The following is a 57,671-nucleotide window of genomic DNA, read 5'->3' as shown; positions in this document are numbered from 1 at the left end:
GCCCGCGTCACCAGCGTGTACAGCAGCCGCCGCCGCAGCATGATGCCGCCCGACTCGGCCACCATCGGGGCGACCACGAACGGGTACTCGCTGCCCTGTGCCCGGTGCACGCTGATCGCGTAGGCGTGGGTGAGGTCGTCGAGTTCGTCGAAGGTGTAGGTGACGAGGTCGCCGTCGTCGATCTGGACGTCGGCCTGGCGTTCCTCCGGGACCAGGCGAGTCAAGGTGCCCGTCTCGCCGTTGAAGACGCCTTTGTCGTAGTTGTTGCGGATGGGCATGACCCGGTCGCCCACGCGGAAGAGGGTGGCGCCGGACCAGTGTTCCGGCTTGTCGTCGGTGGCGGGGTTGCGGACTTCCTGGAGGCGGCGGCCCAGTTCGGCGGTGCCGGTCGTGCCTTTGCGCATAGGGGAGAGCACCTGCACCTGGGCGGGGGTGATCTGCTGTTTGCGGGGGATCGCCACCGTGGCCAGGTGGACCACCCGGTCGGCGATCGCCTCCGGGTCGTCGAGTTCCTCGAACCAGAAGCCGCCGCCACCCGGCAGCGCGGGCAGGTCTCCGGCCCGGATGCGGTGGGCGGCCTTGATGATGGCGCTGCCCTCGGCCTGGCGGAAGACGCGGGTCAGGCGTACCCGGGGAATGCCTTCCACGGCGAGCAGGTCGGCGAGTACGCTGCCGGGACCCACGCTGGGCAGTTGGTCGCTGTCACCCACGAGCAGCAGGTGCGTGCCGGACGGCAGCGCGGCGGCGAGTCTGGTGGCCAGGCCCAGGTCGAGCATGGAGACCTCGTCGACCACGACGAGGTCGGCCCGCACGGGCGTCTCGTCGAACAGCGCGTCGGGGTCGGGTTCGTGGGCGAGCACGCGGTGGATGGTCATCGCGGGCAGCCCGGCCAGCTCCGACAGGCGTTTGGCCGCCTTGCCGGTGGGGGCGCAGAGCGTGACGGCGCCGCCCATCGCGCGTACGGTCGCCGCCAGGGCCTTGATCGTGTGGCTCTTTCCGCAGCCCGGCCCGCCGGTGAGGATCGAGAGGGTGCTGGTCAGGGCCATGGTGACGGCGGCGCGCTGGTCGTCGTCGAGGCTTTCGTCCTCCTGGTAGGAGCGCAGGGTCAGCGTGGAGCGGGCGCGGGCCAGCCGGGCGAGTTCGGTGGTGAGCCTGAGTTCGCGGCTGTGGAGCTCCTTGGGGTAGACGGCGTCGGCCTCGCGCACGACGCGGCGCTCGGCGGTCAGCGCGTCGAGGCCCTGCCGGATGAGGTCCTCGTCCTGCTCGATGAGGTCGATGGTCTGGGTGACGAGCGCGGTGGGGGACAGGAAGCAGTGGCCGCCGCCGCTGGCGGCGGCGTCGAGCCGGTCGAGCAGCGCCGCCTGGATCCGCTGGGGACTGCTCTCGGGTACGCCGGACCGCAACGCGATCCGGTCGGCGGTGGCGAACGCGATGCCCCTGACCCGGTCGATCAACTGGTAGGGATCCTTGGCCAGCACCTCGCCTGACTCGGCGCCGAACACCTGGTAGATCTTGGCCGCGAGCAGCGGGCTGACCCCGAAGCCCTGGAGTACGACCATCAGCTCGGCGACCGCCTTCTGCTCCCGCCAGGCCTCGACGATCTGGGCCTGGCGGACGGGGCCGATGTTGATGACCTCGCGCAGGCGGCCGGGCTCGGCGTCGATGACGGTGAGGCTCCGCTCGCCGAAGTGCCCGACGATGGCCTGCGCCAGCCTCGGCCCGATGCCTCTGATCAGGCCGGATCCGAGGTAGAGCTGGATCGCGCGGATCGTCGACGGGGTGATCCGCTCGCAGCCGGTGACCGCGAAGCGCCGGCCGTGGCGTGGATGGTCCTCCCAGGCGCCCAGAAGCCTGACCGTTTCGCCGGGCTGCACCCCGCCCAGCGCCCGCCCGGCCGCCACGAACCCGGACCGGCCGTCGTTGCTCATGCGGGCGACGGTGTAGGCGTCGTCACGCACGAACACGAGCTGCTCGACGGACGCTTCCACCTCTCGAACATTAGGCCATGGCACCGACAGAGAAACGCACGCCTACCATGATGCGGTGGAGACGCTGGAGGAGCGGGAGTGGCGGCGGCGGGCCGAGGCGCACGAGCGCCGGGTCGACGCCTGGGTCGGGCCGCATCTGCGCAGGCGGCAGGAGCGCGAGACGCATCCGGTCGAGGACTTCCTGTTCAGCTACTACAGTTTCCGTCCGGCGAGGCTGCGCCGCTGGCATCCGGGCGCCGGGGTCGTGCTGCTGGGGGCCGAGGGGCTCGGGGCCGAGTACGTGGACGTCGAGGGCGGGCAGCGACTGGACACGAGGAGCCTGCTGGACAAGCGGCTGGCCATGGTCGAGTGGACGGCGCGGCTGCTGGGGGCGACGGCCGGCCGTACCGGACAGTTCGGGTGTTTCGGGATGCACGAGTGGGCGATGGTCTATCGCGCCGATGCGGTACGGCACGCGAAACAGCCCCTCAGGATGGCGCCCAAGGAGATCGCGGCGGTGGTGGAGGCGCGCGGGGTGCGCTGCAGCCACTTCGACGCGTTCCGGTTCTTCACCGAGGCGGCCCGGCCGCTCAACGTGCTGGAACCCACCCGCGAACGGCAGGCCGAGATGGAACAACCCGGCTGCCTGCACGCGAACATGGACCTCTACAAGTGGGCCTACAAGCTGTCGCCGCTGGTGCCGAGCGAGCTGATCGCCGACTGCTTCGCGCTGGCGCGGGAGATCCGCGAGGTGGACATGCGCGCCAGCCCGTACGACCTGGGCGCGCTGGGCTACCGGCCGATCCCGATCGAGACGGTGGCGGGGCGGACCGAGTACGCCGCGCTGCAGCGGGGGTTCGCGGAGCGGGCGGCGCCGCTGCGCGGGCGGCTGCTGCGGGTGTGCGAGGAGCTGATGGCGATTGACGCCCCGGCGTGAGGAGAACTAGGTTCTGGATACCGGCTGGTCGGTACAGGAGCGTGGTGTATGCACATCAGGGGCAAGGTCGCCGTGGTCACCGGGGCGGCGGGCGGGATCGGGCGGGCGATGGCATTGCGCTTCGCCGCCGAGGGCGCCGCCGGGGTGGAGTCGTTGTAGCGGATATGGTGCGCGGGTGGAGGAACTGAGCCGTCTGTTCCGCCTGGCTGCCGAGCATGGGGCCGGCTACCGCCGTTCACTGCCCGACCGGCCCGTCGGCGTGCCCGTCGACCAGGACGCGCTGGTCGAGGCGTTCTCCGGGGCGTTGCCCGACGGACCCACGCCGCCGGAGCGGGTGCTGGCCGAGTTGCTCGCCGCCGCCGCGCCCGGCCTGGTCGCGAGCGCGGGGCCGCGGTACTTCGGGTTCGTGGTCGGCGGCGCCCTGCCGGCGGCGAGCGCGGCCGACATCCTCGCCACCGGCTGGGACCAGATGGCGACCAACGCCGTCTCCTCGCCCGCGGCGCTCGCGGCCGAGGCCGTCGCCGGGGGCTGGCTGAAGGAACTGCTGGGGATTCCGGCGTCGGCTTCGGTGGGGTTCGTCACGGGATGTCAGGCGGCCAACACCGTCGGCCTGGCCGCCGCGCGGCACCAGGTGCTCGCGGAGGCGGGCTGGGACGTGGAACGGCGCGGCCTGCCCGGCGCGCCGCCGGTCCGGGTGCTCGCCGGAGCGGAGCGGCACGGGACGATCGACCGGTCGCTGCGGCTGCTCGGCTTCGGGACCGACGTGCTGGAACCGGTGCCGGCCGACCACAACGGCGCCATAGACCTCGGGTCACTGTGGGAAAAGTTGCGCGCGGGGCCCCTCATCGTCTGTCTTCAGGCGGGCAACGTGAACACCGGCGCCTGCGACCGGCTCAGGGAGGCGTGCGAGCTGGTCCACCGGTACGGCGGGTGGGCGCACGTGGACGGGGCGTTCGGGCTGTGGGCGGCGGCCGCCCCCGCCACCCGGCACCTGGTGGACGGCCTGGAGCTGGCCGATTCCTGGGCCTGCGACGGGCACAAGTGGCTGAACCTTCCCTATGACTCGGGGTTCGCGTTCTGCGCGCGGCCCGAGGTACACGGGGCGGCGATGTCCTACGCGGCCGCGTACCTGGTCGGGTCGGGGGGTGTGCCGGAGGGCGCGGACCTCACCGCGGAGTCCTCGCGGCGGGCCCGCGGGTTCGCGGTGTGGGCCGGGCTGCGGGAGCTGGGGCGCGACGGGGTCGCGGCGCTGGTCGAGCGCTGTTGCGCGCTGGCCCGCAGGTTCGCCGACGGGCTGGGGGCGGCCGGGTTCGAGGTGGTCAACGACGTGGTGCTCAACCAGGTCCTGGTCGGGTTCGGCGACGACGCGCGTACGGACCGGGTGGTGGCGGCGGTCCAGGCGGACGGCACCTGCTGGGTGGGCGGCACGACCTGGCGGGGACGGCGGTTGATGCGGATCTCGGTGGCGAGCGCGACCACCACCGAGGCCGACGTGGACCGCTCGATCGCCGCGATCATCCGCGCCTCGGTGTAACGCTTGACCGCGTTGCAACCGCTTGTAATCATCGGATGTCTGGAGGTGCCATGCGATCTCGCGCGCTCGCCGTCATCCTGGTCCTGTTATCCGGCCTGCTCTGGGCCCCACCTGCCCGTGCGGAGGTCGAGCATCCACGTCAGAAGTGGATGCGCGACTCCACCGCCGGGCTCTTCCTGCACTGGGGCATGTTCACCGCCCCCCGTCACCTCGACTGCGCGGCCTGGGAGCGCGACGTCACCGAAGGCGGCTGGACCGCCGGCTACTGGGTGGACGAGGCGCGCAAGCTCGGCGCCTCGTACATCGTGCTCGCGACCTTCCACAGCAGGCTCGGGTACGCCCGCCCGTGGCCGTCCAAGATCCCCGGAAGCTGCGCCACGGAGCGCGACCTGCTCGGCGAGCTGGTGGCGGCCGGCAAGGCCAAGGACGTGCGGATCATCCTCTACATGACCGACGACCCGCAGTGGCACAGCGAGCAGGGAGTACAGACCCTCGACTCGGCCGCCTATTCCGCCTACAAGGCCCGGCAGGTGGACCTGACCACGCGCGACGGCTTCGGCATGTACTCCTACGACCTGTTCTTCGAGGTCATGGAGAACTACGCGGACCTGGCCGGCTTCTGGATCGACAACGACAACGCCTACTGGGAGCGCAACCGGCTCTACGAGCAGATCAGGGAACGGCGCCCGTCCTGGTTGCTGAGCAACAACAACGAGGACACGCCGATCATGGACACGGTCAGCAACGAGCAGAAGACCGGCATGACCCCGTCCTACGACTACCCGCAGGCCGCGTGGACGCCGATGCCGCGCCTGGTCGAGGCCGACTACAAGCTGCCGACCACCGGCCAGTGGTGGTACGACGGCGGCAACCACCCCGTCGACACCCGGCTCAGCACCGGCCGGTACATCACCAACGCGGGCTCGTCCATGAAGTCGCTCATGGCCGAGACCCCCATGGTCAACGGGAGGTTCCCGCCGCAGCAGGAGGCGTTCAACAACTTCATGGCCGGTTGGGTCCCGCCCATCCGCGCCGCCCTCTACGGCACCGAGGGCGGCGGATACATGTACGGCGGAATGCAGCCCGGCTTCTGGAACGACGGCGCCCACGGGGTGATCACGGTGGAGCCGGGCGCGCGCACCCAGTACGTCCACGTGGTGACCCGCCCCCGCACCGGCCACGTACGGCTGCGCGACAACGGCTACTGGGTCACCCGCGTCAGCGACCTGCGCACCGGCAAGAGCCTGCGCTTCCACCAGTCGGCCGGACACCTGACGATCCTGGGCATCACGGACTGGGACCCGTACGACACCGTCTTCAAGGTCGAGACGGCGGGCCAGCGTTTCTACCACGACAAGATCCGCGCCACCGCCCCAGAACTCGTAGACGGAAATTTCTCGACTTACTGGGATAACAAGGGCCAGCTCCCCATCTCCACCACCCTCGACCTGGGCCGCCGCCGCGTCCTCACCTCGCTGGCGGTCAACCAGCGCGAATGGTCGCCCACCTACGCCCGCGAGAGCTTCGGCCGCCCCGAGGACTCCGCCCGCGTCAAGGACTACCGCGTCTTCCTGAGCTCCGACGGCAAGGACTGGGGCAGGCCGGTACGCACCGGCGCCCTGCCCAGCGCCCGCGGGGTGCGGTTCATCGACCTCGGCGAGCAGAGCGCCCGCTACGTCAAGCTGGAGGTGCTCAACACCTGGGGCGGCCCGCAGGCCCCGCGCTACCACCGCCAGCTCCAGATCGACGAGATCAAGGTCGCCTACGCGCACCCGTTCTCCGCCGGCCCAGCCGCGCCGCTGGAGGCCGAGCACGCCGACCGCGCTCGCGGCGCCCGGCCCGACCTGTGCCGCACCTGCTCCGGCCACCTCCGGGTCACCGGCCTGCGACACGGCACGCTGACCTTCGACGACGTGCCGGCGCCCGAGGACGGGACCTACCGGCTGCAGCTCGACCACACCTCCGGCACGGACACCTCGGTGAAGGTCGCGGTGAACGGCGCCGCGCCCGTCGAGGTCCCGGTCAAGGCCGACGCCAAAGACGTGCCGGTCTCCACGGCGCTGGCCGTACCGCTCAAGAAGGGCGCGAACACGATCGTGCTGTCGGCGAGCGCGGCCGGGATCGACCGGATCGCGGTCGCGCCCCTGCCGCCCGCCTCCCAGGTCCCGACCACGACGCTGACCGTCGAGCCGGGCGGGCTGCAGTGGGCGGGCCCGGGTCAGCAGGCGATCAAGGTCTCGGCCACGCTGCGCCTGGACGCCGACGACCAGCTCGACCAGGTCAGGCTGGCGCCGGCGGCCCCGCAGGGCTGGACGGTCCAGGGCGACCCGGCGACCGCGGCCACGCTGCGGCTCGGCCAGACGCTCGCCGCGACCTGGACGCTCACCTCGCCGCCCGGCCAGGACGTCACCCCGGCCGACATCCCGATCACCGCGGCCTTCCAGGTGCTCGGCCGCCCCGCCCAGGCGTCCAAGCAGGTCCGGGTACGGCCCCGCCCCGCCGACCGGGTGTGGATGCGCGAGGCCGAGGACTCGGCCAACCAGCTCGGCAGCGCCGGCATCACCGGCTGCGGCCCGTGTTCCGGTGGGCAGAAGGTGCGCAACCTGGGCGGAGGACCCGACGCGTACGTGCTGTTCGAGAACGTGAGCGTGCCCTCGGCCGGGACCTACACGCTGTTCGCCGACTACACGGTCAACGGCCCCCGGTCGTTCTTCGTCACCGTCAACGGCGGCACGCCGGTCGAGGTCCAGGTGGACGGCGTCGGCAACAATACGCCCTACACCACCCGGGTCCCGGTGACCCTCGGCGCCGGGCAGAACATCATCAAGATCCACAACGACACCGGTTCCGCACCCGACCTGGACCGGCTCTCACTCGGCTGAGGAGCGTCACCATGCACGACACCGTCACCCGCCGCGCCCTGCTGGGCGCGGCGGTGGCCGCCGCGGCGGTCCCCGCGCTCGCCGCCCCGGCCTTATCCGAGAATGACCGAGGGCCCAAGGACGACTCGGCCGCCCTCCTGGAGCAGTGGGCGCTGGCGCCCGGCGCCCACCCGCTCGTCCCCGACGTCTCCCGCGCCGGTTACCGCCTCGGATCCAGGCTGCCCAGACACGGGCGGGTGGTGACGAAGGTGACCGACCACGGCGCCAAGGCCGACGGCGTCACCGACTGCGCCCCGGCCTTCAACGCCGCGCTCAAGGCGGCGGGGGAGCGGGGCGGCGGCGTCGTGCTGGTGCCGCCGGGCACGTACCTGCTGAACTCCCCGGTCTTCATGCACTGGTCGAACGTGGTCCTGCGCGGCTCGGGCCGGGACCGGACGATCCTGCACTTCGCCAGGAGTCTCGACGACGGCTACCGGCCCGCCCGCCAGTCGAACGGCAACAGCCGCTGGTCGTGGACGGGCGGTCAGGTGTGGTTCATCTCGCCGGAACGCCGGGCGCTGTCGGAGTCGGAGGACTTCGCCGGCACCGAGAACTGGCTGATGGGCGAGACGCTCGCCGAGGTGTCGGCGGCCACCCGCGGCGCGCGCACGCTCATGGTCTCCGGGACCACCAAGCTCCGCGCGGGCGACATGGTGCTGCTGGAGACCGAGAACCGGCCCGACGCGGGACTGCTGAAGCACGTGGCCGGTGACATCCCGGGCACCCGGACCTATGACTGGCCGCGCCGCGCCCCGCAGCTCGTGACCGGATCCGGCGGGCAGTATGTGCAGTATTCGTCCTTCCAGTGGCCGGTCAGGGTGGCGGCCGTCCTGGGCCCGCGCCTGGTCAGGCTGGCCGAGCCGATCCGCTACGACCTGCGCCCGGAATGGCCGGCCCGGCTGCGCGCCCTGGGCCCGACCGTGCACGACAGCGGCGTCGAGCGCCTGACCGTACGCAACGCCGTCGTCCCGATGACCGCCCACAACCGGCACCCCGGCTCCAACGGCGTCTGCTTCCAGGCGGTGCACGACTGCTGGGCCTACGACGTCCGGGTGGAGAACTGCGACCTCGGCTTCGGCTTCACCACGGCCAAGTCGAACACGCTCAGCCGCGTGGCCGTGGGCGGCCGGGCCGCGCACCACAGCTTCGCCTGCCGGATGCAGTCGCACGACAACCTGGTCGAGGACTTCGAGATCGAGGCCTTCACCGTCCCCGTGCCCGCCGGCGCCGTGCACCACGGCCTCAACCTGGAGGGGCTGTCCTCCGGCAACGTCTGGCGGCGCGGCACCATGGCAGAGGGCACCTTCGACACCCACCGCGGCCTGCCGTTCGAGAACGTCAGGACCGACATCACCCTGGTCAACAACGGCCGGGTCGGCGGTTCCGGCGCCTCGGGCCCGTTGTTCGGCGCGCGCATCGCCCACTGGAACGTCCGCATCACCGGCGGCAGCCCGTACGCCCTGACCATCGCCGACGTGGCCCCGCGCAGCGTGTCGATCGGCATCCAGGGCGCGAACGGCGGCAGCGAGCTCACCCCCGACTTCACCGGTGACCTGGAGACCTTCCAGGGCGATCACGGGGTACGGCCACGCGTCCAGGACCTGTACCAGGCGCAGCGGGAGATTATTGACAGGGACTGATAGGGAGAAGAAGCTTTCTTTCGTGACGACAGGTCGTGGTGTCTTAGCCGTCCTAGCCCTCCTTCTCACGTCCCTCCTCAACCCGGCGCCGGCCACAGCGGCGGCAGCCGTGGCCTGCGCCGTGGATCCGGCCACGCCCAAGCGGCAGTTCCGCGCGATGTGGGTGGCCAGCGTCGCCAACATCGACTGGCCCAGCGCCACCGGGCTGAGCGTGGCGGCGCAGCAGGCCGAGTTCCGCTCATGGCTGGACCTGGCGGTGCAGAAGCGGATGAACGCCGTCGTGGTGCAGGTCAGGCCGACGGCCGACGCGTTCTGGCCGTCGCCGTTCGAGCCGTGGTCGAACTGGCTGACCGGGACGCAGGGGGGCAATCCCGGCTACGACCCCATGGCGTTCATGGTGGCCGAGGCGCATGCCAGGAACCTGGAGTTCCACGCCTGGTTCAACCCGTACCGGATCGCCAACCACGCCGACCCGAACCGCCTCATCTCCACCCATCCGGCCAGGAAGAACCCCGGCTGGCGCTTCGCGTACGGCGGCAAGCTCTACTACAACCCCGGCATCCCCGCCGTACGGTCCTTCATCCAGGACGCGATGATGGACGCGGTCACCAAGTACGACGTGGACGGCGTGCACCTGGACGACTACTTCTATCCGTATCCGGTCAGCGGGCAGGCGATTCCCGACTCGGGCACGTTCGCGCAGTACCCCAACGGGTTCACCAACATCAACGACTGGCGGCGCGACAACGTCAACCTGCTGATCAAGGAGCTGGGCCGGCGCATCCACGCGGCCAAGGCGCACGTGCGGTTCGGCGTCAGCCCGTTCGGCATCTGGCGGAACGCGGGGACGGACCCGCTCGGCTCCAACACCTCCGGCCTGCAGTCCTATGACGCGATATATGCGGACTCGCGGCGGTGGGTGAAGGAAGGCTGGCTCGACTACATCACGCCCCAGCTCTACTGGCACATCGGCTACAACGTCGCCGACTACAAGGTGCTGACCGCCTGGTGGGCCGGCGTCGTCAGGGGCACGGACGTGCAGCTCTACGTGGGCCAGGCCGCCTACCGGGCCGGCGTCGATCCCGCCTGGCAACGCACCGCCGAGCTGTCGGACCACCTCACCTACAACCGCCAGCATCCCGAGGTACGCGGCGACGTCTTCTTCAGCGCCAAGGACGTCAAGGCCAACCGGATCAACAGCGTCTCCACGATGACCGCCGCCCACTACACCAAGCCCGCCCTCCTGCCCGAGCACGGTTCGGCGGCGGCGCCGGGCGCACCGTCGATCACCTCGGCCACCCGCGGCAGCGGTGGCGTGGCGCTCGCCTGGCAGGGCGGCGGCACCGCCTACGCCGTCTACCGGGTGAACGGCTCGCCCGCCGCCGACCCCTGCTTCTTCGCCGACGCGCGCAACCTGCTGACCACCACCCGCGCCACCACGTTCACCGACCCGACCGCCGCCGCGGGCAGCACGTACACCTACTACGTGAGCGCGCTCAACCGGACCCACCAGGAGAGCGGCCAGAGCGCGGGCCGGGTGGTGACCGGTGGCGACGGCGGCACGTTCAGCGTCATCGTCGACAACGCGGGCGCCGGGTTCACCGCCGGGGCGAACTGGGGCACCTCCACCTTCTCCGCGCAGCGTCACGGCGCCGACTACCGCTACGCCCCGCCGGTGGCGGCCAGCGACCCGGCGTGGTTCAGCGCGGCGATCCCGGCGGCGGGCAGCTACCGGGTCGAGGTCTGGTATCCGGCCGATCCGGGGTACAACAGCGCCACGCCGTACCTTGTGGCGGGGCAGACCATCAGGGTCGACCAGCGGACGGGCGGCGGGACGTGGCGCGGACTCGGCACCTTCACGCTGCCCGCGGGCACCGCGAACGTCGTCGGCGTCAGCAGGTGGACCTCCACCACCGGCTACGTGATCGCGGACGCGGTGCGGATCACCAAGGTCTGACCCCTCAGTAGGCGCGCAGGTGGCCGCACATGCCCAGGCGCGGCTCCGGCACGGCGGCCGACACCCCGGCCGCGGCGAGCAGCGTGCTCTCGCCGCGGGCGAGGTGGTCGAGCCGCACGGCGGTCTGCTCGGTCTGCGCGAGGATGCGCGACTCCCACAGCTCACGCCAGCGCGCCACCTTCGGCGCCACCAGATGTACGGCGAGGGCGTGCAGGCCGGCCAGCGCCCGCGGGCCTTCGGCCAGCACCCGCTCGCGCCAGACCTCGAAGCCCCGGACCGCCAGATCCCGGCGGTCCGGGTCCGGCGGCAGCGCGGCGGCCCGCGCGTAGGCCTCCCGCGAGGCCAGGATCTCCTCGGGGAAGATCATGACGGCGTCACCGGCCTCGGGCAGCCCGGCGTTCTCCATGACGACGAGGATCTCCAGCTCACCGAGCACCCGGTGGACGGTGCCCGGCGTGAACCACACCACCGTGCCCGGCTCCAGAGGGTGCTCGCCGTACCCCTGGCCGCTGAGGGTGGCGAGCGTGCCCTCGCCCTTCAGCACCACGTAGCCCTCGGTGGACGCGGTGTGGAGATGAGGGGAGCCGCCACAGTCGTAAGGGCGCAGGTGGGAAAGGCCGACCGCGCCCGGGAAACCGTTTTCCATGGCGTCCATCCAAGCACGCGAGCCTTGCCGGGCGTGCCGCCGCGGCTTTCAATGATCTCCTAGGCTGATCTAGGAGGAGCCGTGCGTGGCTTACGTGCGTCAGCAAGTGTCCTCGCGTTAACCCTGTTAGCCGTCCTGTCCGTGACCCCTGCCGTGCCCGCCGCCGTGACGGCGGCGCCCCCGGCGGAACCGGAACCCGCCTCCCTGATGACCCTCTCGGTCCCCGACCGCGCGACCCTCGAACGGCTGGTCGCCCAGGGCACCGACCTCACCGAGCGGGTACGCCCGCAAGCGGACGGCAGCGTCCAGGTCGACGCCGTCCTCACCCCGAGCCAGCTGGCGGAACTCCGGCCGCTCGGCGTCGCCAAAACCGACCCGGCCGCCCCAGCGCCGGCCCCGCCCCAGGGCAAGGGCGCCGCCGTCGCCGACCAGATCGTGATCGAGCGCGCCGTCCAATGGAAGACGCGCGACGGCTACTTCCTGTCGGTCGAGGCGACCAGCAGCGCGGGCGGGCCCGCCGTGCTGACCGCCGCCTGGCGTGGTTCCAGAGGTAGCGGCGGCCAGGTGCCGATGGTGGCGTACGTGGACGCGGGCGCCTATCTCGGGCACCAGTTCGCGACGCCGTCCCCGGTCGCCAGCCGCCCGCAGTGGGTCACCGTCACCTCGGCCGGTGGCGGCACCGCGCAGGCCCGGGTCAGGGAATGGCCGGACGGCGAGCGGCCCGACCGCAACGTGCCCGGATACCAGAAGGACTTCGTCACCCAGTACATGACGCCCGACCAGCTCAACGAGCGCGTGCGGGCGCTGCACCGGCGTTATCCCCGCCTGACCGACATCATCGCCCTGCCCAACAAGACCAACGGCTACCGCCGCCACGCCCAGGCCCAGTTCGGGACCGTGGTGGTCAGCTCGCTCGCCTACGGCTCCGAGGGCGGCAACGACCTGGCCCTGGAGCTGGTGGACCCGGGCGCGCCCGACCGTCCGCTGCGGGTGACCGTCAACGGCAAGATCATCTCGGTGAGCCTCGCCACCGGGCCCACCGGCGCGCTCACCAGTACCGCGGCCCAGGTCATCGCCGCGATCAACGCGGGCGCCGGGACGCTGGTCAAGGCGGCGCCGTACCGCAACGACCCGGGGACGGGCGTGGTGGCGGCCGCGGCGCTCACCCAGCTGACCGACTTCCTGAAGGCGCCCGCGAGCGTCTCGCGCAAGCCCGCGACGGTGCTGGCGCTGCGCGTCGGCGAGCGGCGGGACGGCTCGCGCACCGGCGTGCTCGCCTACGCCCAGGAACACGCGCGTGAATGGGTGACCCCGCTGGTCACGATCGAGGCGGCCGAGCGGCTGCTGCGCAACTACCATCGCGACCCGGCCACCCGCAGGCTGCTGAACCGCACGGACATCTTCATCGTGCCGACGGTCAACCCGGACGGCGCCAACTACAGCTTCTACGACTTCAACATGCAGCGGAAGAACATGGTCAACCACTGCCCCGCGCAGCAGGCCGACCCGGCCCTGCGCAACACGTGGGGCGTGGACATCAACCGCAACTACGCCACCGGCTCGCTGTTCGACGGCTACTTCGGCGCCTCCACGAACTGCCAGAGCGGCAATTTCGCTGGCCCCGCCGAGCACTCCGAGGCCGAGAGCCGCAACGTGATCTGGCTGGCCAAGACCTTCCGCAACATCAAGTTCGCGCTCAACGTCCACAGCTACGGCGGCTACTTCATGTGGCCGCCCGGCGCCTACAAGCTCGACGGCCGGGTCCCGCTGCCCCGGCCGAGCGCCAGTGAGGAGGCCTACTTCCTCAAGTCGGCGCGGACGATCGAGGAGGCCATCGCCTCCTCGCGCGGCACCGTGACCTGGCCGCAGCAGACGGGTCCGGTCACCGACGTGCTGTACTCGGCGGCGGGCAACTCCGCCGACGAGCTCTGGTACGACTACGGCGTCTACGGCTGGGACTTCGAGGTCGGCAGCGACATCTGGGACCCGGTCACGAAGACGTGGCAGGGAGTCGGCTTCCAGCCGCCCTTCGAGGAGGGGCATCAGGAGGCGCTGGAGTTCGCCACCGGGCTCATCAGCCTGATCGGCGTCGCGGCCGACTACCGGCGCAAGGATTGAGGCACGGGTGCCCGCTCCGTTGAGGGGCGGGCACCGCGCACTGATCACGCCCGGGCGCTGACCTCGGGCTCACTACCCAGTGAGTCCACGAGCTCGTCGGCCTCCTGACCGCGCCACGGCAGCAGGAGGCCGATGAGCACGAACACCGCCAGCGAGCACAGCACCGGCCCGCCGACCTCCACCCACCGCGGAACCACCACGACATACTTGACCAGCGCGAACACGACCAAGCCCGTGGCCCACGAGGCGATCGCCGCGAACGGCCCGCAGCGCCGGAAGGCCGGCAGCATGCCCAGCAGCATCGGGATCGCGATCGGCCCGACCAGCGCGCCGAACCACAGGATGATCAGTCCGAGCACCCCGCCGAAGCTGTCGGCGGTCAGCGCGATGCCCATCGACAACGCGATGAACAGGAACGTCGCGACCCGCCCCGCCAGCAGTTCCGTGGCCGAGGACAGGTGACTGGCGCGCTTCCAGACCGCGGGGACGATGTCGCGGATCACCACGGAGGAGATCGCGTTGGCGTCGGAGGAGGTCATGGCCATCGTGTGCGCGAACATCCCGGCCAGCACCAGCCCGATCAGGCCGCCGGGCAGCAAGGACTGGGTGAGCAGCGCGTACGACTGGTCAGGCTGCGCCAGCCCCGGCAGCAGCACCGGCGCCGCCCACATCGGGAAGAACAGCACCAGCGGCCAGACCAAATACAGCCCGGCCGACAGCAGCGCCGCCCGGCGCGCCGAGGCCCCGTCGGGTGCGGCGATGAAGCGCTGGGCCAGGTTCCAGGTGCCGCCGTTGTAGGACAGCGTGTTGATCAGCAGGTAGACCATGACGAACGCCATCGTGTACGAGCCGTTGAACGGCTGACCGTGCCCCTCCGGCAGCCGGTCCCAAAGCGTCCAGATCGCCGGTACGCCGCCCAGCTTGGCCAGCACCGCCACGAACAACGTGATCCCGGCGACGAGCTGGATGACGAACTGCCCCAGATCGGTCAGCGCGTCCGCCCACAACCCGCCGACCGTCGAGTAGATCAGCGTCACGCCGCCGGTCAGCAGCACGCCCCACGCGAGCGGCACCCCGGCGAACACCTGCAGCAGCAGCGCCGTCGCCGCCCACTTGGCGCCCACGTCGAAGACCTTCAGCGCGGTGCCGCTCCACGCCAGCACCTGCTGGGTGGGCACGTTGTAGCGCGTGGACAGGTACTCCAGCGGCGAGATGATGCCCAGCCGCCGCCGCAACCTCGGCCACCGGGGCGCGAACAACGCCGACCCGATCAGCATCGCGATCGTGATGCCCAGCGCCCACCAGACGTACAGGGTGAAACCGGCCGTGTAGGCGATGGCCGCGTTGCCGACGAACACCGCGGCGCTGTAGCCGGACATGTGGTGCGAGATGCCGGACAACCACCACGGCATCCGGCCGCCGGCGGTGAAGAAGTCCCTGGCGTCGTGGACACGGGACTTGGCCCACCATCCGATCGCCAGCATGACGAGGAAATATCCGCAGATGACCAACCAGTCGAGCACGCCCATGGGGGCTCCTTGGGGGGTTGAGGATCACAACCAGCGCACGCGCCCACGGAAGCGGTGCAGGAACACGGCGTTCGCCGCGTCACCGCCGGGGGCGTTGCCGCTGCGCCAGATGTCGGGCTTCGCGCCCCGCTCCGCCAGCAGCGCGATCGCCGCGGCCATCAGGCAGTTGAGCGCGTACGCGTTGGCGAACGTGGAGATCGCGCCGACCCGCTCGGCGATCCCCTCGATTTCCAGTACGGCGTCGCCGACCGGCACCTTCGTGTCCACGTGCACGCCCACGAGGTCGTGCAGGTTCTTCCCGGACGGGTGGCGGGCCGGGTGGTCCGGGTCGGTGGAGTCGGCATGGACCCGCGACGACACCCCGACGACCGTGGCGCCCCGCTCCCCGGCCGTCAGGGCCGCGTCGATGAGCGCCGCGTTGATCCCGTAGGCGTTGACCAGGATGAGCAGGTCATCCGCGCCGATCCGGTTGTCCTCGACCACGAGCCTGCCGTAGCCGGGGGTGCGTTCCATGGCCATCGAGCGCAGGGCGCCGCCGGACAGCAGGGTGCCCTCGTCCAGGACGGCCGAGACGTTGACCAGGCCGCCCGCCCTGAAGAAGACCTCCTGCGCCGCGAGGTTCGAATGGCCGCCTGGCCCGTACACATAGATCAGCCGATCCCGCGCGGCATGGTCGGCGACCAGCGCGGCGGCGGCCTGGATGTTGCCGGCCTCCTCGGCCTCGATGCGGGCCAGCAGGTCGGTGATCGTCTCGAAGTAGGCGCGCATGAGCGCGGCGGGTCCGGTCACGGGCTCGACTCCTCCGGCCGGGGCATGAAAGCGATTGCACGGAATCTAGGCCGCCCCCTCGCCCGAGGTCAACCCCCACTCCCTCTCCACCCTCACCCACACCACCACCCCGACCAACCCACCACCCCCGGCTGGCCTACCCTCACCCCGTCCTGGCCACCACCCACCTCAGCCGCCCGCTCCGCGCTGCCCCGCGCCGCCCTACGCCGCCCCGCTCGCCCCACGCCGCGTGCCGCGCCGCGCCGCGCCGCGCCGCCCCGCGCTGCCCGCGCTGTGCCCGCGCTGTGCCGGCGCTGTGCCGGCGCTGTGCCGGCGCTGTGCAGTGCCCGCTGCGGCAGCGCCGTCCGCGCCGTCCCGCGCCGCGTGTGCTGCCCGCGGGGCGCTGCCCCGCGCCGCGCCGCTGCCCCACGCCGCGTGCTGTGCTGTCCCACGCTGCGCCCGCGCCGCGGGCTTCGTGCACTGGGTGCGTGTCGGGGTGCCTTGTGCCGGTTGTTGTCGGGGCTTCCGCAGTGCGGTCGTGGCCCGGTCCGGGTGAGGACTGGTGTCCTGCTCAGGCGGTGGGGACCGGTGTGCTGCTCAGGGGGTGGGGCCGGTGGAGTCGCGGGGGGTGAAGACGCCGGGCAGGCGGCGGGATTCCGGGGGCGCGTCGGGGGCCTCGATGTGTCTGGTCAGGACCTCCATGGCGGTCTGGCCCAGGTCGTCCATGGGGGCCGACACCGTGGTCAGGCGGGGGGTGACCGTCTGGGCGAGCAGGACGTCGTCGCAGCCCACCACGCTGCGGTCGCCGGGCACCGACACCCCCCGCCCCGCCAGCTCGGCGAGCACCCCGCACGCCATCAGGTCGTCGAAGGCGAACGCCGCCGTGGCCGAGGTGCCGATCAGGGCCGCACCGGCCTGCCGCCCGCCCTTGTACGTGGCGCGGAACGGCCCCAGCTCCACCAGGTCCACGCCCCGCCCGCGCGCCCACCGGCGTACCGCCTGCGAGCGCCGCCCCGCCGCCCACGACGCGCTCGGCCCCGCGAGCAGCGCGAACGAACGATGGCCCAGCCCGTACAGGTGCTCACCGGCGTCGAACAGCGCGGCCGTGTTGTCGCACACCACCGAGGACATCTCGCGCAACGTCCGGTTCACCAGCACGATCGGCAGGTCGCCCGCCGCCTCGCGCAGGGCGGCAGCGGGCGAGCGCGGCGAGGCGGCGATCACCCCGTCCACCTTGCCGCGGAGCTGGTTCACCAGGCGTACCTCGGTGGCCGCGCTCTCCTCGGCGTCGATGAGCATGAGCGCGCTGCCGATCCGGTCGGCGGTGCGCTGCACGGCCCGTACCAGCAGTGGGAAGAACGGGTTGGTGATGTCGGGCACGAGGAGCCCGACCATCCCGGCCCGCCCCGTGACCAGCCCGCGCGCGGCCGAGCTGGGCTGGTAGTCGAGCTCGCGGGCGGCCCGCAGCACCCGTTCACGCACGACGGGGCTGACCAGCTCCGGCCGGTTGAACGCGCGGGACACGGTCGCCGCCGACACCCCGCACATGGCGGCGATGGAGTAGATCGTCGCGCGGCCCACCTCACGCTCCCTTCTTGACGGGTAACTCTAGCGAAGACAGAATCCATGCAATCGCTTTCATTTCACGACCCTAGGGGCAGCATGGGGCCGGAACACGCGGCACGACGGCAACTCGAGGACGTCATCTTCCCGTTCTGGCTGGCCAACGGCATCGACGAGGTCAACGGCGGCTACTACACCTGCTTCGACAACCGCGGCAGGACGCGGCTGTCGACCGACAAGTACACGTGGTCACAGGGCCGCTTCGTGTGGTTGCTGGCGCGCGCGGCCCGCCTCGCCGAGCGCGGCCTGCTCGCCCTGGACCCCGCCGAACTTCTGTCCCACGCCGAACGCGGCGCCCGCTTCCTGGTCGATCACGCGGTACGGCCCGGCGGCACCTGCGCCTACCTCCTGGACGAGACGGGCACCGAGAAACCGTCCGAACGCAGCATCTACGCCGACTGCTTCGTGGCCATGGGCCTGTCCGAGCTGTCAAGACAGACCGGCTCGCCCGAGTGGCTGGACGTGGTGGACCCCATCCTCACCAGAGTCTCCGACGACATCACCAACGGCGACCCACCAACCCCGCCCTACCCACTGCCACCGGGCCACTCGGGCTTCGGCGCCCGCATGATCCTGCTCAACGCCCGCCTCGACCAGGTCCGCGCCCACGAGCGCACCGGGGGAGAGGCGGCGGGGTTGAAGGGGGAGTTGGCCGGTGCCTTGCGGGGGGTGATGGCGCATCGGGAGGAGACCGGGTTGTTCGCCGAGGTCCTGGTCGGTGATCCCGGGCAGCGTGACACCGTCCTGGCCAGGCATCGGAACCCCGGCCACGCCCTGGAAGGCGCCTGGATGGTGCTGGAGGCCGGGGAACTGCTCGGGGATCACCGGGCGGACGGGCAGGTGCTGGACAGCATCTCCAAGCTCTGCGCCACCGGCTGGGACGTGGAGCGGGGCGGGCTGCTGCGCTACACCGACGTGACGGGCCGGCGGGGCGGCGGGGCGTACGAGGAACTGATTCTCAGGACGTGGACGACGAAGTTGTGGTGGGTGCATACGGAGGCCGCCTACAGCACCCGCCTCGCCGCCGTGAAATATGGCGATAAATCGGCGGAAAGGTGGTTCGGGGAGGTCTGGGGTTACACGCTGGACACCTTTCCCGGGCGTGATGACGGGGAGGAGTGGGTGCAGATCCGTGACCGGGACGGGCGGCCGCTTGATGAGGTGGTGGCGCTGCCCGTCAAAGATCCGTATCACATCGCCAGGAATCTCATGCAGATCGTCGAACTGGGGGAGGGCTGATGCGGGTCAGCGTCCATGCCGACCGGGCGGCCACCGGCGCGGCGGCGGCTCGGGCGGCCGCCGAGGCCTTGCGCGAGGTCCTGGCGGCACAGGACGAGGCGCGGGTGGCCTTCGCGGCGGCGCCGTCACAGCGGGAGATGCTCGCCGGACTGCGTGCCGCCCCTGGCATCGACTGGTCGCGGGTGGTGGCGTTCCATCTGGATGAGTATGTGGATCTGCCGGCGGACGCGCCCCAGCGCTTCGCGGCCTTTTTGCGGGAGGAGATCTGGGGAGCCGTCGGGCCCGGGGCCGTGCACGAGATCGTGCCGGGCGCCGACCCGGCCGCCGCGGCGGAGCGCTACGCCGCGCTGCTCGCGCGGGCCCCGCTCGACCTGGCCTTCCTCGGCATCGGCGACAACGGTCACCTGGCCTTCAACGATCCGCCCGTCGCCGACTTCGCCGACCCGCTCACCGTGAAGGTGGTCGAACTGGACGAGCCGTGCCGCAGGCAGCAGGTGAGCGACGGCTGCTTCGCCACCCTGGGCGAGGTGCCGCGCCGCGCGGTCACGCTGACGGTCCCCGCCCTGCTGGCGGCGCGCCGCCTGGTGGTCACGGTCCCGGGCGCGCGCAAGAAGGCCGCGCTCCAGGCCGCCCTGCACGGCCCGCTCACCACCGCCTGCCCGGCCTCCGCCCTGCGCACCCACCCCCGCTGTACGCTCTTCGCCGACCAGGAGGCACACGGATGAAGATCGTCGACGCGCGGGTCATCGTCACCTGCCCGGGCCGCAACTTCGTCACCCTGAAGATCACCACGGACGACGGGGTGACCGGTCTCGGCGACGCCACGCTCAACGGCCGCGAGCTGGCGGTCGCCTCCTACCTGCGCGACCACGTGGCCCCGCTGCTCATCGGCCGCGACCCCGCCCGCATCGAGGACACCTGGAACTACCTCTACCGGGGCGCCTACTGGCGGCGCGGCCCGGTCACGATGACGGCGATCGCCGCCGTCGACACCGCCCTCTGGGACATCAAGGGCAAGGTGGCCGGGCTCCCGGTGTACCAGCTGCTCGGCGGCCGTTCCCGCGAGGGCGTCACGGTGTACGGCCACGCCAACGGCGAGACCGTCCCGGAAGTCCTGGACGAGGTGGCCCGCTACACCGAGCTCGGCTACAAGGCGGTGCGCGTGCAGTGCGGCGTCCCCGGCCTGCCCGTCACCTACGGCGTCAGCCAGGACAAGATGTTCTACGAGCCCGCCGCCGCCAGACGGCCGGTGGAGGCGACCTGGTCGAGCGAGCGGTACCTGCGCATGGTCCCGGAGCTGTTCGCCGCGGCGCGTGAGCGCTTCGGCCCCGACCTTCACCTGCTCCACGACGTTCATCACCGGCTGACCCCGATCGAGGCGGCCAGGCTGGGCGCGAGCCTGGAGGAGTACGCGCCGTTCTGGATCGAGGACCCGGTCCCGGCCGAGTTGCAGGAGGGCTTCCGGCTCATCAGGCAGCACACCACGACGCCGATCGCGGTGGGCGAGGTGTTCAACTCGATCTGGGACTGTCAGCAGCTCATCACCGAGCAGCTCATCGACTACATCCGGGCCACGGTCGTGCACGCGGGCGGCATCACCCATCTGCGCCGCATCTTCGACCTGGCCGCCCTCTACCACGTCAGGACCGGCTCGCACGGCGCCACCGACCTGTCGCCGGTGTGCATGTCGGCCGCGCTGCACGTGGACCTGGCGGTGCCGAACTTCGGCATCCAGGAGTACATGCGCCACACCGAGCTGACCGACGAGGTCTTCCCGCACGGCTACCGCTTCGCCGACGGTTACCTGCATCCGGGTGAGGAGCCGGGGCTCGGGGTGGAGATCGACGAGAAGCTCGCCGCGCGCTACCCGTACGACCCGGCCTACCTGCCGGTCAACCGGCTGCTTGACGGGAGCATGCACCATTGGTGAGGCTCAGCCGTACCTCGTACGAGGGGGCTTTCCGGCCGGGCGCGACGGGGATCGTGCATCTCGGGATCGGCGCCTTCGCCCGCGCGCACCAGGCCGTCTTCACCGAGGAGGCGATGGCGGCCACCGGTGACGACCGGTGGGGGATCTGCGGCGCCACCATGCGCGGTCCCGCCGTGGCCGAGCAGCTCGGCCCGCAGGACGGCCTCTACAGCGTGCGCGCGGGCGGCGACCTGCGCGTCGTCGGCGCGGTCACCGAGGTGCTACGGCCCGGCGACGACCTGCTCACCGACCGGCTGGCCGCGCCGGGCACCCAGGTGGTCACGGTGACGATCACCGAGAAGGGATACCGCGCGGGGCCCGCCGTCGACCGGCTGGTGCGTGGGCTGCGGGCCAGGGCCGCCGCGGACGCGGGGCCGATCACGGTGCTGAGCTGCGACAACCTGCCCTCAAACGGGGCCAGGCTGGCCAACCTGGTCAGGGCGGCGGCGGAGCCGTGGCTGCTCGGCTGGATCGGCGAGCAGGTCCGCTTCCCCTGCACGATGGTGGACCGGATCGTGCCCGCGAGCACGCCCGCCGATCTGGCCGAGGCGGCGGCCCGGCTGGGGCTGGAGGATCGGGGCGCGGTGGTCGCCGAGCCGTTCCTGCAGTGGGTGATCGAGGACGACTTCGCCGCCGGGCGGCCCGCTTGGGAGAAAGCGGGGGCGTTGCTGGTGGCGCGGGCGGGGCCGTACGAGGTGATGAAGTTGCGGCTGCTGAACGGCAGCCACTCCGCGCTCGCCTACCTCAGCGCGCGCGAGCACGTCGCGCAGGCGCTCGGCGAGCTTCGTCCGGCGCTCGTGCGCCTCATGGACGAGGTGACGCCGACCCTGGGGGAGCTTGACGGCGTGGACCTGGGCGCGTACAAGGCGTCGCTGCTGGAGCGGTTCGCCAACCCCGAGCTGCGGCACCGCACCGCGCAGATCGCCGCGGACGGCTCGCAGAAACTGCCGCAGCGGCTGCTCGATCCGGCCCGCGAGCTGCTCGCCGCCGGGCGCGAGCCGCGGTGGATCGCGCTGGTCGTGGCGGGGTGGATGGCACACGTGAGTACGGCTTCCGCCGTGGACGACCCGCTGGCGGGACGGCTCAGGGTCACCGGTGACGCGGCGCGGGTGGCGGGGCGGCTCCTGGCGGTCAGGGAGGTGTTCGGCGAGGATCTGCCGGAGCACGCGGGGTTCCGTGAGCTGGTGACCGAGGCGCTGGAGCGGATCATGGCCGAGGGGACGGTGGCGACCGTGCGCGCGTACCTCAGCGTGCCTTAAGGTCTCCGCTCCCGGGAGGAGACCGGCCCGCGGCGCTACACCGGCTGGGGTAGCGGCGCGGGGGCTGCGCGGCGGACGCGGCGGACGGCGTCCCGCAGGACGGTAGGGGCGTAGCCGATCGCGAAGGAGATCCCAGATGATCACGCACGCCGCCCTCGCCGCCGCCACCGCGTTCTCGCTCACCACGGGACCGGTCGTCGACTGGGTGAAGGAACACGCCGTCCCGCTGGCCACGATCGACCCGGCGGCGCCGCTGGACGACCTCGCGCCGCTGGCCAGGATGGTCGGGAACGCCAAGGTCGTGGGGCTGGGCGAGTCGACGCACGGGGCGCGCGAGGAGGCGCTGCTCAAGCACCGGCTCCTGCGGTACCTGGTGGAGAAGCGCGGGTTCCGCACGATCGCGTGGGAGGAGGACTGGACCACCGGGCAGCTCGTCGACCGCTACGTCGTCACCGGGAAGGGCGACCTGGACGCGGTGGTGAAGCAGATGACCACGACGTGGCAGGCCGAGGAGATCAGGGACGTGCTGCGCTGGCTGCGCGCCTACAACGCCAAGCACGCCGACAAGGTGCGCTTCGTCGGCGTGGAGTTCTACGCCACCCGCCCCGCCGCGTACGACGCGGTGATCCGGCACGTGGCGAAGGCCGCTCCCGCCAAGCTCGAGTCGGTCAGGGCGCATCTGGCGGAGATCCGCCCGCCCTCCGACGACGTCGGCAAGTACCTGCGCGAGCTGTTCGAGAGCGGCCGGGACATGAAGCCGTACATCGCCCACGCCCGCGCCGCCTACGACGTGGTCAAGGCGCTGCCGGACTCCCGCGCGCAGGCGCTGGCCCTGCACAACGCCCGCCAGATCGTCTCGTTCTTCGAGTACCTGGACCGCGGGGCCGACACCGGCTACCGCGACCAGCAGGCCTCGCGCAACCTGCGCTGGTGGCAGCGCTTCTCCGGCGACAAGGTCGCCTACTGGGCCGCGAGCGCCCACACCGCCAACGCCCCGGACCTGCGCCTGTCGCTGCCGCCCGCCCCCGAGCGTCGCTTCGCCAGCGCGGGTTCACACCTGCGCCGCTGGTACGGCCCGCGGTACCTGTCCATCGGCTTCACCTTCGACCACGGCACCCTGAAGATCGGCGGCAAGCCGGTCCGCATCCCCCGCCCGCCCCGCTCCTGGGCCGACCGCCCGTTCGGCGACGCCGGGATCTCCCAGTTCGCCGTCGACCTGCGGGTCAAGACGCCACCTCAGCTCAACCGGCCCAAGAAGATGCGGGGCATCGCCAACTACGACCCCAAACGCCCCTACGACTACTACATGGACGGCGGCGCGATCACCCAGTGGTTCGACGTGATCGTGCACCGGCAGGCTGTCACCCCGCTCCGCATGCTGGGCTGAAGCTTATTGACACGATGCGGGCAGTGCGTGAAGCTTTTCGCGCATGACGGGTATGGCGGATGGAACCGGCACGACGGGCGTGGCCACGGCACGGTCCCGCCGGGCACTCGTGGCCGGATCAGTCGGAAATTTCATCGAGTGGTATGAGTTCGGGGTCTACGGGTACTTCGCCACGATCATCGCGGCGAACTTCTTCGCCCCCGCCGGGGCGAGCGACCTCGAAGCCCTGGTCAAGACCTATGCCTCGTTCGCCCTGGCGTTCTTCTTCCGGCCACTCGGCGCCGCCGTCTTCGGCCGCCTGGGGGACCGGATCGGCCGCCGCCCGCTGCTCATCCTCGTCGTCCTGCTCATGTCGGCCGCGACCGCGCTGATCGGCGTTCTTCCCACCTACGACACGATCGGCGCCGCGGCTCCCTGGCTGCTGACGCTCGTCCGGATTCTGCAAGGGCTGTCCGCGGGCGGTGAGTTCGGCGGGGCCGTATCGCTGATGACCGAGTTCGCGCCCGACCGCAAGCGCGGCCTGTACGGGTCGTGGCAGTCGTTCACCGTGGCGCTCGGGCTGCTCGGCGGGGCGGGGGCGGCGGCCGTCATGGCCACCCTGCTGTCGGAGGCCGACCTCAAGGCGTGGGGCTGGCGCATCCCCTTCCTGCTCGCCGTCCCGCTCGGCGGGCTGGCCCTGTGGTTGCGGCTGCGGCTGGAGGAGACGCCGTCGTTCACGAACCGCGAGACGAGCGTGAAGCCCACCGCGGGCGAGACCGCGCGCGCCATCCTGCTCGGCATCGCCCGCCTCATGGGCTGGTCGGCGGCCGGGTACACCTTCCTCGTCGTCATGCCGTCCTACCTGCAGACCACCCTCAACGCCACCTTCCAGCAGGCGCTCATCGCCACCGTCGTGGCCAACCTGGGGTTCGCGCTGGCCATCATCCCGGCCGGAATCCTCAGCGACCGCTACGGCCGACGCGTCGTCATGACCACCGGCGCCGCCCTCATCGTCGTCCTGGCGCTGCCTCTCCTGAACGTCCTCCAGGACCCCGGCGGCTCCCTGACCCTGAAAGCCGCCGCCGTCTTCGTGGCCGGAGCCGTGGTCGGCCTGATGGCGGGGCCGGGGCCGGCGATGCTCGCCGAGATGTTCCCCACCAACGTCCGCTACACCGGCCTGGGCCTGGCCTACTCGCTGTCGAACGCGGTGTTCTCCGGCTCGGCGGGCCTCATCATCACCCAGCTCATCAAGAACACCGGCGACGCCGACATCCCCGCCTACTACGTGATGGCCACCTGCCTGATCAGCACCGCCGCCCTCCTGACCCTCCGCGGCACCGCCCACGAAGAACGTCTCCGCCCCTGACTCACAGGGTGCTCGCGTAGGCGGCGGCGAAGGCCGCCTCGCCCAGGGCGGCCTTGGCCCGCGCCGTCGCGCGGGCGATGTCGTCGATCTCGTCAGGGGAGGCCGGGGTGCTGTGGGCGGTACGGCTGGCGGCGGCCGTGCCCAGCAGGCGGGCGGCCTCCTCCGGCTCGGCCACCGTGGCCAGCGCCTCCATCGTGCCCGCGATCGTCCGCGGGTCGCCGATCTTCCTGGAGGCCACCAGCGACTCCCGGAACAGCTCGCGGGCCTCCGGCTCCCTGCCCTGCTCGCGCCGGACATGGCCGAGCTCGTTCAGGACGGTCGGGATGAACAACTGGGGATCGACGTCCGGGCCGCGCGGCACGCCACGCAGCAGGACGGCGATGTGCTCCTCGGCCAGCTCCAGCCGTCCCGAGTGCCGGGCCGCGATGCACAGGCCCAGCCTGGCGAAGATCGTCCCCTCCTTGTAGCCCTGGCCGTCGGCCAGGCGGAGCGCCTCCAGGCAGGTCTCGATCCCGCGGTCGTAGTCGCGCAGGTAGGTGGCGATCCAGCCCAGCCACGACAGGCGGCGTACCTTGTCCGGCCACAGGCCCAGCTCCTCGGCCACTTCGGCGTCGTCGGTGAAGATCCGGACGGCCGCGTCGTAGTCGCCGCGAATCTCCTCCAGACCGCCCAGCCACTCATTGGCCTGCAGGACACCCCACCGGTCACCGAGCTCGGTGAACAGCCGTCGGCTCTCGTGGCCGACCCGGTCGAGCTTGTCCAGTTCGCGCAGGGTGAAGGCGTCGCGGGACTGCCGGCTCAGCGCCACCGCGACGCCCCACCGGTCGCCGAGCTCGCGGCAGGCCGCCAGCGCCCGGTCCACCACGGCGGTCGCGGTCGGCATGTCGGTCACCCCGTACTGCACGAACAGCTCCGCCCGCGCCCGCACGGCCGGGTCGGCGATCTCCAGCGCCGCCTCCCAGTCCACGTTCTCACCCAGCAGCAACGCGAACCCGGCCCGCCAGGCCCGCGCCTTCTCCACCTCGGCCCCGTCCGGCAGGCCGGGGGCGTTCAGCGCGACGTCGAGGGAGCGGAGGGCCTCGTGCAGGCGGCCGCGCAGGTACCAGTGCCAGGAGAGCGCGTTCACCAGCCGCAACGCCTCAGGGGCCGGCGCGGAGTCGAGGGCGCTGCGCAGGTTCGCGGCCTCGGAGTCCAGATCGCGCATCCAGCGCACCTGCTCGGCGCCGCGCAGGTGCCCCTCCGCCCGCTCGGCGAGCGAGGTGTAGTAGGCCACGTACGCCCGCCGTACCCGATCGGTCTCCCCGGCGTCGTCCAGACGGCGGCGGCAGTAGGCCGCGACCGACTCCAGCAGCCGGTACCGCACCCCGGACGGCCCCTCCACCACGGTCACCAGCGACCGGTCGACCAGCCGCGCGAGCAGCTCCATCACGTCGAGCCCGCCGTCGCCGCACAGGACCTCGGCCGCCTCCAGCGTGCACCCGTCCGCGTGTACGGCCAGCCGCCGCAGCACCACCCGCTCGTCGTCGGTGAGCAGGGTCCAGCTCCAGTCGATCATTCCCATGAGCGTCTGCTGCCGGTCGGAGACCCCGCGCTGCCACCCGGACAGCACCCGGAACCGGTCGTCCAGCCGCGACACCAGTTCGTGGATGCCGAGCGAACGCACCCGGGTGGCCGCCAGCTCCAGCGCCAGCGGCAGCCCGTCGAGGCGCCGGCACAGCTGCGCGACGGCCGCCGCCGTGGACTCGTCGAGCACGAACCCGCGCGCCGACGCCGTGGCCCTGGCCATGAACAGGCGTACCGCGTCGGAGGCCGCCACCGCGTCGAGCCCTTCCTCCTCGGGCAGGCCCAGCGGCGGCACGCTCCACAGCGTCTCGCCGGCCACGCTCAGCGGCTCCCGGCTGGTCGCCAGGATCCGCAACCCCGGCGCGGCCCGCAGCAGCGACTCGGCCAGCTTCGCCGCCTGGTCGATGACGTGTTCGCAGTTGTCCAGGACGAGCAGCATGCGCCGCGCGCGCAACGTGTCGGCCAGCCGGTCGAGCGCGTCGCCCGGCCCGGCGCTGTCGCGGATGTCCAGCGCGGCCAGCACGGCGTCGGCCAGCGAGGCGGTGTCGCGGTCGTGGGCGGCCAGCTCCACCAGCCACGCGCCGTCCGGGTACGCGCCGGTCAGCTGGGCGGCCGTGGCGATGGACAGGCGGGTCTTGCCGACGCCGCCGGAGCCGGTGAGCGTGACCAGGCGGCTCGTGCCGAGCAGCTCGCGTACCTCGGCCACGGCCCGGTCGCGGCCGATGAGGTCGTCGACGGTGGCGGGCAGGTTGGTGACCGGGCGCCGCTCCTGGCCGCTGAGGCCCGGGTCCTGGCGCAGGATGCGCGCCTGCAGGTCGGCCAGCTCGGGGGACGGGTCGAGGCCCAGCTCGTCGGCCAGGCGTTCGCGCAGCTCGCCGTAGGTGGCCAGCGCGTCGCTCTGCCGTCCCGCCCGGTACAGGGCGGTCATGTGAACGGCACGCAGCCGCTCGCGCAGCGGGTGCTCGGCCACCAGTTCGGCCACGTCGACCGGCTCGCCGGCGGCCAGCCGTACCTCCGCGAGCTCTTCCACGGCGGTCAGCCGCTGTTCCTCCAGCTTCGTGATCGGCGCGCGCGTGAACTCCATGTCGGAGAAGTCGGCGTACGGCGAGCCGCGCCACAGCTCCAGCGCCTCGGCCAGCCGTCCTTCTCCGGCCAGCGCGGCGAAGCGCAGCGCGTCCACGGCCTCCGGCGAGACCCGCAACTGGTAGCCGGGCGCCCGCGAGACGATCAGGTTCTTGCCGCCGGGTTCGGCGTCCTCCAGCGCCTTGCGCAACTGGGAGACCCGCACCTGCAGCGCGGCGGCGGGGTTGGCCGGCGCGTCGTCGCCCCACAGGTCGTCCACGAGCCGGTCCGTGGACACCACCCGGCCGTCGTGGGCCAGCAGGTCCGCGAGCAGGGCACGCACCTTCAACCCCGGAATCGAGACGACCTCTCCGGCGTCCGTCCAGACGGTCAGCGGTCCCAGCACTCCAAAACGCATACGAAGCACCTTAAGGCGCTGGAAAGGAGACCAGAAGCGGGTCCGGCCACTGTGGAGCCATGAACACGACCTCAACCGCCGGCAAGCGCGACTGGATCGCACTCGGCGTCCTCAGCTCGATCGCCCTGCTGCTCTCCATCGACGTCAGCGTCCTGTACCTCGCGCTGCCGCACCTCAGCTCCGAGCTGGGCGCCAGCGCCCCGCAGCAGCTGTGGATCATGGACATCTACTCCTTCATGCTGGCCGGCTTCCTGGTGACCATGGGCACGCTCGGCGACCGCGTCGGCCGCCGCAAGCTGCTGCTCATCGGCTCGGCCGCCTTCGGCCTGGTGTCCGTCGCGGCGGCGTTCTCCTCCAGCGCCGAGATGCTGGTCGTGACCCGGGCCCTGCTGGGGATCGCGGGAGCCACGCTGATGCCCTCCTCGATGGCCCTGATCCGCAACATCTTCCGCGACCCCAAGCAGATGGGCGCCGCGATCGGGGTCTGGTTCAGCTGCTTCATGGTGGGCATGGCCGCGGGGCCGCTCGTGGGCGGGCTGCTGCTGCAGCACTTCTGGTGGGGCTCGGCCTTTCTGCTGGGCGTGCCGTTCATGGCCGTCGTGCTGATCGCCGGTCCGCTGCTGCTGCCCGAGTACCGCGACGCCACGGCCGGCCGCCTCGACCTGGCCAGCGTCGCCCTGTCGCTGGGCGCGATCCTGCCCGCCATCTACGGCCTGAAGGAGATCACCAGGAACGGCTGGCAGCCGCCGGCCCTCGTGGCCGTCGCCGCTGGCCTGGCCATGGGCGCGCTGTTCGTCCGCCGCCAGCGCCGCCTGGCCGACCCGCTGCTCGACCTGCGCCTGTTCGGCAACCGCGCCTTCGCCGCCTCCCTGACCATCCTGATGCTCGGCGGCGTCGTCATGGCCGGGGTCACGCTGACCGTCACCACGTTCCTGCAGTCGGTCGCCGGCCTGTCCCCGCTGGCCGCCGGGCTGTGGATGATCCCGCCGAGCCTGGTCATGATCGTCGCTCTGTCCGCGGGGCCCATGCTGGCCCGGCGCGTCCAGCCGGCGTACGTGATGGCCGGTGGCCTGGCGCTCGGCGCGGCCGGCATGGCGCTGATGACCGTCGCCGACGCGACGAGCGGCGTTCCGGTCCTGGTCGCCGGGCTGGTGCTGGCCCAGGCGGGCATCGCGCTGCCGATGGGCCTGGGCAACGGCATCATGATGGCCGCCGCCCCGCCGGAGAAGGCCGGGTCCGCCGCCTCGATCTCCGAGACCAGCGGCGAGTTCGGTGTCGCTGTGGGCGTCGCGGCGCTGGGCAGCCTGGCCGCCGCCGTCTTCCGCGCCGGCCTTCCCGCCGAGGTGAAGGCGGACACGCTGGCCGGGGCCGTGGCCGAGACGCTGGGCGACCCGGCGCTGCTGGCCGCCGCCCGCGCGGCGTACACCTCGGGGCTGCACGCGGTGGCCGGGGTGGGCGCGGCGCTCTTCCTGGGCCTGGCCGTCCTGACGGTGGCGGTCCTGCGCGCCCGCGCCGGGCGCGCCGAGCGGCCGGTGGCGCTGGCCGAGCAGGTGGCCGCCTGAACCCCCGATCGGAGCGCCCCGCCGGACCTCGACCGGCGGGGCGCTCTTACGTGGAGTTAGCAGGCGCTCCAGTGGTATCGGCGGCACCCATCCGTGACGAACAAGGAGAACTGCCTTGACCGACGACCCTTCGCGGCGCTCCGTCCTGGGCCTGCTGGGCGCTGCGCCGCTGATGGCGAGCACCGGCCGGGAACCGGTCGCCACCGGCCGCTCGCTGGAGGCCTTCGACGACCACATCCGGGACCTGGCTGACCAGGACCGGTTCTCGGGGACCGTGCTGGTGGCCCACCGCGGCCGCGTGGTGCTGTCCCGCGCGTACGGCATGGCGGACAAGGAAAGGAAGATCCCCAACGGCCCCGACACGATCTACGCCCTCGCGTCGGCGTCCAAGCCGTTCACCGGCCTGGCGATCGTCCAGCTGGCCCAGCAGGGCAGGCTGAGGTTCCACGAGAAGCTCAGCACCTACCTGGACGGCTTCCCCGCCGACGTCGGAGCCGTCACCGTGCACCAGATGCTCACCCACACCGGCGGCATGACCGACCCGACCAACAGCCCCGGCGGCGACAAGATCCTCAACAGCATCGCCGAGGCCGAGGCCGAGCTCGCCAAGCAGGCACGCGAGCAGAAGCTGCGCTTCGTCCCCGGCACCAAGAAGGAGTACGCGAGCACCGGCTACAACGTCCTCGGCGAGATCGTGGCCGCGGTCTCCGGCATGCCGTTCCACGAGTACATGCGCGAGCACGTCTTCCGGCCCGCGGGCATGCGGCGCTCGGCGTACTACACCACGCCCCAATGGCTGACCGACGAGCGCATCGCGCACCCGTACATGCTGCAGGAGGACGGCTCCCGCATCGACGGCGTCCGCAACCTCGACAAGGGCGGCACCCTCGGCGTCAGGGGGACGAACTCGGCGCGCGGCTTCATCGGAGCCGGTGGCGGCAACGCCTTCGCCTCGGCCTCCGACCTGCTGCGCTTCGCCTGGGCGCTGAAGAACCACAAGCTGCTCAACCGCGCCTACACCGAGATGTGGCTGAGCCCGAAGATCTCCGGGCCGTCCATGGGAGCGCCCGACCCGCGCCGCGGGGAGGGCTTCCACGCCTACGGCGCGATCGCCGCCATCTTCAACAACCAGCGCATCATCACGCACGGCGGCGGCATCGCCGGCGGCTCGACCAGCTGGAGCATCTACCTCGACACCGAGTGGACGGCCGCCGTGCTCTGCAACTACGACCTGCGCGAGCTCCAGCAGATCATCGACCGGGAGCGCGAGGCGATCGCCGGGTAACGTGAATGGCCTGATCGAGCGTGGAGGGGTTGGCATGGAGTACACCCGGCTGGGGTCATCGGGACTGAAGGTCTCGCGTGTGTGCCTGGGCATGATGAGCTTCGGCCACTCGCGGGCCTGGCAGCTCGGCGAGGACGCGGCGGAGCCGATCGTCCGGCGCGCGGCCGAGGCGGGGATCACCTTCTTCGACACCGCCGACATGTACTCGGCCGGCGCCAGCGAGGAGATCACCGGCACGCTGCTGAGGAAGACCTTCGCCAAGCGCGACGACTACGTGCTGGCCACCAAGGTCTACTTCCCCATGGGCCAGGGAGCCAACGACCGCGGGCTGTCGCGCAAGCACGTGCTCGCCGCGATCGACGCCTCACTCGACCGGCTCGGCGTGGACCACGTGGACCTCTACCAGATCCACCGCTGGGACCCCGACACGCCCATCGAGGAGACGATGGAGGCGCTGCACGACGTGGTCAGGTCGGGCAGAGCCCGCTACCTCGGCGCCTCCAGCATGTACGCCTGGCAGTTCGCCAAGGCCCAGCACGTCGCCGAGCGCAACGGCTGGACGAGGTTCGTCTCCATGCAGAACCACTACAACCTCGTCTACCGCGAGGAGGAGCGCGAGATGCTGCCTCTCTGCCTCGACCAGGGCGTGGGCGTCATCCCGTGGAGCCCGCTGGCGCGCGGCCTGCTGGCCCGCTCCGGCGAGACGGTCCGCTCGGGCAGCGACGCCTACGCCGGCGAGCTGTACGACGACGGCGACCTGGCCGTGGTCGACGTGGTCAGGTCGGTGGCCGGGGCGAAGGGCCTGCCCCCGGCCAGGGTCGCGCTCGCGTGGCTGCTCGGCCGGCCGGGCGTCACCGCGCCCATCGTCGGCACGACCAAGCTCGCCCAGCTGGAGGACGCGATCGCCGCGGTCGACGTCTCGCTGAGCGCGGACGAGGTCGCCGCGCTGGAGGCGCCCTACCGGCCGCACGCTGTGAGCGGGCACGCGTGACGGCTCTCAGGGAGGATGTCGCGCCGCGGTACCGGCACCTGAGGAGGAGGCGGCCGCGCTAGGGGGATGGGTCTTACGGCGGTGGTGGGTTGATCGCCGCTCCACCAGGCTTGCCGTATGTCGTTGATTTCCGTGGTTTTAGCGGCGGCCGTGGGGTTGTCGCCGATCGTCCCCACACCGCCGCCCCCTGTACCGAGTACGCAGCAGGCCCGGCCGCACCCGTTCGCGCCGGTGCCCTTCCCCTTGCCGTCCGGCCTGGACACCGCGTCCAAGGCCCCGCACACCCCCGAGCCCGGCGCGCCGCCCTGGTGTCCTCCGGTGCCGGGCCGGCGGGTGGAGTGCGGCACCGAGCAGCGCCCGCTGGTCGCCGGCAAACCGGAGCTGGGCACCGTCGAGGTGGCCTACGCGCTGGTGCGCCGCGAGAACGAGGCCGCCCCCGCCAAGAACACCGTCATGGTCAACCCGGGCGGGCCGGGCGGCGCGCCCGTCGTCCTGGCCGGCTGGTACTCCTCGCTGCTCGGCTCCCTGAGCGCCGACCACGACCTCCTGCTGATCGACCCGCGCGGCACCGGCTACTCCGGCGCGCTCGTCTGCGGCACCGACGGCTTCCTGTGGGCCGACCGGGCCGAGCAGCGGCGCATCGTGGACAGGTGCGGCGCCACGCTCGGTCCGCGTGCCGCCGGATACACCTCCGCCGCCACGGCCGACGACTTCGACGCGGTCCGGCGCAAGCTCGGCCTCGGCAAGGTCGTCCTGTACGGCATCTCCTACGGCACCTACCTGATGCCGATCTACGCCGAACGCCACCCGGGCACCGTGCGCTCGATCGTCCTGTCGGGCGCCTACCCGGTCACCTTCGACCCCTTCGGCGCCCCCAGCGCCAGGGCGATCTCGCTCAGCCTGCGCCGGATCTGCGAGCGCAGCGGCGCCTGCGACGGCGGCGCGGCCGTACGCGATCTGCGCAAGGTGGCCGCGATGCTGCGGGTCGGGCCGGTCGACCTCACGATCACGGTCGGGGGACGGCCTCAGACGGTGAAGCTGACCGAGAGCGTGCTGGCCCAGATCCTCACGTTCGCCGCCAGCGGCGGCCTGGGCGGCTCCCCCGACGAGGTCTCGCTGATCGGCGCGATGCCCGCGCAGCTCCACCGGGCGGCCAGGGGTGACACCGGCCCGCTGGTCACCGCGATGACCACGCTCTTCCAGGAGATCGCCAACCAGGAGATCTCGGACATGGGGCTGACCATCGCGGTGGTCTGCAACGACTACACGCGCCCGTGGTCGGTGGACGCGCCGGTCCGGCAGCGGTGGCGGCAGTTCGAGCGGGCGCTGAAGCGGGCCGACCCCCACGGGTTCGGCGCCTTCAGCCGCGAGGGCTACGCGTTCAGCATCCCCGACGGCGGTGAGGTGTGCATCGGGTGGCCGAAGGAGGGTACGGCCCGGCCGTACGCGCTGAGTGGCAAGCTGCCCGACGTGCCCACGCTGGTGCTCTCCGGCGACCTGGACAACAACACGGCGGCGGAGAACAGCCGGCTGAGCGCGGCCCAGTTCCCCAGGGCGCGGTTCCTGTCGGTGCCGAACACCGGGCACGTCGCCGAGATGGACGCCTCGGGGTGCGCCGTGGGCCTGGTCAGCGGGTTCATCCGGGACGAGCGGCTCGGGGACACCTCGTGCCTGGCGAAGATCCCGCCGCTCAAGGTGAACAAGCCCTATTGATTGTGTAGGTAATGAGGGTAATTTGAGAAGCCCGACCCCTGGGAGGTAGTGCGATGAGCGTCACCGACGAACTGCTCGCCAACGCCGACCGGTACGCCGCCGCGTTCGACAAGGGCAGGCTGCCGCTCCCGCCCGCGAAGGGCGTCGCCGTCGTCGCCTGCATGGACGCGCGGCTCAACGTCTACGGCCTGCTCGGCCTGCGGGAGGGCGACGCGCACGTCATCCGCAACGCCGGTGGCGTCATCACCGCGGACGAACGGCGCAGCCTCGCCATCAGCCAGCGGTTGCTCGGCACCACTGAGATCATCCTCATCCACCACACCGACTGCGGCATGCTGACCTTCACCGACGACGCGTTCAAGGAGGCCATCAGGGCCGAGACCGGCATCAAACCGGACTGGTCCGCGGAGGCGTTCTCCGACCTGGAGGGCGACGTCGTCCAGTCGGTGTCGCGCGTGAAGGCCGACCCCTTCATCCCGCACCGCGATGAGGTACGCGGCTTCGTCTACGAGGTGGAGACCGGCCGGCTGCGCGAGGTGAAGGCCTGACGCCGGGCGCCGGGGGCCCGCCTCCGGCGCTCAGCCCGTCGCCTGCCTCGGCGCGGCGATCAGCCCGTAGATCACCAGCACGCAGAGCGCGATGCTGATCACCGAGTAGATCGGGTACGCGCTGAGAAAGGCGAACTGGCCGATCATGGCCAGCGCGGCGAAGATGGCGCCCAGCCACCTGGCCCAGATCTGCCCGGCCAGGATCCCGAGCGCCACCGCCACCTGGACCAGGCCGAGGATCAGCCAGATCCAGCCCCAGGTGGTGTAGTCGAGGACCAGGAGCTGCCCGCCGGAGGTCAGGTAGTACTCCTGGCGGAAGAAGGCGATGATCCCCTGCATCACGTGGAAGAAGCCGAGGATGACGCCCAGCATTCCGGCGAATCCGAGCCAGCCGGAGCGGCCGGCGGGTTCCGTGTAATACGCGTTCATCATCTGGAGGTGCCCCCGTGGGAGGGGGCGCGACAGGGCCTTGCCCTATGCGGGCCGAGAATTTGCCGCCCGATGGCCGCCGAACGGGCATTCCTCTCTGAACGAGGGGGTGGCGATGTCCGAGGAGCCGCTGGACGCCGAGGTGCGGGCGGAGCTGGCTCGGCTGCGGGCCGAGGTCGCCGAGCTGCGGGGCCGTACCGGCGGGGGAAGGTGGCGCGCGGTCGTCTCCGCGGCGCTGATCACGCTCGGCTGCGTGCTCGTCCCGCTGGCCGGGGCCGGGTTCTGGGCCGCCAACGAGGTCTCCGACACCGACCGGTACGTCGAGAACGTGACGCCGCTGGCCGGTGACCCCGCCATCCAGAACGCCGCCGCCAACCGGGTCACCGGCGCGGTCATGCAGGCGCTCGACGTCCAGGCGGTCGTGGGCCAGATCGCCGGCAGGCTGCCGCCGCGTGTCGGGGACAAGCTCAAGGGGCTGTCCGGGCCGATGGCCGACGGCGTCGAGGGCTTCGTACGCGACAAGGTCGGGCAGGTCATCGCGAGCGACACCTTCCAGACCGTGTGGGTGCGGGCCAACCAGGTCGCGCACAAGCAGTTCGTCGCGGTGCTGTCCGGCGAGGGCAGCCAACTGCTCAAGGTGAACGGCGGCGCCGTCAGCCTCGACCTCGGCCCGATCATCGACCGGGTCAAGCAGAAGCTGGTCGCCTCCGGGCTCGGCCTGGCCGCCTCCATCCCCGAACTGCACCCCACGATCGAGCTGTTCGACTCGGCCGACCTGGTCACCTGGCAGCGCTGGTACGGCTGGCTGATGACCCTCAAGTGGGCACTGCCGGTGCTGGCGCTGATCCTGCTCGCCCTCGGCGTCTACGTCGCGAACAGCCGCCGCCGCGCCCTGGCCGGGGTGGGGATCGGGCTGATGGCCGGCATGCTGGCGCTGGCCGCCGCCCTGGCCGCCGGGCGCGCCGCCTACCTCGGCTCGGTCGCCCGGCACGGGCTGGACCAGGCGGCGGCCGCGGACCTGTTCGACACGCTGGCCCGCTTCCTCAGGGGCGGGCTGCGCACGGTGCTGGTCCTGGGCCTGGTGATCGCCGCCGCGGCGTTCTTCACCGGCCCGTCCGCGACCGCCGTCAGGACCCGCTCCGCGCTGAAGCGGGTCATCGGCGTGGCCGGTTCCCGGCTGGACACCGGCCGCTTCGGCGCCTGGCTGGCCCGCAACGCCACACCGGTGCGCGGCGGGCTGGTGGCGCTGGCCGCTCTGGTCTTCGTCTTCTGGGACCGCCCGACCGGCGCCGTGGTGCTCGGGATCACCGTCGCGACGCTGCTGCTCCTGGGCGTGGTGCAGTTGCTGGCGCGCGGCTCATGAACGCGGCGCGCGGCTCATGTGCGCGGCGCGCGGTTCATGTGCGCGGCGTACCGGACAGGTGCTCGCCGAGGCGGTCCAGGGACTCCAGCCAGGCCGCCCTGACGTGCTCCTGGCCGTCGCCCCGGTGCTGGAAGCGCAGCGCGGTGCCGTCTCCGTCGCCCGCCAGCGTCACGGTCACGACCGCCTCGCCCGAGGTGAAGACGAGCCGGGCGGGGGCGTGGGCCTCGTGGTAGAGGCCGCCCAGCGTGGTCTCGAACCCGTGCTCGCCGACCAGCGTGACCTCCCACGCGCCGCCGGGGCGCGCGTCGAGGAGGACCCGGTCGACGGGGGTGGTGAAGATCCGGGGACCGAACCAGCGGGCGAAGCACCCGGGCGTGGTCCAGGCGGCGTACACCTGGTCGGGGGAGGCGGCGAGCGTGCGTTCGATGGAGTACTGCATGGCCCCACGGTGCGCCGCCGCGCTTACGGTCCCCTTCCGGCGGGCTTAAGGGGGAAGAAACCCGGCGACGTCGGCCGCGAACCGTTTGTGGCGGAACGTCCCTAGGTGACTGGCTCCGGGATACACCAGAAGCTTCCCGTACGGCAGGCCGTCCGCGGTCTCGCGGAACAGCTCCGGCGTGTAGGCCAGATCGCGCTCCCCGCCGACGACCAGGGCGGGAACCTCGATCTCCGCCAGCCGGTCGCGCAGGTCGAAGGAGTCCTCCGCACGGGCGAAGCGCAGCATGTCACGCGGGTCGGCAGGACGGATCGCCGGATCGGCCAGCCACATGAGCGCCGTGAAGAACGCCCTGGTCAGCGGGTTGGCTCCGGCCAGCGGAGCCAGGTGGTGGGCGCCGCGGCGACCGACCGCGACGGCCTCGGTGTAGCGGCGCTGCGCCAGCCGCGTGCGCGGCGGCAGCGTGTACGCGGCCCCCGCCACCACCACGCGGCGCACCACCTCCGGATGGTCGGCGGCCAGTTGCAGGGCCAGGGAGCCGCCCGAGGACATGCCCAGCACGTCCACCGCCCCGCCGAACCGCTTACCGATGGCCTCGGCGTGCTGCCCGGCGATGTCGGCCATGGTGGTGCCCTCGGGCATGCCGGGCGCGCGGTTCACGGCGTGGACCCGGAAGCGCTCGCCCAGAGCGGTCAGGACGGGTCGTTCACCGGCGGCGGGTTTGGCGGAGTGCTCGGGCGTGAACCACCGCAGCACGACCAGCGGCTCACCGGCACCCGACTCCGACCACGGAAGCTCCATGCCCCCCAGTCTGCGCGCCCCACCGCCCCCTCGCGCGCCCCTTCCCCCACCCCCTCAACCCCCACGCCACCGCCCCAACCCCCGCAGCCCGCCCGCCTCGGCTTCCCACGCCACCACGCAAGCCCTGCGCCACCGCCCAAGCCCTGCGCCACCGCCCAAGCCCCGTGCTGCCGCCTCAAGCCCCTTGCCTCGCCCGCCTCGGCTTCCCGCGCGGCGACATGGCTCTTCGTGCGTCGGCCCGCCCGCCTCTTCTCTTGCGCCGCCTCAAAGCCTCTCGGCACGCCTTCCCGGTGGGTTAGGCGAGGCGGGCTGCGGCTTCTCGGGTCAGGGTGTGCTGGAGCGGCTGGCCGGTGGCGAAGCGTTCCAGTTCGGCCGCCACGAGCTCGCCCAGCAGGCCGCGCTCGGCCCCGAGGCTGCCCGCGATGTGCGGGGTCACCACCACGTTGGGCAGCGTGAACAGCGGCGATCCCGGGACGGGCGGCTCGGGGTCGGTGACGTCCAGGACGGCGAACAGGTCGGGCCGCCCGGCCAGCACCTCCAGCAACGCGCTCTCGTCGAGCACGGCGCCCCTGGCGGTGTTGAGCAGCGTCGCGCCCGGCTTCATGGAGGCCAGCAGCGACCGGCCGACCAGCCCGCGCGTCTGCGGCAGCAGCGGCGTGTGCACGCTGACCACGTCGCTTGTGGCGAACACCTCTTCCAGCCCGGCCATCCGCACACCCTCGTAGGCGGCGGACGGGTCGTAGGCCACCACTTCCAAGGGCAGCGCCCGTAGCCGGTCCGCGACCAGCCGGCCGATCGCGCCCAGCGAGACGAGGCCGACGCGTGAGCCGTACAGGCCGGGCTGGGGTGTGCGGGGGAGCGGCGCTCTGGCGGCGCGGGCGTTCAGGACGTAGCGCCACCCGCCCTTCAGCGCGTAGACGATCTGCGCGTAGGTGAAGTCGGCGACGGGTACGGCGTTGGCGGTGTAGGCGGAGACGAGGGGGATGCCGCGGTCCCAGAACTCCGGGGTGACGATCCCGCGGACCGATCCGGCGGCGTACAGGACGAGCTTGAGGCGGGGCATCGACTCCAGCAGGGCCCGGTCGAGCACGGGGCCGCCCCAGCTCGTGCAGAGCACGTCGGCCTGGGTGGGGCCGGGGTGGGCGGCGGGGCCGTACACGATGCTTGCCTGGGCGCGGATGCGGTCCAGGACGGGTGCGTAGACGTCGGGGAAGACCTGAGGGTCGAGCACGAAGGCCGCGGACAGCACACCGACGATCTTATATTTGCCTACTTTTCTGGTAGGTATTAGGGTTTTGTCGCGTAAGTCCCCGGAAGTGAAGGGTCGTCGTTCCATGTCCTCAACCAGACCTGCGGTCTTCAGCGTCGCCATGCTCGCCGTCGTAGGGCTGCTGAGCTCCTGTGGAGGCGGCACCGGATCGGCCGCGGGAGCCAAAGCCGCCGGCGGCGAGCCCGTCTACGGCGGCACGCTCACCTACCTGGAACATCAGCCGCCCACGTGCCTTTATCTGCCCGCGGCCGGGTTCTATCCGAACGGCGGCGTGCTCAACCAGATCACCGACAAGCTGACCTGGCAGAACCCCGCGACCCTGAAGATCGAGCCGTGGATCGCCACCAAGTGGGAGGTGAACGACGACGCCACCGAGTACACCTTCCACCTGCGCGACGGCGTGACCTTCAGCGACGGCAGCCCGCTCGACGCCGCCGCGGTCGCGGCCAACTTCGACGTGTACGGCAAGGGCGACGAGAAACTGAAGCTGCCCCCGGCCGAGTTCGTCAACAACTACGAGCGCTCCGAGGTCGTCGACCGGAAGACGGTGAGGTTCTTCTTCGACAAGCCCTCGCCCGGCTTCCTGCAGGGCACCTCGGTGATCGGCGCGGGGCTGGTGTCGAAGAAGACGATCGGCCTGCCGTACGAGGAGCAGTGCCAGCTCAAGAACGTGATCGGCTCGGGGCCGTTCACGCTGGCCAAGCAGATCGTGGACAAGGAGATCGACCTTCAGGCCCGCAAGGACTACAACTGGGCGCCGCCGTCCTCCGAGCATCAGGGCCGCGCGTACCTCGACCTCGTCAAGATCATCGTGACTCCGGAGGACAACGTGCGCGTCGGCGCGCTGACCTCGGGGCAGGCCGACTACGTGCGCTACGTGCAGGCCTACGACGAGCAGACGGTCAAGGGGGCCGGCTTCACCGTCAAGGCCGAACCGACCCGCGGCGTCAACAACGGCCTCTACCTGCGTCCGGGCAACAGCATCCTGAAGGACGTCAAGGTCCGCAAGGCGCTGCAGAAGGGCACGGACGCCAAGGAGGTCGTGGACACGCTCTTCACCGAGAACTACCCGCCGGCCACCTCGGTGCTCAGCCACCTGGCCCAGGGCTACGTGGACCTGTCGAAGGAGCTGGTCTACGACCTCGACGGGGCCAACCGGCTGCTCGACGAGGCGGGCTGGACGCGCGGCGCCGACGGCACGCGGGAGAAGGGCGGCGTCAAGCTCCAGCTCGGCGTCTTCGTCGCGGGGCCGCAGCCGCTGTCGAAGCAGACGCTGGAGCTGGTCGCCCAGCAGTGGTCCAAGCTCGGGATCAAGCTGGAGATCCGCCCCGCCGACGCCGGCACGATGGCCGTGGACATCAAGGACGCCGAGAAGACCGCCGTCTCCCACAGCATGGTCGGCCGCGCCGACCAGGACGTGATCAAGAGCCAGTTCCACAGCAAGAACCGTGACGTGATCCTGTCCACGGACAAGAAGCTCGACACGCTGCTGGAGGAGCAGTCCGCGCTGGCCGACGTGGCGCGCCGCAACGCCAAGGTCGGCGAGATCCAGCGGTACCTGATCGAGCAGGGCTACGCCATCCCGCTGTTCGAGGAGCCTCAGGTGTACGGCGTGGCGCCGTACGTCCAGGGGGTGGCCTTCGAGGCGGTGGCCCGGCCCAGCTTCTACTCGGTCTGGCTCAATAAATGACGAAATATCTGGCTAAGAGGGTGGGTCAGGCCCTTCTGGTGCTCTGGGCCGCCTTCACCGCCGCGTACATCCTGCTCCAGGCGATGCCCGGCGACTCCATCCTGATCAAGTTCCAGAACCCGGAGCTGGGCCTGTCGCCCGAGCAGATCGCCGAGATCCGCGCCTACTACGACGCAGGCGGCTACCTGCACACCGTCCTCGGCTTCCTGCGCGGCGACTTCGGCTACTCGGTCGACACCGGCACCCCGGTGCTCGAACGGCTGGCCGAAGGGCTGCCGGAGACGGCCAAGCTGGCCACGGCCGCGTTCGTGCTGGCGGTGCTGCTGGCCGTGCTCATCGCGTTCGCCGCCGGTCACAGCTCGCGGCTGCGCGGCGTGCTGCTGGCGGTGCCCTCGTTGTTCATCTCGGTGCCGGCCTTCTGGCTGGGCATCCTGCTGATCCAGGTGTTCTCGTTCCGGCTCGGGCTGGTGCCGGTGATCGGCGGCAGCGAGATCCAGCAGCTCATCCTGCCGGTGCTGACGCTGGCGGTGCCGATTTCCGCGCCCATCGCGCAGGTCCTGGCCCGCAGCCTCGACCAGGTCTTCACGCAGCCGTTCGTCCCGGTGGTGGCGGCCAAGGGCGCCTCGCGCTCGTGGATCCTGTGGCGGCACGTGGCACGCAACGCGCTGCCGCCCACGCTGACGGTGGCCGGCCTGACGTTCGGCGAGCTGATCGCCGGCTCGGTCGTGACCGAGACCGTCTTCGGCCGCAACGGCGTCGGCCGCCTCACCGAGCAGGCGGTCAACGCCCAGGACACGCCGGTGCTGCTGGCCGTGGTGGTGCTGGCGGCGACGGTGTTCGTCCTGGTCAACTTGCTCGTGGACCTGGTGTTCCCGGTGCTCGACCCGAGGCTGGCGCGATGAGGTGGCTGTCCTGGCTCGTGGTGGCCCTGGTGGTGCTCTGGGCGGTGGTGCCCTGGTTGTTCACCGGCTACGACCCGCTGAACGGCGTACCCGCGGAGAAACTGCAGGGGCCCAGCGCCGCCCATTGGTTCGGCACCGACGCCGTGGGCCGCGACGTCTTCGCCCGCGTGGTGCACGGCTCCGTGCACTCGCTGTCGGGCGCGTTCGTCGCGGTCGGGGTCGGACTCGTGCTCGGCACCCTGCTCGGGCTGCTCGCGGGGTCGGCGGGCGGGCCCGCCGACGAGATCATCATGCGCCTCATGGACGTGCTGCTCTCAGTGCCCGGCCTGCTGCTCGCGCTGACCGTGATCATCCTGCTCGGCCCCGGCACGGTGAACGTGGCGATCGCGGTGGGGGTCGGCTCGGTCGCCGCCTTCGCCCGCCTCGCCCGTGCCGAGGTGGTGCGGGTACGGCGCAGCGACTACGTGGAGGCGGCCTTCGGCAGCGGCGGCACCTTCGCCGCGGTCCTGTGGCGGCACGTGCTGCCCAACTCGCTCGGCCCGGTCGTCGCGCTGGCCGCCCTGCAGTTCGGCGTGGCCATCCTGGCCATCTCCACGCTCGGCTTCCTCGGGTACGGGGCCGAGCCGCCCACGCCCGAATGGGGCCTGCTGATCTCCGAAGGCCGCAACTACCTGGCCACCTCGTGGTGGCTGACCACGCTGCCCGGCGCCGTCGTGGTCGCGGTGGTGCTGGCCGCCGGCCGTATCTCGAAGGAGATCCGATGAGCCTGCTCGACGTCAGGGACCTGCGCGTCTCCTATAACGGGCACGAGGCGGTCAAGGGCGTCTCGCTCAGCGTCGGGAAAGGCGAGTTCGTCGCGGTGGTGGGCGAGTCCGGCTCGGGCAAGACCACCACGGCGAACGCGATCATCGGCCTGCACCCCGGCGACAGCGGCGAGATCCTGCTCAACGGCACCGACATCGCGCGCTGGTCGCAGCGCCGCCTGCGGGCGATCCGCGGCGCCCAGATCGGATTGGTCCCGCAAGATCCGTCGAACTCCCTCAACCCGGTCAAGAAGGTCGGCGTCCAGATCGCCGAGACCCTGCTCATCCACAGGCATGGGGACAGGTCCGCACGGCGGCGCCGGGTCCTGGAGCTCCTGGAACGCGTCGGCCTCGACGACCCGGAAAGAAGGGCCGGGCAGTACCCGCACGAGCTGTCGGGCGGCATGCGCCAGCGTGTGCTCATCGCCGCCGCCATCGCGCTGCGGCCCAGCCTGATCATCGCCGACGAGCCGACCAGCGCGCTGGACGTGACCGTGCAGCGCCGCATCCTCGACCTCATCGACGACCTCAGGCAGGAGTACGGCACCGCCGTCCTGCTGGTCACCCACGACCTGGGCATCGCGGCGGCCCGTTCCGACCGGCTCGTCGTGATGCGCGACGGGCGGGTGGAGGAGGGCGGCGGCACCCGCGAGGTGCTGGCCGCCCCGGCCGCCGCCTACACCAGGCGGCTGCTGGCGGACGCACCCGCGCTGAGCGCCCGCGCCTTCAAGGAGCCGCCGCCGCGGACCCGGCCCGCGATCGTGGTGCGGGACCTGGTGAAGGAGTTCGGGGGCTTCCGCGCGGTGGACGGGGTGTCCTTCGAGGTGGCCACCGGCAGCACGCACGCGCTGGTGGGGGAGTCGGGCTCCGGCAAGACCACCACCGCCCGCATCGTCACCCGCTTCGAGAAGGCCACCTCGGGGAGCGTGGAGATCCCGGGTGTCACCGCGTTCCGGCGCGGGGTGCAGCTCGTCTACCAGAACCCCTACGGCTCGCTCGATCCCCGGCACAGCGTGGCCAGGATCGTGGAGGAGCCATTGCGCAACTTCCGGCTCGGTGACCGGGCGGCCCGCCGTACCCGGGTGGGGGAGTTGCTCGACCGGGTGGCGCTGCCCGCGACGCTGCTGGAGCGCAGACCACGGGAGCTGTCCGGAGGACAGCGGCAGCGGGTGGCCATCGCCCGCGCGCTGGCCGTGGAACCCCGGGTGCTGGTGCTGGACGAGGCGGTCTCCGCGCTGGACGTGACCGTCCAGGCGCAGATCCTCGACCTGCTGGAGGAGCTTCAGCGCGACCTCGGCCTCACCTACCTGTTCATCTCGCACGACCTCGCGGTGGTGCGCCAGATCTCTCACACCGTTTCCGTCATGAACAAGGGACGCATCGTGGAATCAGGGACGACGCAACAGATCTTCGACAGCCCGCAGGACGACTACACCCGCGAGCTGCTCGCCGCCGTGCCGGAGCCGGTGCGATGACCCGGCTCGGCTTCTTCACCCGGCTCCTGGACGACGTCCCGCCCGCCGAGCGCTACCGGCTCGCACTGGAGCAGATCGTGCACGCCGAACGGCTCGGCTTCGAGACCGCCTGGGTGGCGCAGCACCACTTCGACGGCGAGGAGGGCGGGCTGCCCGCGCCGCTGGTGTTCCTCTCGCACGTGGCGGCGCGGACCGAACGGATCAGGATCGGCACCGGGATCATCACGCTGCCGCTGGAACACCCGGTGCGGGTGGCCGAGGACGCCGCCGTGCTCGACCTGCTGTCGGGCGGGCGGCTGGAGGTCGGCGTCGCCGGCGGCGGCACACCCTCGGCGTTCGAGGCGTTCGGCAAGGACCCGGCGCGGCGCAACGAGATCTACGCCGAGCATCTGGACGTCCTGGTCAACGCCTGGTCCGGGGGCGATCTGGGCGGCGGGAAGCGGCTCTACCCGCCGGGGGCGAGACTGCTGGACGCGATCTGGGAGGCGACGTTCTCGGTCGGCGGCGGGGAACGGGCCGGGCGGGCCGAGCACGGGCTGATGCTCTCGCGTACGCAGCCGCGGCCGGAAGGACGGCCCGAGCTGTCGCTGGCGGAGATCCAGAAGCCGATCGTGGACGCCTACTACGCCGCCCTGCCCCCCGGAGTGACGCCGCGGATCATGGCCTCGCGCACCGCGTTCGTCGCCGACACCCGCGAGGAGGCGCTGCACTGGGCCGCCCAGGGGCTGGCCAGGCCGGGCCTGCCGCAGCCCGACGGCGGCGGCGTGGACGAGCTCATCGCCGCCTGGGACGCCCACGTCGGCACCCCGGAGGACGTCGTGGCCAGCCTCAAGGCCGACCCGACACTCAAGCGGGTCACCGATCTGGTCTTCCAGGTGCACTCCATCGACCCGCCCCACGAGCAGGTACTGCGCTCCATCGAACTGCTCGCGACCGAAGTCGCCCCCGCCCTGGAAGGGAGCACGGTATGACCGCCGACGTGATCGACCGGCTGGCCGGCATCCAGCCGGGTTCGCGCCTGGACCTGCTGCGCGAGCGCCGCCCCGACGCCCGCGAGCACGCCCAGCGCAGCTACGAGGCGTTGTTCTGCCCGGAGACCGAGGAGCACGTCACGCTCATCGAGCGCGACGCCGTGGCCGCGTTCGTCGCCGGACTGCACCGCGACGACGCCGTCGCCGGCTTCTACGCGGAACGGCTGGGCGAGCTCGCCCCCGACCTGCGCACCCGGGTCAAACAGGAGATCGACACCGGCCGGGCCACCGGCCCGTACGGCGCCTACGGCGAGCCGGAACTGGCCGCGGAGAACACTGTCGGGCCCGTGCACCGCTCCAAGCTCGACGGCCGGCTGGCCGCCGCCTTCGACCACGCCCACCTGCTGGTCTTCCGGCCGCGCGAGGCGCGGGCGGAGCACCTGCAGAACCTCCTCGACGCCGGCTGGAGCACGACGGGCATCGTCACGCTCTCGCAGCTCGTCGCCTTCCTGACCTACCAGATCCGCGTGATCGCGGGCCTGCGCCTGCTGGGAGCCGCCGCGTGAAGTTCACCCAGGACCGGATCGGCTGGCGGCCGTGGCTCGCGCCGCTGGCCGAGGAGGAGCTCACCGACGAGCACTGGGAGGCGCTGGTCGACAAGGCGCGGGCGGCTTCGCCGTACTTTCTGCTGCTGGCGCGCGATCCGCACGTGCTGCACGCGCGCACCAAGACCGACAACGACATCTTCTACAACGCCGACGGCGGGCTGCCGCGCGCCGAGCGCGAGCTGGCCGCGACCGCGACCTCGCGCCGCAACGGCTGCGTCTTCTGCGCCTCGGTGCACGCCCGCTTCGCCAGCCACTACGCCAAGCGCACCGCCGACGTGCAGCGACTGCTGGACGAAGGCGTCGAGGCCCACCAGGACGAGCGCTGGCGGGCGGTCATCGACGCCTCCGCCGCGCTCGCCGCGACGCCCGGCGCGCTGGACGCCGGGCACCTCGCGGCGCTGCGCGCGGCCGGGCTCGACGATCTGGCCATCAGCGACGTCATCCATTCCGCCGCATTTTTCAACTGGGCCAACCGGCTCATGCTGTCCCTTGGAGAACCCGAATGAGCACTCTCGACCATCTTGTCTACGCCGTGCCCGACCTTCTGGAGGGGGTGGCCGCGTTCGCCGAGCGGACCGGCGTGACGCCCGTGGAGGGTGGCGCCCATCCCGGCGGCACCGCCAATTTCCTCGTCGGCCTGGGCGAGGGGGCGTACCTGGAGATCATCGGTCCTGACCCGTCGGTCGCGGGCGCGCGGCCGCGCGCGTTCGGGCTGGAGTCGCTGACCGCGCCGGCGCTCGCCGCCTGGGCGGTGCGTCCGGTCGACATCGACGCCACGGTACGGCAGGCCCGCCAGGCCGGCTACGACCCGGGTGACGTGCAGCCGCTCTCGCGCCGCAAGCCCGACGGCACGCTGCTGGAATGGCGGCTGACCAGGCGCGACGACCCGGCGGGCGTGCGGCCGGTGCCGTTCCTCATCGACTGGGGCGCCACGGCGCATCCGTCGGCGTCGGGGCTGCCGCAGCTTGAGCTGGTCTCGTTCACGATCGCGCACCCCGAGCCGGACACCCTGGTGGCCGACCTGAAGGCCCTGGGCGCCACGGCCGAGGTCGTCGCGGGCGAGTCCGTGGTGCTGCGCGCCGTGCTGGGCACGCCCGAGGGCCCGGTGACGCTGGCATGAGCACGTTGCGCGACTACCTGACGCAAAAGCGCGCCGCGCTGCTGGCCCGCCGCGAGAAGCCGTCGGACGGGCCGGTGCCGCTGCGCGCCGGCGTCACCGCCGAGGGACGCAGTGGCGTGCGCCGCATCCGCATCCGCGAGCACCAGATCCTCAGCGACAGCGCCGCCGACTTCGCCGGGTACGACCTCGGACCCGGCTCGCCCGAGCTGCAGGCCGGAGTGCTGGGCAGCTGCGTCACCCACATCTTCCTGATCAAGGCGGCCGAGCTGGAGGTGCCGCTGGACGCCCTGTCCGTGGACGTGAGCGCCACCTACGACCCGCGAGCCCAGGCGCCGGGCAACACCGACATCCCGGTCTATCCGCAGGACTTCCGCTACGTCGTGAAGATCGAGTCGCCCGCCTCCGACGAGGACCTGGCCAGGCTCCACGCCGAGGTCGAACGCGTCTGCCCGATCCTCAACCTCATCCGCAACCCGCAGAACATCAAGGGGGAGGTAGTGCGGGTCTAGAGCTTTTTGGGAAGAATGTCCGAGTGTTCGATCATGCACCTAGCGCAGGGCTGCGCGCTCCCCGCGCGGCCCTGGCCGGCGACGCCCCAGCCATCGACCTCAACGGCCCGTGGAGCTTCCGGCTCAGCCCGGACGCCCACGCGAGCCTGGACTTCGTCCATCCCGGCTACGACGACTCCGCGTGGGATCGGCTGCCCGTGCCCTCGCACTGGCCGCTGCACGGGTACGGCTCGCCCGCGTACACCAACGTCTCCTACCCCTTCCCGATCGACCCGCCGAACGTCCCGGACGACAACCCGACCGGCGACTACCGGCGCGTCTTCGAGGCGCCCGAAGGCTGGGACGACGCGGTGCTGCGCTTCGACGGCGTCGACTCCCACGCCAGGGTCTGGCTGAACGGGCACGAACTCGGGTTCACCACCGGCAGCCGGCTGGCCGCCGAGTTCACCGCAGGGCCATGGCTGGTGCCCGGCCGCAACGTGCTGGCCGTCCGCGTCCACCAGTGGTCGGCCGCCAGCTACCTGGAAGACCAGGACATGTGGTGGCTGCCCGGCATCTTCCGCGACGTGACGCTCACCCGCTCCACCGCCGACCTGTTCGTGCACGCCACGCACGACGGGCGGCTCTCCTTCGAGGGCGACGGGCTGCTCAGCGTCCCGGCGCTGGGCGTGACCGGACTCGAACCCGGCGTGGAGGCGCGGCTCGACGTCACGCCGTGGAGCGCCGAGAACCCCTTCCTGTACGACGCGGTCCACGTGGGCCCCACCGAGACCGTGCGGCTGCGGATCGGGTTCAGGACGGTGTCCATCGAGGACGGCGTGCTCCTGGCCAACGGCGTGCCGCTGAAGCTGCGCGGGGTCAACCGGCACGAGTTCCATCCCGACCACGGGCGGGCGGTGCCGTACGAGACCATGCGTGAGGACGTGCTCCTCATGAAGCGCCACAACGTCAACGCGGTCAGGACCAGCCACTACCCGCCCCACCCCGCCTTCCTCGACCTCTGCGACGAGTACGGGCTGTGGGTGATCGACGAGTGCGACCTGGAGACGCACGGCTTCGGCCAGGTCGGCTGGCGGCGCAACCCCAGCGACGACCCCGCCTGGGCCGACGCCTACGTCGAGCGCATGCGGCGCATGGTCGAACGCGACAAGAACCACCCGTCCATCATCATGTGGTCGCTCGGCAACGAGTCCGGCACCGGCCGCAACCTCGGCCTCATGGCCGAGTGGGCCCGCGAGCGCGACCCGTCCCGCCCGCTCCACTACGAGGGCGACGTGACGTGCGCGGACACCGACGTCTACAGCCTCATGTACGCCTCGGTCGCCGAGGTGGAGGCCATCGGCAAGGGCACGGAAGCCCCGCTCGACGACCCCGCCCTCGACGCCAGGCGGCGGGGCATGCCGTTCGTGCACTGCGAGTACGCCCACGCGATGGGCAACGGCCCCGGCGGCCTGCTCGACTACCAGGACCTCTACGACACCTACCCCCGGCTGGCCGGCGGCTTCATCTGGGAGTGGATCGACCACGGCCTGCGCCACGAGAAGCTCGGCTACGCCTACGGCGGCGACTACGGCGAGCCGGTCCACGACTCCAACTTCGTCATCGACGGCCTCGTCTTCCCCGACCGCACCCCCTCACCCGGCCTGCTGGACCTGAAGGTGGTCTTCGCCCCCGTCCGCATCACCTTCCCGTCCGCGGGCGAGGTCTCCATCGAGAACCGCCACGGCTTCCGCGACCTCACCCACCTGCGCTTCGAGGCGACCGTCGAGGACGTGACCACGATCCTGGAGGTTCCGGCGGAAGGCGGCGTGGTCAAGCTCCCCGCGGCTCCGGCCACCTCGGACGAGACCTGGCTGACGGTCCGCGCCGTGCTGGCCGCCGACGAGCCGTGGGCGCCGGCGGGCCACGAGATCGCCTGGGGCCAGGTACGCCTGACCACCCCGGCCCCTCCTCCGAGATCCAGGGCAAGCCTGACCGAAGCCGACTTCACCCCGGGGACCGGGCGCCTTGTCCGGCTGTTCGGCATCGAGGTAGAGGGCCCCAGGCTGGAGCTGTGGCGGGCGCCCATCGACAACGAGCGCTTCGGCGGCCTCGACTGGCACTGGCGCACCATGGGCCTGCACCGCCTGACGCACCGCGTGGACGCGGTGGACCGGGACGGAGACCGCCTGACGGTCGTCACCCGAGTCGCCCCTGCCGCCTCCGACCTGGGCCTGCGCACCACGTACACGTGGACGGGCGTGGACGACGGCGTGCTGCTGGAGGTCCACGTGGTGCCGGAGGGCGAGTGGAAACACCCGATCCCCCGCCTGGGCGTGGCGATGTCGATCCCCGCCACCTACGACCAGGTGACGTGGTACGGCCGCGGCCCCGGCGAGGCCTACCCCGACACCGGCCTGGCCGCCAGAATGGGCCGCTGGTCAGCGACCGTGGACGACCTCCAGACCCCGTACGTGTTCCCCCAGGAGAACGGCCACCGCGCCGAGGTCCGCTGGGCCACCCTGACGGACGAGACAGGCGCGGGCCTCCGGATCACGGGCGACTACGGCCTGACCGCCCGCCGCTGGACCACAGCAGCCCTGGAAGCAGCCCGCCACCTGCCCGACCTGGTTCCCGGCGACCGCTTCCACCTCAACCTGGACCTGGCCCACCACGGCATCGGCTCCGCGTCCTGCGGCCCGGGCGTCCTGCCGCAGTACGAACTCCAGGCCCAGGAATCCACCCTCACCCTCCACTTCGCCCACCCTTGACCCCCTCCCGGTGAACCAGACGCCACGGCGGCCCCTGGGGTGTGGTGCCGTGGTGCCTGGTCAAGGGGGCGGTCGTAACGGCGGGGTGGTGTGAGCTGGACGGCCGTTTCCTGGACGGGGGCCGGCCGGAGTACGGCGGGTGGGGTGGGGGCGGCTGGGCCGTAACAGAAAAGCGCCCTTATGGGGCTAGTGTGGCGTGTCGTGAGTGGAGAGTTGAAGGAGCGGGTCCGGGAGCTGCGGGCGACCGGGCAGTCGCCCAAGGAGATCGCCAGGGCGCTCGGTGTCAAGCCGTCCATCGTCGCCCCCCTGGTCAGGGAGATCGCCGCCGAGACCGTCACCAGCGCGCCTGAGCTGGTCGGGTCGTGGGTGAGCGCGGGCTGGAGCACCGGCCTGGCGGTCGCCCCTGACCGTGGCTGGACGGACGCGGCGGCGGGCGAGCCCGGCACCGGCGGCCTGGTCAGCGTGCTGGTCGCGCGCCGCCACGGTTACAACCGGGTGTCGATCTGTGGGTATCTGGCCGATGTGTACTGCCTGGGGGTCAAGGTCACCCACGGCCCCGAGATCATGGACGAGCGCGGCATGCGCCAGTTCCGCGACTTCTTCTTCAGCGACTACTCCGGCTACCAGGAAGCCCCGATCGAGCTGGCCAGGCAGATCGTCTACGGCTCAGAGGAGTACGCGAGCGGCCTGGGCTTCTCGTCGTTCGAGGACTTCGAGCAGGTCAAGGGGCATCTGGGCGACCTGGAGGGCCCCTCGGCGATCACGTTCGGCCGCGACGGACGCCCGTTCTACGTCCCGAGCCCGCAGGACGACCAGAACAAGGTCCACCGCCAGCTCCGCCGCGCGGTCGGCGACGACTTCGACTACGTCGAGATCGACGTGGAAGATGATGCTTAGGTAGCGGTTCATGACGGAGGCGCCGCTCACCTGGGGACAGCAGGACGTCTGGCGCGCGGTCGTCGCGGCCGCGCCGCAGGAGCAGTACCTGAACCTCGCCCGCCTCTTCGTCCCCCAGCGCCCGGTCACCCCGGAGCGGGCGCACCGCGCACTCGACCGGCTGATCACCCGGCACGAGGCGCTGCGCACCCGGCTCACCGGCCCGCGCACGGCCCCACGGCAGGCGCTCGCGGAGTCCGCCGAGCCGCAGGTCGAGGTGGTGGAGGGGGAGCGGCCGCACCGGGTGTCGGAGCGGCTGTCGGCGGCGCCGTTCGACTACGGGAACGAGTGGCCGCTGCGGGTGGCGTTCCTGGTCGCCGACGGGTACGTGCGCCAGGTCGTGCTGGTGCTCTGCCCCCTGGCCGTGGACGGGCCCGCCGCCGACCTGGTGGTGCGCGACTTCCGCGCGCTGCTCGGGCGCGGCGAGTTGCCGCCGCACCAGGCCGACCGGCCGCGGGACCTGGCCGCGTGGCAGGTCTCGGGCGACGGGCGCGGGCACTCGGACGAGGTGATCGCGTGGTGGCTGGAGCAGTACGCGCGCATCGACCCCTTCGAGCTGACCGCCACGCCCAGGCGGCCCCGGTACATGGAGGCGACCATGTCCTCGCCCGCCCTGGCCGCGGCGGTCCGGACGGTGGCGGCGCGACGACGGGTCAGCTCCTCGACGGCGCTGCTGACCGGGGCCGTGAGCCTGGCGGGGCGGCTGACCGGGCAGCGCACCTGCGGCATGCGGGTCACCGTCGACAACCGCTCCGGCGGCGGACGGCGGGACGTGGTGTCCACGATCGCCCAGGAAGGGCTGGTCGTCCTGGACCTCGGCACCCCCGACTTCGGCGAACTGCTCGCGCGGGGCCGGCAGGCGGTCTCGCGGGCGGATCGCCGGGCGGAGTACAACCCTTATGCGATGGAAGAGGCGCTCGCCGGGCGGGTCAGGACGTTCGGCCGCTTCGACGACCGTCGGCCGGTCCGGCACGACCAGGCTCCCGAGCTGGACGCGCGGCAGATCCGGCTGGCCATGGACAAAACCGACCTGGCCTGGACCGATGCCATGGACCGCAACATCTGCGACTTCCACCTGCGCGTCGCCGGGGAGCCGGACCGCATGGAGGTCTCGCTCTACGCCGACACGGGGATGCTGTCGCCGCTGGCCATCGAGGCGTACCTGCTGGACATGGAGCGGCTGTTCGTGGAGGAGTCCCTGGTCTGAGTCCCCTGGAAGGAATACGATCTCCGCAACTACGGTGGAGGTCGCATGTCAGAGGCGCAGGAGATCACCTTCACCGGCACGCGCGGGCCCCTCACCGCCCGCCACTGGCCCCACCCCTCGCCGCGCTACGTCGCCCTTCTCGTCCACGGGTACGGCGAGCACTCCGGCCGCTACGAACACGTGGCCGCCCACCTGGTACGGCACGGCGCCGCCTGCTACGCCGTCGACCACATGGGACACGGACGTTCGTCGGGCGAACGCGTCCTGATCCACGACTTCGAAGAGGTCGTCACCGACGTACACCAGTTGGAAGAACGCGCCAGAGCCGACCACCCGTGGCTGCCCGTCGTGGTCATCGGCCACTCGATGGGCGGCATGATCGCCGCCCGGTACGCCCAGCGCTACGGCGCCGACCTGGCCGGGCTCGTGCTGTCCGGCCCGGTCATCGGCTCCTGGGACGTCATCGGCGTCCTGCTCGCCATGGACGACCTGCCCGACATCCCGATCGACCCCGCCACGCTCTCGCGCGACCCGGCGGTCGGCGCCGCGTACGCGGGGGATCCGCTCGTCTGGCACGGCCCGTTCAAACGCCCCACGTTGCAGGCCTTCGCCCGCACCCTTGGCCAGATCGCCGGTGGCGGCTCGCTCGGCGCCCTGCCCACGCTGTGGATCCACGGCGAGGACGACCAGCTCGTCCCGCTCAGCGGCAGCCGGGGCGGCGTCGAGGCGATCAAGGGCGCCGACTTCAGCGAGCGCGTCTACCCGGGCGCCCGGCACGAGGTGTTCAACGAGACCAACAGGGACGAGGTCCTGGGCGAGGTCACCGCCTTCGTGGACCGGATCCTCTCCTAGCCTCGTGGATCGATTCCGCGCCATCGTGGACGTGCACGTCCTGCTCCTGCGTGTGCCGGAGGAGGTGCTGCTGATCCGGCGGGCCGGCACCGGCTACCGCGACGGCCAGTGGCACCTTCCCAGCGGGCACCTGGAGCCGGGCGAGACGGTCGTGGAGGGCGCGATCAGGGAGGCGCGCGAGGAGGTCGGCGTGGTGATCGCGGCCGCCGCGCTGCGGTTCGTCCATGTGATGCACCGCTCGCCCGACCGGGTCGGGCTGTTCTTCGCCGCCCGGGAGTGGGCCGGTGAGCCGTACAACGCCGAGCCGCACAAGTGCTCGGCCATCGGCTGGCATCCGCTGGCCGGGCTGCCCGCCGACACCGTGGACTATCCGGCCGCCGCGTTGGCCGCGATCGGGCGCGCGGAGCCGTTCGCCGTGTTCGGGTGGCCGGCCGGAGGCGATGATTTCCCCGGCGGGGCCGGGTCTATCCCTGTGTGAGCGCCGTCCTGCTCGAACGAGCCGTCAGCTACACCCTCGGCAGCCTGGTCCTGGTCAGACCTGAGCTGCTGGGCAACCGGACGCCCTGCGCGCGGTGGGACCTGCGCGCGCTGCTCGACCACATGAACGACTCCCTGCTCGCGCTCGCGGAGGCGGGCGACCTCGGCCACGTCGCGCTCCGGCCCACCGGCTGCGAGGGCGACCCGGCCGGGATGTTGCAACGCAGGGCGTGCCGCCTGCTCGCCGCCTGGCCGGGCGCGTCCCGCTGCTCGCAGGTCGCCGTCGGGGACGCGTGGCTGGCGCGCGAGGTGGTGGCGGGGATCGGCGCGATCGAGGTGGCGGTCCACGGCTGGGACGTCGCCGCCGCCTGCGGTCACGCCCGTCCCGTGCCGGAGCCGCTGGCCGCCGCACTGCTCGATCTCGCGCTGGCGTTCGTGGACGACGACGACCGGCCGCACCGCTTCCATGCTCCGGTACGGCCCGCCTCACCTGCGCGTTCTTCCGATCGGTTGTTGGCGTTCCTCGGCAGGTCGGCTTGACAGTTTTATTTTTCAAGGGCAGCCTGGAGGCATGCACGACATCGCGGTGATCGAAGATCCGGCCGCGGCCGAGGCGTCACTCGACCCGATGCGCACCCGGCTGCTGGCCGCTCTCGCCGAACCCGGATCGGCCACCACGCTGGCCGCGAAGGTCGGCCTCGCCCGGCAGAAAGTCAACTACCACCTCAAGACACTCGAGAAGCACGGCCTCGTCGAACTCGTCGAGGAGCGCAAAAAGGGCAACTTCACCGAACGCGTCATGCGGGCCTCCGCCGCGTCGTACGTGATCTCGCCCAGCGCGCTCGGCGCCGTACAACCCGATCCCGCCCGCGCGCCCGACCAGCTGTCGGCCCGCTGGCTCCTCGCGCTCGGCGCCCGGCTCGTCCGCGAACTAGGCGAACTGATCACCGGCGCGGCAAAAGCCAAGAAGCGCCTCGCAACGTTCGCCGTAGACGGCGAGATCCGTTTCGCCTCCGCCGCCGAGCGCGCGGCGTTCGCCGAGGAACTGGCCACCTCGGTCGCCGTTCTCATCAGCAAATATCACACCGAAGAAGGACGCGATCACCGGCTGCTGATCGCCGTCCACCCCGTCGTCAAGGAGCCAGAGCATGGGTAAGGACTTCTCCATCCAGAAGGAGACCGAGCTGCGGGCGACCCCCGAGCAGGTCTGGGACGCCATAGCCACCGGACCCGGGCTGAGCTCGTGGTTGTTCCCCTTCGCCATCGAGCCGGGAGTGGGCGGCGTCATGCGCCTCGACGTACCCGGCGTCACCGAGGAATCCACGATCACCGGCTGGAACCCGCCCAACCGCCTGGCCGTGAAGAGCGCCGAAGGCGAGGACGGCGCCTTCCAGGCCTACGAGTACCTGATCGAAGGCCGCGACGGCGACACCACGGTCCTGCGCTTCATCCACTCCGGCCACGTCGGCGAAGGCTGGGGCGAGGAGTTCATCTCCAGCCTCAACACCGGCTGGGACCAGTACTTCTACACCCTCGCCCAGTACCTCCTCCACTTCCCCGGCCGCACCGCCGTCTACGCGCTGGCCGAGGGCCCCAAGGGCCAGACGGACCTCTGGCCCAGGTTCAGCGCCGCACTCGACCTCCCCGCCGCCCCCGCGGAAGGCGATCGGGTACGGCTGACGCCAGACGGAGCCGAAGGCGTCGTGGACTACGTGGTCATCTCGGGCGACAAGGGCTTCATGTTCGGCGTACGGACCGCTGACGCCTTCTACCGCTTCCACGGCCTGGGCGAGGGCATGGGCGGCGGCGTGGACATGGCCGTCCACCTGTTCGGCACCGACGACGTCAAGGAAACCGAACGGGCCTGGAAGACCTTCCTAGCCGACACCTACCGCTGATTCCGCCGCCCCGTTGAACCCGGCGCGGAGGCGAGCCCGTACTGCTCTTCGTCACAGCCGGAAGTGAGGCTCTTCGCAGTTGAGGGTGTAGTCCGGTCGACGCGTCGGTGGCCGGGTAGGGGTCGAGGTCTCCCGAGGATGGAGGTGACTATGATCTCGGGCTCGAAGTGCTCGGGCAGCGGTTGGAACCCGATCGGGCGATTCTCCGGTGCCGGGTTGTCGAGCCCGACAGATGGTGTCGTCGCTGCGGATGCCAGGGCGCGGCCAGGGACACGGTGGTCCGGCGGTTGGCGCACGAGCCGTTCGGGTGGCGGCCCACGGTGTTGGAGGTCAGCCTCCGCCGATACCGTGTAACGCCGCCTCCGACGACCCGGAACACGGACCGACGACGCGTCGCGAGCCGTCAGTCGCCGACGCTGCCGTCGATCATCTCGCGCAGGAGGTCCGCGTGGCCCGCGTGCCGGGCGGTCTCCACGATCACGTGCAGGTACACCCACGTCAGCTCCCTGCCCCGCGGCGTGGTGACGGCGTAGTCGAGGCTGTGCTGGGCGGCGATCTCGCGGGAGCGGTCGCACTCCGCCTGGTAGGCGCCGATGACGTCGTCGAGCTTCTCGTTCGGCTCCAGCCGCAGGTCGGCCTCCGGGTCTGCGTCGGTCCACGGCGGCGTGGGCAGCTCCGCGGCGGGGATCTGCCCGATCTGCTCGGCGAACCCGCCCAGTTCCACCCAACGCAGGTGTTTGATCAGGCCGCCGAGGTTGGTGCCGGTCGGCACGGGGCTGCGCCGGGCGTCCTCCTCCGACACCCCGCGGGCCTTGCGCACGACGGCGTCGCGCAGGTAATCCAGGAACGTCTCGAGCTGCTCGCGCTCGCTGGCGGCGAACACGCTGCCGAGGATCTCACCGGGTCTAGTCATGGCCGGAACGTAGCACGCGGGCCGACCCTCGCACCGAGGCTATTTTTGGGCTCTTCGCAGTCGCAGTTGAGGGTGTAGTCCGGTCGGCGCGTCGATGGCCGGGTACGGGTCGAGGTCTCCCGAGGATGGAGGTGAATATGCCGTCCATCTGGAAGACCTCGACGTGTCTGACGCTACCTTCGCCCGCCCTGACCTGACCACGTTCGCTCGTCTTGATGATCTCGGGCTCGAAGTGCTCGGGCAGCGGTTGGAGCCTGATCGGGCGATTTTCCGGTGCCGGGTTGTCGAGCCCGACAGTTGGTGTCGTCGCTGCGGATGCCAGGGCGCGGCCAGGGACACGGTGGTCCGGCGGTTGGCGCACGAGCCGTTCGGGTGGCGGCCCACGGTGTTGGAGGTCAGCCTCCGCCGATACCTGTGCACCGGGTGCGGTCACGTGTGGCGCCAGGACACGTCGCGGGCCGCCGAGCCGCGGGCGAAGCTGTCGCGACATAGCCCGTGGCAGATCGCAGCTCTTCCGCGGGGAGCCCGGCCGCGGTACACCGGTCAACGTCCGCGTCCTCGCCAGAAACGGCGACATCTCGGCGGTCACGGACAGAACCTCCCTGACCCTCGAAACCCGAGGCAACCGAACCCGCCCGACCGTCAAACTGACCCCGTGAGGCCATGGAGGCTCAGTCCCGCCCCAGGTGCCGAACCCTGAATACTGGCCCGATGCGCCCAGAAGACCTCAGCCTGATCTCCGAGACCCTAGGCAGCCCGGTGACATCGGTGTCAACGCTGGCAGGCGGCTTCTCCCACGAGACATGCCTCCTGGAGCTCCCCGACGGCCAGGTCGTGGTACGGCTGGGCGGCCCCGACCCGGCGATCGAAGCGGCGGTGATGGCGGTGGCCCGCGACCACGTCCCCGTCCCCGAGGTCCTCCACCTGCTGCCAGAAGCCATGATCCTGGAATACGTCCCCGGCATCCCCCTGACCGAGGCCTTCACCGAACCCGGCATGAAGGAACTGGGCCAGGAGGTAGGCCGGGTGGTCGCCCAGATCGCCACCGTCACCTTCGACCGTCCGGGCTTCTTCGCTGACGCCGCCCTGTCCATCCCCCCAGAACCCTCGTGGTCATCACAACTCCCAGAGATGGCCGCCACCTGCATGGCCGCGGCAGGCGACCGCCTGGACCCCGGGACAAGAGAAGCCTGGCTCGCCCTCTGCACAGCCCATGCCCCGGCCCTGAGCGAGATCGACACCCAGCCCTTCCTGGTCCACGCCGACATCAACCCGAAGAACATCCTGGTAGCCAGAACCCGCGGCGCCTGGCACGTCACCGCCATCCTGGACTGGGAGTTCGCCTACTCAGGCTGCCCGTACGGCGACGCCGCCAACATGACCCGCTTCGGCGCCGACTACCCCGAGGACTTCGTGAACACCTTCCGCGAAACCTTCGGCAGCCACCACCCGGACGGCTGGGAATACCTGGGCTGGGTCCTGGACATGTTCGCCCTGAGCGACCTGGTAACCCGCCCACCCGGTCACGAGATAGCCGACCAAGCAGCCACCCGGATCCACACCCTGACAACCCAAAACCCACCCCACCCCTAACCAACCCCCTCGGTCCACACAGCCCACCCAGCTGCACCACCCCGCGCCGCGGACATACCGCTGCCCTGACCGCCACCGCCCCGGGCTCCGCGCCGCCGCAGGCTCCGTCGGCCCGAGCACGCTGTCCCCGGATTCCGCGCCGCCCCGGGCCCGGCTGCTCCGGGCCCTGCCGCCCGGTGTTCCGTGCTGCCCGTGGGTCCACGCACCGCGGATTCCGCAGCCCGCCTCCGCCTCGAGCCCCAGGCGGGCCGGTGACCCCACCGCCACCGTCCCTCCAAGCTGTCCCGGCCACGCCACCCTGGGCCCACGCCACCCTGGGCCCACGCCACCCTGGGCCCACGCCACCCCGCGCCCACGCCACCCTGCGCCCACGCCACCCGGACTCCGCACCGCTCCCGGCCGTAGTCCGCCGCGGGGCCCTGGCGGCAGCGTGGGCGGGTCCGTGACCTCATCCCACCGCCCCCGGCCCTCGCCCCCCTCCCGATCTCCGCGCCGTCTCGGTCCCAACCCAGGCTCCCGCCAAGCGGCACTCAGCCGGGTGGGTATGGACTCCCGGCCAACCGGCTCACGACCCGGGGAGCGCGAGGGGCCGGAGGCCTCTCGCCGGGGGTGCGGGGGGGTGCCCCCCCGGTCACAGCCCCAGCCCCCCCCCGCGCAGCGCCCCCCCCCCCGGACCCCGCCCAAGGG

At 71.7% G+C, this 57,671-nt stretch carries 48 protein-coding genes and 2 pseudogenes (1 of these 50 only partly in view); 39 read left to right on the top strand and 11 right to left on the bottom strand.

From position 1 onward, the window contains the following. On the bottom strand, positions 1-1,988 hold the 5' portion of the coding sequence (locus ACFWY5_RS20775; protein WP_379633657.1) for an ATP-dependent RecD-like DNA helicase. Its footprint begins 115 nt before the window's first position; only the first 1,988 of its 2,103 coding nucleotides appear in the window; its start codon is at positions 1,986-1,988; its stop codon lies beyond the left edge, outside the window. Between the two features lie 55 nt (positions 1,989-2,043). Between ACFWY5_RS20775 and ACFWY5_RS20770 the strand changes: the two genes are divergently transcribed. The 6 genes from ACFWY5_RS20770 to ACFWY5_RS20745 are packed head-to-tail and all read left to right on the top strand — an operon-like array spanning position 2,044 to position 10,956. Beyond that, a complete protein-coding gene (locus ACFWY5_RS20770; RefSeq protein ID WP_379633655.1) occupies positions 2,044-2,904 on the top strand; it encodes a 3-methyladenine DNA glycosylase in 861 nt (286 codons plus the stop codon). Between the two features lie 48 nt (positions 2,905-2,952). Beyond that, on the top strand, positions 2,953-3,063 hold the full coding sequence (locus ACFWY5_RS20765) for an SDR family NAD(P)-dependent oxidoreductase (protein WP_379633653.1): 111 nt from the start codon (positions 2,953-2,955) through the stop codon (positions 3,061-3,063). Between the two features lie 16 nt (positions 3,064-3,079). Further along, positions 3,080-4,438, top strand: a complete 1,359-nt coding sequence (locus ACFWY5_RS20760) for a pyridoxal phosphate-dependent decarboxylase family protein (protein ID WP_379633651.1) — start codon at positions 3,080-3,082, stop codon at positions 4,436-4,438. A gap of 50 nt (positions 4,439-4,488) precedes the next feature. Further along, positions 4,489-7,320, top strand: coding sequence for an alpha-L-fucosidase (locus ACFWY5_RS20755; RefSeq protein ID WP_379633649.1), 2,832 nt, complete (start codon positions 4,489-4,491; stop codon positions 7,318-7,320). A gap of 11 nt (positions 7,321-7,331) precedes the next feature. Further along, positions 7,332-8,999 (top strand): glycosyl hydrolase family 28-related protein, encoded by a 1,668-nt coding sequence (locus ACFWY5_RS20750; protein WP_379633647.1) that lies wholly within the window; start codon positions 7,332-7,334, stop codon positions 8,997-8,999. Between the two features lie 22 nt (positions 9,000-9,021). Then, positions 9,022-10,956, top strand: a complete 1,935-nt coding sequence (locus ACFWY5_RS20745) for a family 10 glycosylhydrolase (protein ID WP_379633645.1) — start codon at positions 9,022-9,024, stop codon at positions 10,954-10,956. Between the two features lie 4 nt (positions 10,957-10,960). On the opposite strand, the gene ACFWY5_RS20740 is transcribed toward ACFWY5_RS20745, so the two are convergent. After that, positions 10,961-11,602: a cupin domain-containing protein gene (locus tag ACFWY5_RS20740; RefSeq protein WP_379608945.1), complete on the bottom strand. Its 642-nt coding sequence runs from the start codon at positions 11,600-11,602 to the stop codon at positions 10,961-10,963. 141 nt (positions 11,603-11,743) lie between these two features. On the opposite strand from ACFWY5_RS20740, the gene ACFWY5_RS20735 reads away from it, so the two are divergent. Continuing rightward, on the top strand, positions 11,744-13,720 hold the full coding sequence (locus ACFWY5_RS20735; protein ID WP_379633643.1) for a M14 family metallopeptidase: 1,977 nt from the start codon (positions 11,744-11,746) through the stop codon (positions 13,718-13,720). Positions 13,721-13,764: 44 nt separating this feature from the next. Here ACFWY5_RS20735 and ACFWY5_RS20730 read toward each other — a convergent pair whose 3' ends face one another. From ACFWY5_RS20730 to ACFWY5_RS20720, 3 genes are all read right to left on the bottom strand, one after another. Continuing rightward, complete coding sequence (locus ACFWY5_RS20730) at positions 13,765-15,249, bottom strand: sodium:solute symporter family protein (RefSeq protein WP_379608948.1); 1,485 nt, start codon at positions 15,247-15,249, stop codon at positions 13,765-13,767. A 24-nt stretch (positions 15,250-15,273) separates the two neighbouring features. After that, on the bottom strand, positions 15,274-16,038 hold the full coding sequence (locus ACFWY5_RS20725; RefSeq protein ID WP_379633641.1) for a sugar isomerase domain-containing protein: 765 nt from the start codon (positions 16,036-16,038) through the stop codon (positions 15,274-15,276). A gap of 576 nt (positions 16,039-16,614) precedes the next feature. Then, the gene (locus tag ACFWY5_RS20720) at positions 16,615-17,598 is read right to left on the bottom strand and encodes a LacI family DNA-binding transcriptional regulator (RefSeq protein ID WP_379608951.1); all 984 of its coding nucleotides are present in this window, start codon (positions 17,596-17,598) and stop codon (positions 16,615-16,617) included. Positions 17,599-17,679: 81 nt separating this feature from the next. Between ACFWY5_RS20720 and ACFWY5_RS20715 the strand changes: the two genes are divergently transcribed. The 6 genes from ACFWY5_RS20715 (at position 17,680) to ACFWY5_RS20690 (ending at position 24,839) form a co-directional block, all read left to right on the top strand. Beyond that, positions 17,680-18,879 (top strand): AGE family epimerase/isomerase, encoded by a 1,200-nt coding sequence (locus tag ACFWY5_RS20715; RefSeq protein WP_379633639.1) that lies wholly within the window; start codon positions 17,680-17,682, stop codon positions 18,877-18,879. Then, on the top strand, positions 18,879-19,604 hold the full coding sequence (locus ACFWY5_RS20710; protein ID WP_379633638.1) for a 6-phosphogluconolactonase: 726 nt from the start codon (positions 18,879-18,881) through the stop codon (positions 19,602-19,604). The genes ACFWY5_RS20715 and ACFWY5_RS20710 overlap by 1 nt, the downstream gene beginning before the upstream one ends. Next, complete coding sequence (gene manD, locus ACFWY5_RS20705; protein ID WP_379633636.1) at positions 19,601-20,809, top strand: D-mannonate dehydratase ManD; 1,209 nt, start codon at positions 19,601-19,603, stop codon at positions 20,807-20,809. Before ACFWY5_RS20710 ends, manD begins: the two co-directional genes overlap by 4 nt. Then, positions 20,806-22,107, top strand: a complete 1,302-nt coding sequence (locus ACFWY5_RS20700; protein ID WP_379633634.1) for a mannitol dehydrogenase family protein — start codon at positions 20,806-20,808, stop codon at positions 22,105-22,107. The genes manD and ACFWY5_RS20700 overlap by 4 nt, the downstream gene beginning before the upstream one ends. 136 nt (positions 22,108-22,243) lie before the next feature. Then, positions 22,244-23,494 carry an erythromycin esterase family protein gene (locus ACFWY5_RS20695; protein ID WP_379633632.1) on the top strand — a complete coding sequence of 417 codons (1,251 nt, stop codon included), beginning with the start codon at positions 22,244-22,246 and terminating at the stop codon, positions 23,492-23,494. A gap of 43 nt (positions 23,495-23,537) precedes the next feature. Continuing rightward, the gene (locus ACFWY5_RS20690; RefSeq protein ID WP_379633630.1) at positions 23,538-24,839 is read left to right on the top strand and encodes an MFS transporter; all 1,302 of its coding nucleotides are present in this window, start codon (positions 23,538-23,540) and stop codon (positions 24,837-24,839) included. Position 24,840: 1 nt separating this feature from the next. On the opposite strand, the gene ACFWY5_RS20685 is transcribed toward ACFWY5_RS20690, so the two are convergent. Continuing rightward, a complete protein-coding gene (locus tag ACFWY5_RS20685; protein ID WP_379633628.1) occupies positions 24,841-27,882 on the bottom strand; it encodes a BTAD domain-containing putative transcriptional regulator in 3,042 nt (1,013 codons plus the stop codon). A gap of 59 nt (positions 27,883-27,941) precedes the next feature. On the opposite strand from ACFWY5_RS20685, the gene ACFWY5_RS20680 reads away from it, so the two are divergent. From ACFWY5_RS20680 to ACFWY5_RS20660, 5 genes are all read left to right on the top strand, one after another. Beyond that, positions 27,942-29,444: an MFS transporter gene (locus tag ACFWY5_RS20680; RefSeq protein WP_379633626.1), complete on the top strand. Its 1,503-nt coding sequence runs from the start codon at positions 27,942-27,944 to the stop codon at positions 29,442-29,444. Between the two features lie 115 nt (positions 29,445-29,559). After that, positions 29,560-30,729, top strand: a complete 1,170-nt coding sequence (locus ACFWY5_RS20675; protein WP_379633624.1) for a serine hydrolase domain-containing protein — start codon at positions 29,560-29,562, stop codon at positions 30,727-30,729. Between the two features lie 34 nt (positions 30,730-30,763). Continuing rightward, positions 30,764-31,720, top strand: coding sequence for an aldo/keto reductase (locus ACFWY5_RS20670; RefSeq protein ID WP_379608962.1), 957 nt, complete (start codon positions 30,764-30,766; stop codon positions 31,718-31,720). A gap of 117 nt (positions 31,721-31,837) precedes the next feature. Then, positions 31,838-33,433 (top strand): alpha/beta fold hydrolase, encoded by a 1,596-nt coding sequence (locus ACFWY5_RS20665; RefSeq protein ID WP_379608963.1) that lies wholly within the window; start codon positions 31,838-31,840, stop codon positions 33,431-33,433. Positions 33,434-33,486: 53 nt separating this feature from the next. After that, positions 33,487-33,981 (top strand): beta-class carbonic anhydrase, encoded by a 495-nt coding sequence (locus ACFWY5_RS20660; RefSeq protein WP_379608964.1) that lies wholly within the window; start codon positions 33,487-33,489, stop codon positions 33,979-33,981. Positions 33,982-34,011: 30 nt separating this feature from the next. Here ACFWY5_RS20660 and ACFWY5_RS20655 read toward each other — a convergent pair whose 3' ends face one another. Continuing rightward, positions 34,012-34,413, bottom strand: a complete 402-nt coding sequence (locus ACFWY5_RS20655; protein WP_379608965.1) for a hypothetical protein — start codon at positions 34,411-34,413, stop codon at positions 34,012-34,014. Between the two features lie 112 nt (positions 34,414-34,525). Here ACFWY5_RS20655 and ACFWY5_RS20650 point away from each other — a divergent pair, with 112 nt between their 5' ends. Further along, positions 34,526-35,773: a hypothetical protein gene (locus ACFWY5_RS20650; protein WP_379608966.1), complete on the top strand. Its 1,248-nt coding sequence runs from the start codon at positions 34,526-34,528 to the stop codon at positions 35,771-35,773. 34 nt (positions 35,774-35,807) lie between these two features. On the opposite strand, the gene ACFWY5_RS20645 is transcribed toward ACFWY5_RS20650, so the two are convergent. The 3 genes from ACFWY5_RS20645 to ACFWY5_RS20635 form a co-directional block, all read right to left on the bottom strand. After that, entirely contained in the window at positions 35,808-36,212 is a 405-nt protein-coding gene (locus ACFWY5_RS20645) for an SRPBCC domain-containing protein (RefSeq protein WP_379633622.1), read from the bottom strand. Between the two features lie 45 nt (positions 36,213-36,257). Next, positions 36,258-37,010 (bottom strand): alpha/beta fold hydrolase, encoded by a 753-nt coding sequence (locus tag ACFWY5_RS20640; RefSeq protein ID WP_379633620.1) that lies wholly within the window; start codon positions 37,008-37,010, stop codon positions 36,258-36,260. Positions 37,011-37,305: 295 nt separating this feature from the next. Beyond that, positions 37,306-38,259 carry a hydroxyacid dehydrogenase gene (locus tag ACFWY5_RS20635; RefSeq protein ID WP_379608969.1) on the bottom strand — a complete coding sequence of 318 codons (954 nt, stop codon included), beginning with the start codon at positions 38,257-38,259 and terminating at the stop codon, positions 37,306-37,308. 85 nt (positions 38,260-38,344) lie between these two features. On the opposite strand from ACFWY5_RS20635, the gene ACFWY5_RS20630 reads away from it, so the two are divergent. The 18 genes and pseudogenes from ACFWY5_RS20630 to ACFWY5_RS20545 form a co-directional block, all read left to right on the top strand. Then, positions 38,345-39,970, top strand: coding sequence for a TIGR04028 family ABC transporter substrate-binding protein (locus ACFWY5_RS20630; protein WP_379633618.1), 1,626 nt, complete (start codon positions 38,345-38,347; stop codon positions 39,968-39,970). A gap of 20 nt (positions 39,971-39,990) precedes the next feature. Further along, the gene (locus ACFWY5_RS20625; protein ID WP_379633616.1) at positions 39,991-40,872 is read left to right on the top strand and encodes an ABC transporter permease; all 882 of its coding nucleotides are present in this window, start codon (positions 39,991-39,993) and stop codon (positions 40,870-40,872) included. Continuing rightward, positions 40,869-41,636 (top strand): ABC transporter permease, encoded by a 768-nt coding sequence (locus ACFWY5_RS20620; protein WP_379608973.1) that lies wholly within the window; start codon positions 40,869-40,871, stop codon positions 41,634-41,636. Before ACFWY5_RS20625 ends, ACFWY5_RS20620 begins: the two co-directional genes overlap by 4 nt. After that, on the top strand, positions 41,633-43,150 hold the full coding sequence (locus tag ACFWY5_RS20615; RefSeq protein ID WP_379633614.1) for a dipeptide ABC transporter ATP-binding protein: 1,518 nt from the start codon (positions 41,633-41,635) through the stop codon (positions 43,148-43,150). The genes ACFWY5_RS20620 and ACFWY5_RS20615 overlap by 4 nt, the downstream gene beginning before the upstream one ends. Beyond that, positions 43,147-44,121 carry a putative FMN-dependent luciferase-like monooxygenase gene (locus tag ACFWY5_RS20610; RefSeq protein ID WP_379608975.1) on the top strand — a complete coding sequence of 325 codons (975 nt, stop codon included), beginning with the start codon at positions 43,147-43,149 and terminating at the stop codon, positions 44,119-44,121. Before ACFWY5_RS20615 ends, ACFWY5_RS20610 begins: the two co-directional genes overlap by 4 nt. Then, positions 44,118-44,687 carry a CMD domain protein gene (locus ACFWY5_RS20605; RefSeq protein ID WP_379633612.1) on the top strand — a complete coding sequence of 190 codons (570 nt, stop codon included), beginning with the start codon at positions 44,118-44,120 and terminating at the stop codon, positions 44,685-44,687. Before ACFWY5_RS20610 ends, ACFWY5_RS20605 begins: the two co-directional genes overlap by 4 nt. Next, positions 44,684-45,235 carry an alkylhydroperoxidase domain protein gene (locus ACFWY5_RS20600; RefSeq protein WP_379633610.1) on the top strand — a complete coding sequence of 184 codons (552 nt, stop codon included), beginning with the start codon at positions 44,684-44,686 and terminating at the stop codon, positions 45,233-45,235. Before ACFWY5_RS20605 ends, ACFWY5_RS20600 begins: the two co-directional genes overlap by 4 nt. Further along, a complete protein-coding gene (locus ACFWY5_RS20595; RefSeq protein ID WP_379608978.1) occupies positions 45,232-45,849 on the top strand; it encodes a VOC family protein in 618 nt (205 codons plus the stop codon). Before ACFWY5_RS20600 ends, ACFWY5_RS20595 begins: the two co-directional genes overlap by 4 nt. Further along, positions 45,846-46,358, top strand: coding sequence for an OsmC family protein (locus tag ACFWY5_RS20590; protein ID WP_379608979.1), 513 nt, complete (start codon positions 45,846-45,848; stop codon positions 46,356-46,358). Before ACFWY5_RS20595 ends, ACFWY5_RS20590 begins: the two co-directional genes overlap by 4 nt. Positions 46,359-46,381: 23 nt before the next feature. Continuing rightward, positions 46,382-49,108 (top strand): glycoside hydrolase family 2 TIM barrel-domain containing protein, encoded by a 2,727-nt coding sequence (locus tag ACFWY5_RS20585; protein ID WP_379633608.1) that lies wholly within the window; start codon positions 46,382-46,384, stop codon positions 49,106-49,108. A 201-nt stretch (positions 49,109-49,309) separates the two neighbouring features. Continuing rightward, positions 49,310-50,005 carry a helix-turn-helix domain-containing protein gene (locus ACFWY5_RS20580; protein ID WP_379608981.1) on the top strand — a complete coding sequence of 232 codons (696 nt, stop codon included), beginning with the start codon at positions 49,310-49,312 and terminating at the stop codon, positions 50,003-50,005. A gap of 10 nt (positions 50,006-50,015) precedes the next feature. Then, on the top strand, positions 50,016-51,251 hold the full coding sequence (locus tag ACFWY5_RS20575; RefSeq protein WP_379633606.1) for a condensation domain-containing protein: 1,236 nt from the start codon (positions 50,016-50,018) through the stop codon (positions 51,249-51,251). Between the two features lie 45 nt (positions 51,252-51,296). After that, the gene (locus tag ACFWY5_RS20570) at positions 51,297-52,103 is read left to right on the top strand and encodes an alpha/beta hydrolase (protein WP_379633604.1); all 807 of its coding nucleotides are present in this window, start codon (positions 51,297-51,299) and stop codon (positions 52,101-52,103) included. Positions 52,104-52,107: 4 nt separating this feature from the next. After that, a complete protein-coding gene (locus tag ACFWY5_RS20565) occupies positions 52,108-52,581 on the top strand; it encodes an NUDIX domain-containing protein (protein WP_379608984.1) in 474 nt (157 codons plus the stop codon). Beyond that, the gene (locus ACFWY5_RS20560; RefSeq protein ID WP_379633602.1) at positions 52,578-53,120 is read left to right on the top strand and encodes a TIGR03086 family metal-binding protein; all 543 of its coding nucleotides are present in this window, start codon (positions 52,578-52,580) and stop codon (positions 53,118-53,120) included. The genes ACFWY5_RS20565 and ACFWY5_RS20560 overlap by 4 nt, the downstream gene beginning before the upstream one ends. Positions 53,121-53,151: 31 nt before the next feature. After that, positions 53,152-53,736, top strand: a complete 585-nt coding sequence (locus tag ACFWY5_RS20555; protein WP_379608986.1) for an ArsR/SmtB family transcription factor — start codon at positions 53,152-53,154, stop codon at positions 53,734-53,736. Further along, on the top strand, positions 53,729-54,478 hold the full coding sequence (locus tag ACFWY5_RS20550) for an SRPBCC domain-containing protein (protein ID WP_379633600.1): 750 nt from the start codon (positions 53,729-53,731) through the stop codon (positions 54,476-54,478). The genes ACFWY5_RS20555 and ACFWY5_RS20550 overlap by 8 nt, the downstream gene beginning before the upstream one ends. Before the next feature lie 152 nt (positions 54,479-54,630). Further along, a pseudogene (locus ACFWY5_RS20545) lies at positions 54,631-54,828 on the top strand (ISL3 family transposase); the annotation flags it as partial. A gap of 53 nt (positions 54,829-54,881) precedes the next feature. Here ACFWY5_RS20545 and ACFWY5_RS20540 read toward each other — a convergent pair. After that, positions 54,882-55,391, bottom strand: coding sequence for a DinB family protein (locus ACFWY5_RS20540; RefSeq protein ID WP_379608989.1), 510 nt, complete (start codon positions 55,389-55,391; stop codon positions 54,882-54,884). Positions 55,392-55,554: 163 nt separating this feature from the next. On the opposite strand from ACFWY5_RS20540, the pseudogene ACFWY5_RS20535 reads away from it, so the two are divergent. Further along, positions 55,555-55,878: pseudogene (locus tag ACFWY5_RS20535) on the top strand (ISL3 family transposase); the annotation flags it as partial. 281 nt (positions 55,879-56,159) lie between these two features. Further along, positions 56,160-56,984, top strand: a complete 825-nt coding sequence (locus tag ACFWY5_RS20530) for a phosphotransferase (RefSeq protein WP_379608990.1) — start codon at positions 56,160-56,162, stop codon at positions 56,982-56,984. Positions 56,985-57,671 lie beyond the last annotated feature (687 nt).

This window comes from Nonomuraea sp. NPDC059007 (assembly GCF_042740555.1).
In the GTDB taxonomy this organism is placed as follows: Bacteria; Actinomycetota; Actinomycetes; order Streptosporangiales; family Streptosporangiaceae; genus Nonomuraea.
This window is presented reverse-complemented; position numbering and strand designations above follow the sequence as displayed.

Excerpts from the sequence above, each read along its gene's own strand:
- ACFWY5_RS20755 (WP_379633649.1), top strand. The coding sequence starts at position 4,489 with ATGCGATCTCGCGCGCTCGCCGTCATCCTGGTCCTGTTATCCGGCCTG.
- ACFWY5_RS20620 (WP_379608973.1), top strand. The coding sequence starts at position 40,869 with ATGAGGTGGCTGTCCTGGCTCGTGGTGGCCCTGGTGGTGCTCTGGGCG.
- ACFWY5_RS20650 (WP_379608966.1), top strand. The coding sequence starts at position 34,526 with ATGTCCGAGGAGCCGCTGGACGCCGAGGTGCGGGCGGAGCTGGCTCGG.
- ACFWY5_RS20640 (WP_379633620.1), bottom strand. The coding sequence starts at position 37,010 with ATGGAGCTTCCGTGGTCGGAGTCGGGTGCCGGTGAGCCGCTGGTCGTG.
- ACFWY5_RS20555 (WP_379608986.1), top strand. The coding sequence starts at position 53,152 with ATGCACGACATCGCGGTGATCGAAGATCCGGCCGCGGCCGAGGCGTCA.
- ACFWY5_RS20615 (WP_379633614.1), top strand. The coding sequence starts at position 41,633 with ATGAGCCTGCTCGACGTCAGGGACCTGCGCGTCTCCTATAACGGGCAC.
- ACFWY5_RS20655 (WP_379608965.1), bottom strand. The coding sequence starts at position 34,413 with ATGATGAACGCGTATTACACGGAACCCGCCGGCCGCTCCGGCTGGCTC.
- ACFWY5_RS20750 (WP_379633647.1), top strand. The coding sequence starts at position 7,332 with ATGCACGACACCGTCACCCGCCGCGCCCTGCTGGGCGCGGCGGTGGCC.
- ACFWY5_RS20550 (WP_379633600.1), top strand. The coding sequence starts at position 53,729 with ATGGGTAAGGACTTCTCCATCCAGAAGGAGACCGAGCTGCGGGCGACC.
- ACFWY5_RS20670 (WP_379608962.1), top strand. The coding sequence starts at position 30,764 with ATGGAGTACACCCGGCTGGGGTCATCGGGACTGAAGGTCTCGCGTGTG.
- ACFWY5_RS20690 (WP_379633630.1), top strand. The coding sequence starts at position 23,538 with ATGACGGGTATGGCGGATGGAACCGGCACGACGGGCGTGGCCACGGCA.
- ACFWY5_RS20740 (WP_379608945.1), bottom strand. The coding sequence starts at position 11,602 with ATGGAAAACGGTTTCCCGGGCGCGGTCGGCCTTTCCCACCTGCGCCCT.
- ACFWY5_RS20610 (WP_379608975.1), top strand. The coding sequence starts at position 43,147 with ATGACCCGGCTCGGCTTCTTCACCCGGCTCCTGGACGACGTCCCGCCC.
- ACFWY5_RS20540 (WP_379608989.1), bottom strand. The coding sequence starts at position 55,391 with ATGACTAGACCCGGTGAGATCCTCGGCAGCGTGTTCGCCGCCAGCGAG.
- ACFWY5_RS20710 (WP_379633638.1), top strand. The coding sequence starts at position 18,879 with ATGCGGGTCAGCGTCCATGCCGACCGGGCGGCCACCGGCGCGGCGGCG.
- ACFWY5_RS20570 (WP_379633604.1), top strand. The coding sequence starts at position 51,297 with ATGTCAGAGGCGCAGGAGATCACCTTCACCGGCACGCGCGGGCCCCTC.
- ACFWY5_RS20595 (WP_379608978.1), top strand. The coding sequence starts at position 45,232 with ATGAGCACTCTCGACCATCTTGTCTACGCCGTGCCCGACCTTCTGGAG.
- ACFWY5_RS20765 (WP_379633653.1), top strand. The coding sequence starts at position 2,953 with ATGCACATCAGGGGCAAGGTCGCCGTGGTCACCGGGGCGGCGGGCGGG.
- ACFWY5_RS20715 (WP_379633639.1), top strand. The coding sequence starts at position 17,680 with ATGGGGCCGGAACACGCGGCACGACGGCAACTCGAGGACGTCATCTTC.
- ACFWY5_RS20695 (WP_379633632.1), top strand. The coding sequence starts at position 22,244 with ATGATCACGCACGCCGCCCTCGCCGCCGCCACCGCGTTCTCGCTCACC.
- ACFWY5_RS20590 (WP_379608979.1), top strand. The coding sequence starts at position 45,846 with ATGAGCACGTTGCGCGACTACCTGACGCAAAAGCGCGCCGCGCTGCTG.
- ACFWY5_RS20630 (WP_379633618.1), top strand. The coding sequence starts at position 38,345 with ATGTCCTCAACCAGACCTGCGGTCTTCAGCGTCGCCATGCTCGCCGTC.
- manD (WP_379633636.1), top strand. The coding sequence starts at position 19,601 with ATGAAGATCGTCGACGCGCGGGTCATCGTCACCTGCCCGGGCCGCAAC.
- ACFWY5_RS20730 (WP_379608948.1), bottom strand. The coding sequence starts at position 15,249 with ATGGGCGTGCTCGACTGGTTGGTCATCTGCGGATATTTCCTCGTCATG.
- ACFWY5_RS20575 (WP_379633606.1), top strand. The coding sequence starts at position 50,016 with ATGACGGAGGCGCCGCTCACCTGGGGACAGCAGGACGTCTGGCGCGCG.
- ACFWY5_RS20665 (WP_379608963.1), top strand. The coding sequence starts at position 31,838 with ATGTCGTTGATTTCCGTGGTTTTAGCGGCGGCCGTGGGGTTGTCGCCG.
- ACFWY5_RS20680 (WP_379633626.1), top strand. The coding sequence starts at position 27,942 with ATGAACACGACCTCAACCGCCGGCAAGCGCGACTGGATCGCACTCGGC.
- ACFWY5_RS20645 (WP_379633622.1), bottom strand. The coding sequence starts at position 36,212 with ATGCAGTACTCCATCGAACGCACGCTCGCCGCCTCCCCCGACCAGGTG.
- ACFWY5_RS20685 (WP_379633628.1), bottom strand. The coding sequence starts at position 27,882 with ATGCGTTTTGGAGTGCTGGGACCGCTGACCGTCTGGACGGACGCCGGA.
- ACFWY5_RS20660 (WP_379608964.1), top strand. The coding sequence starts at position 33,487 with ATGAGCGTCACCGACGAACTGCTCGCCAACGCCGACCGGTACGCCGCC.
- ACFWY5_RS20605 (WP_379633612.1), top strand. The coding sequence starts at position 44,118 with ATGACCGCCGACGTGATCGACCGGCTGGCCGGCATCCAGCCGGGTTCG.